We start from the raw sequence: 57,671 nt of genomic DNA, 5'->3' as shown, positions 1-57,671 counted from the left end.
GTTCGAAGCGATAAAGAACAACAGCGACGGCAAGCCCGTGAGCGGCACATACTCGGCACCTTTAAACGGAATAAACAATTGATCGCCAATAGGACTGTCAGAGAATAGGATTGCCGAAGTTGCGTTCCAGCCAAGATGGCTACCCGCCGCGATCGCCATGGAACCCGATCTTGAGTATGCATACGCCCACACCAGTCCCATCACAAAAGTAGTTGCAAACATAAAGAACATGACGGGGATGTTGCCGAACAAACCATGCGAGAACCAATGATAAACCCCAAACGCGGCTGCCGAAAGAACAATTCCCAACCGAACACCAAGCCAACGGATCAGTATAACGAGCAGTGCTCCTCGAAATAGCAGCTCTTCAAACCAAACAGACTTAAAACTCCACCAACCGGCAGTGAAAAAGTCAGTCCATTGATAGCCGGAGTTTACTTCCCAGCCCGCTGACGTAATCAAAGACTCTGACCATTTGACAACCACACAAACGACCAGTCCAATCAGTAAAGCAATTCCAAATTGCCGCAGGCGCAAACCAACTGGATTGTACCCTAGTACGGACAACGGCTGCCTAATCGTGAAGCGAAGCAAGAACGATGACAACAGTATAATCACGATAATGCCTAACATAACAAAACTCCATCCCCTTCATCTATTGATTTATTCTCGCATGACTGTTCTTTTGGAACTGAGGCATTTGCAAGGGACAACTTACTGATGTGGGTTGATTTGCTGTGAATGAAATGAGCCGACTTCTTGGAGCTGTGCTTTATTTACGTATAAACAAGGAAAAAGTTTCCATGTCATCTCTAAGGTTTTGATTGGATGCGAATTTTTGACACACTCCTTTCCTAACAGGTATGTAAACGAAATGGTGTCAATCTCCCGATTGTCCTGGATCGTACGCCATTCAAACCGATAATCAAAAAGAGAGGTTGGGAAAATTCCCAGCCTCTCTTGGATAACGATTAAAGTTTTTTTGAAGTAGACTAAGCTATGTGGATGATGAAATAGCTAATTCCCCAGTTTTTTTACTCGGCCCATAAGACTGTGGAGCGTTCGGACAAATTCATTTCCGGTTAAATGTCCTAACCCACCATAAGCACAATCAATTTCATTGTACCGCCAATTCCGGTCTCTTCGAACGCTAGGCCCGCAGATCAGAATCGGAACGGGGTCGCCGGTATGTTCCCCTACCTCACAAGGCGTTGAGTGATCGGCAGCCAATGCGAGATACGTGTTTTCAGGCAGTCCCTGAGCGATAAGCCCCACCATTTTATCGAACTGCTCGATCGCTTTTGCTTTTTCAAGCGGTTCATTATCGTGACCTTTTAGGTCAGGCGCCTTGAAATGGACCAAAACCATGTCACTGCGGGTGATTTCTTCGATCGCCAGTTTAGCTTTCAGCTCAATATTCGTATCCATATTTCCTGTCATACTGCTATCCGTGATGGCTTTAAAGCCGGCCAGCCGTGCAACGCCGAGAACCGTACTTTCTCCTGCGATGCAGCTTCCCTTGATATTTAATTCATCTGTGATCGGCTCAAGACGAGCCATCTTCCCGGCTCCCCTGGTAAGAATAAAATTGGCGGGCAGTTTGCCCTGTTCGATACGTTTTGCATTGACCGGATGATCCGATAAGATGGCGTGAAATTTAGAAAGAAGCTTATTCAGGATTGATGCCGTTCTCTTGGACTCCGCGGAATCGTCCAGCGGCTGCACCTCTTGATAGGGACATCCATCGTTCGGCGCTTTAGGGTCCGAATCGCTGATATTTTCGCTCAATCCGGCACCCCGCAGGATGAGTACAGCCCGATGTTCCGTTGCCGGTTTAAAATACACCTTTACCCCTTGAAGCTCCAAACCGTCGATCGCATCCGCGATTTCATCCGTTCCCTGCCGTATCCGTCCCGCTCTGCGATCGACAACGATTCCGTTGTCGTCCACCGTGGCGAAATTGCACCGCAGTACGACATCTCCCGCTTGAACATTCATTCCGATTCCCAAAGCTTCGATCGGTCCCCGTCCGGGATAATGATGCGGCTGGTAGCCGAATAAAATCATATGCCCCATATCCGTCCCCACGGGAATTCCCGAACCGATCAAATCCATCATGCCAGAAATGCCCATCAAAGCTAGCTTGTCCAAATGGGGCGTCTTCGCGAATTCCAACGGCGTTTCATGATTAAGCAATGGGTGGGGGCGGTCTCCTACCCCGTCAGCAATGGCTAAAATAACTTTTCTCTGCAGCATGGTATCCTCCTACTATTCTATATTCCGATTACTTTAAACCAGGTGAATATGGCCAAGCTGATCACGCAAGCACCGATAAAGCATGTCACGACCGCATATTTCACTTGATCCAATACGGTAAAATAGCCTGTCCCGAAATAGATGGTATTCACCTTGGAATGCGGCGGAAGCGTAATCGTGTACGTCATGGTCATGGCTGCGGCTAAAGCTAGCGGGACAGGGTCCATTCCGAGCGTTTTGGCCAGTGCGATGAATGCCGGTATCAATATCGTCACTCTTACGGTTTTGCTTGTAAAGATAAGATGGCTGTACATGCTGAGGAACACCACCACGATATATACCAGAGCATGGTTCATCTGCTCTAATCTCAGAGCGTCTACGACCTTGCCGATGATCCATTCTGCGCCTTTCGATTTATCCAGCGCATTACCGACCGCGTAGGCACCTGCCGCGAAAATCATCAGCTCCCATTTGATGTTGGTCTCTTTCCATGTGAGCAAACCGACTCGGGGTAAGAGACACAGGAGCGCAGAAAGGACGGCCGTTTGTTCCGTACTGATCTCGAAACCAAACCAAGCCTTGTGGTAGTCACCGGTCGCCCATAGAATTACAGTAAAAATAAAGATCGCCACAGCTTTCTTTTCATCCAGGGAGAACGAACCCAACTTCTTTAACTCATCCCTAAGTGTATCCATCGCGCTTGTGAAATTGTTTTCATCCTTGAATGAAAACAGCTTTAATCCCACGAAGAATGTGATGAGCATCGTAACGATCGCAGTGGGCATAGAGGCCAGAAGCCAATCCATGTAGCCGATGTTGCCACCTGCTTGATCATTAATGAATCCGACTGCGATAATGTTTCCCGAAGTAGCCGTCATGACACCCGATGTCGCGATCGCGTCTGCTTGAATCCCTTGAAGCATCATCGTCTTGCCAAGGTTACTTTTACCCGGTATCGCTTTGTAGACTTCCAACAATATTAGGCAAATTGGAACCATAAGTGTAGCTCTAGCCGTAGTGGAAGGAACGAAGAAGGCGAGAATAAAATTGATGACAATCAATAAGAATAACGTCGTTTTCGGCGTCTTACCGAACTTTGTGACCATCCATAACGATAATCTTCTGCCCAAATTCGACTTGATCATAGCAGCGGTGAGAATAAACGCGGAGACCATCAACCAGATGACGTCATACCCTAATGTTCCGAACGCGACCGATTGATCCTTAACAGCTCCGACTAGAGGAAGCAGTAAAATGGCCATAATGGAGGTCAAATAAATAGGAATCGGGGTAGTAATCCAAAGAATGAGCGCTCCGGTGAATATGGCGATGGAACTTTGGGCTTGCGCGCTCATGCCTTCAGGCGTCGGCATAAAGAAAAGCAGCAATCCGACCGTTATGGCCAGGGGAATCCCCCACTTTTTCATGCCTTCTTCCATCTTGCTCTTTTTCTTGATCGGTGTCTGTTTGTCATCACTTTCTAAGTTCCCTTTGATCTCGGACATCCTGTGCCCTCCCCATCTAATGATAACGCTTTCATAATAGATAATATCTTTCTTGAATCCATTTGATTTTATTCATGTAATCATCCCATCTTGTTATCATTCCCGTCTCTCTGGCAACCGTCATTCATTCATTGAATCGCCATCCTTTTATTTATTTTCGTTTGCATTTTTAGTATAGTAACGATAATTGTATCAATCAATTTGATTATATTTGATAAACAATAACAAATCATTATAATAAAATTTCCTTGAAAGGTGAACTGTCCATGAACTTCAGCAAACTGCAAACGTTCATCACTCTATCCGAGTGCTTGAACTTTACGGAAGCGGCCGAATTGCTCTATTGCTCCCAACCGTCCGTAAGCATGCAAATTCAAAGCATTGAGGCGGAGTTGGGGGTTTTACTTTTTGACCGGATCGGCAAAAAACTTTACCTGACGAAACAAGGCGAGGAGTTCAAGCCTTATGCAGAGCAAATGATCAACCTGCTGCATTCAGCTAAAGATCATATCAGGCAGTTGGAAGACTTATCCTATGGTACATTATCTTTCGGTGCGAGCAATTTTGTGGGTGTCTATCTGCTCCCCATGATCCTGCGCAATTATTCCAAAACGTTTCCAAATATTAAAATCAACATGAGCATTACTTCTTCTAGCCATCTTATTCACATGTTGGAATCTAATAAAGTTGAATTTCTTGTTCTGTCTGATCGGGTTTTGATGGATGAATCCCGTTTTGAAAGTAAAACTTTTTACGAGGACGAGCTTGTCCTTATTGTCAACCCTCTGCATCCGCTTGCCTCAAAGCCGGAATGTACCCTGCAGGACTTGGCCAACGAAACGTTCATTATAAAACCTGACAAATCGGCCACGCGAAGTTACTTGGAAGGAAAGTTTGAGGAATTAGGGTTTACTCCACCCAAATATCTTGAAATCAGTAACTTGGAAGGAATTAAACAAGCGGTCATTCATGAACTTGGCGTATCGATTGTTTCTAACTTTGCCATTCAACAAGAAGTTAAAAACGGATTAATCGTCAAAATACCCGTAAAAGGGGTTACCTTCACCAGGGGGATCTGTTATGTCTATCATCGTCAAAAACATCTTTCTCCTGCGGCCAAACAACTTGTTTCATTATTAGATCAATTCTATGACGTAAATTCCAACTAAAAGGCGAAGCAACCGAAGTGCGATAGCAGTCTTTGGCTTGTTTCTTCCGGCTCCGCTTGGTTGATATCGCAAAGGTTGAAAATGACCGGGCAAGCAGCAGCCTACCCGGTTCATCCGCTATACTACTATTTGCGATACGGTTCAGCTTAACGGGTCTATCGTATCTCCACTATTTGACCTGTTACGCACACGAAAAGTTACCTTTGTCCCTGTATCTACCGTACTATGTATTTCGAGTCCTGTTCCAAAGTGCCGTTTTAATCGCTGATCCGTATTAATCAATCCGACTCCCGAACTACTGTCTGCTTTTCTTTCCAGTATTCTTTGTAATTGATCTTTGTCCATTCCAATCCCGTCGTCTTCAACGGCTATCTCTGCATGCGTGACATAGACAGAAACCCTAATAACAATCTTCCCACCGCGGGTGCGCTTCATAACTCCATGTCTTATCGCATTTTCAACGAGAGGCTGGATCGTGAGAAATGGGATTTTCAATTCCCCATAGTCATCTATCTCCCAAATGATCTGCAGCCTTTCTTCAAAACGGATCTTTTCGATATATAAGTAAGAGCGCACTAGACTTAGCTCCTCTTCAATCGGAACAAGTCCATTCGGATTTTCGAATTTAAATTTATTTCTTAAAAAATTACTGAGCTCATGGAGCAGATTACTCATTTTATCTAAATTAATGTCACTTAAAGCTATGACAGAATTTAATGCATTAAATAAAAAATGAGGCTGAATCTGCGCTTGGAGCCATGCAGCTTCTAATTGCAATTGTTCACGAATGACTTGTTTAATCGTTGTCAGTGCCTCGATCCGTGATTTTATTTCTATGGCCTCCACCGGCTTCGTCACATAATCGTTTGCCCCCGCCAAAAATCCACTCTGAATATCTTCCGGTTGACTTCTTGCGGTAAGGAGCAGAATAGGGAGCTCAGTGAGTGTATATCGCTTACGAATGATCCGTGTCAGCTCATAACCGGACATCTGCGGCATCATAATATCAGAGATGACTAGATCCCATTCCTTGGTATCCAGCACTGCTAGTGCTTCTTTACCGCTCGTTACCAGCGTCACCTCATATTCTTCTGGCGGTAGAATGGTTTCAAGCACTTGAAGGTTGATAGGATCATCATCAACAATTAATAAGTGCGGACGATCGCGATGCACTTCTGATAAGATGGTTGGTTTCACAGCCGACGGGATATCCGCCTTTTCCCCGTTTATCCAGGCATTTTCTTGAATCGGCATGGATCGTAATGGGAATGGTTCAAGTGAACTCGTCCTATCATTCTCTTCCTCCACCTCCAAGTCTGCTAGCTTTAATGAAAATTTAAAGGTTGAGCCTTCTCCTACAACAGAGGACACAACTAACGTACCTCCATGAAGCTCAACCAGCTGTTTGCTTATACTCAAACCTAACCCGAAGCCGCCTTCAATCATGGTCTCACTCGTGCTGGCTTGCTCATACGGACGGAATAGGCGCTTAAGCATGTTCTCATCCATTCCGATCCCGGTATCCGCAATAACGATATAGGCTCGCTCCTCTTTCACAAAAGCTCGAATCGAAATGTCCCCATCATTCGTATATTTCACTGCATTATGAAGTAAATTGAAAATAATTTGAGTAACCCGGTTCTCATCCGCATGTACGGGAGGAAAATCTTCAGGAATTTGATTTGCAATGTGTACAGACTTCACTTCTGCATTTAATTGCAACATATCAAGCACGCCGGTCACAATCGGCTGAATAAATAGGACTCTTTTCAGTATCCGTGGATTGCCCTCCCGTAAACTCATTACATCAATCAAATCATTTATTATCAATGTCACTCGACGTCCTACAGATAAAATAGTTTCAAGCTCTTTGATACTCCTTTCCTGCAACAAATGCCGTTCCCGTTTTAAAACGGATTGGGACATATTAAGCATGCTATGAAGCGGATTTTTAAATTCATGCGAAGTGTTTGCCAGAAATTGATCCTTATGGTCATTCATTCTTTGCAAGGTTGCAGCAAGCTCTTTGGTGTTCGCATGCATGATAAAGTAACCCTTAAACCATTCAGAGGCTAAACAACCCATCGCAATAATCATATCGAACGGATAGTAGACAAGACTTAAACCGCTATCCAGCAAGATTAACGACCAAAGAGAATGGTTCATCAACGCAAGAAAAGAGAAAAGCAGTAAAAGATTGCTCTTTAAATCTTTAATTACTTTTTTAAACATTGTAATCAACGTGATAACTCCAGCAATACCAACTAATAGATAATAAACAGGAAAAAGCATAATCACTTGAGTTGGATCTAAAAACAAAGTGATGCCAGCAGTCCCTAGATTCATTACTTTATAGACAGGGTACATCCTACGCCAATATGGAAGCTCGCGATGATTCGTACACTGGAGCAAAGCATATGCTGCAATAACGAAAGCAATATTAGTCAGCCTGAAATCCCAATTACTTCCAATGTAAAATAACTGATGGAACAACTTCTCATCCGTACTAAAGACACTCGTGATCGTTACACATAATGCAAGCAAACTAAAATAAAGCAGCTTCTTTTCCTTATTTCCTAGTAAATACAAAATAAGTGCATAGACAGCATGCATAATAAATATAATCGCTGCCAAAAACTGCATAAAAATGGAAGATTTCATCTCTTTGGCAATGGCTTCTTCTGAACCAAATTTAATGGATCGGACAATGCCCCCGCTTCGACTATCCACATAATTTGCCGCCTGAATGACGAGTTCGATTACACCGTTGTCATCTGCTGTAAAGGTTGTAGAATAAGGTAGATCCTTCGAAATATATTCATCCTTTATTGTCGCCACCTGTCCGGATTTAGTAAGTAATCGACCGTTTACATATAATTCTGATGCAGTGCGTACGCTGGGCACACGAATACTATAATTCAGGTCCTTTTCCGGATTTACATATACTCGCAAGCGATAAGAACCGAATCCGTATGGAGTTGAATTCCCGGCATGCAAAGCTTCATTCCATCTTCCCGGAACCTGAATAAGCCTTGGCTTACTCTCGCCAAATCCTTGTAGCTGCCTACCATCCATCAGCCGTTGTGAGGGATAAAACTCCCATTCCCCATCAAGTAAAACAATTTCCCCGTCTTCTGCATTCCAATTGCGCAAATCGAATTGCCCGTTTTTAATCGGCTCATGTTTTTGATCACGAAACATTTCCATCCACAAAATGCGCGAACCGGATAAAAGAATCAATAACAATCCTAGCATTACCAGCATAGTGCTCTTCTTTATTTGGTATTTGGATGAATGATTTGCCAAGAAATATACCTCTCCTATTCATTCTCATCTAAAACATTTATGTAGACAATAACTCATATTTTCCTTCATGCCAGGAATTTCCTTGTTTCTATTATACAGCTATACTTGCTTAGCAAACTTTAGTTTTTTATATTGAAATAAAAAAGAATGAGCAAAATATCCTTTGCTCATTCCTTTATGGAAATGGTCTGTGCCATCTTTATCGAATGGCCTCTAATTAAACTTCTCTTTTATTAAAAGCAAGGTCTTGATTCATCTTAAACGAAGGAAATTGCTGCCTTCCGGTTGTTCTTCTCATCATTGCCTTCTACCGGACAAATCAAAGCACAAAATAACAGGCTCTCAGATCCGTATTCATCTATTATAGAAATCAAGGAGCGATTAAGCGTATGAACTGGATCGAATCATTGCAAACAGCCATTCAATATATGGAAGACCATTTGCTCGAAGATATGACGATTGAGCAGATTTCGGCGAAAGTCCATCTTTCTCCTTTTAATTTTCAACGTACTTTTGCCTTATTAACTGATGTTACTATCGCAGAATATATCAGACGGAGACGATTAACATTGGCGGCAAATGAGCTTTTACAAAGTGATTACAAAATCATAGATTTGGCACACAGGTATGGTTATGACACTCCTGAATCTTTTTCCAAAGCTTTTCGTAGGCAACACGGGATCACACCTAGTGAGGCACGCAAGAATACTACCTCTGTCAAGTCGTATAATCGTTTGGTTATTCAATTAAGTTTAAAAGGAGCAGAACCGATGAATTACAAAATTGTTGAACAAGCTGGGTTTTCGTTAGTGGGGATAAAGAAATCTTTCTCTTATGTAGATGGAGAACATTTATCAGGAATTCCGAACATGTGGCAAGAAGCGTATACGAGCGGTACAGAAGATCGTTTATTTCATTTGAATAATGGTGTTATTAAAGGATTACTTGGAGTCTGTGTGGATCAGAACGAAATCCAAGAGAAACAAATGGAATATTGGATTGCTACAACTTATGATGGTGAAGTACCAGAAGGATTATCCACACTCATGATTCCTTCTTCCAAATGGAGTGTATTTGAAGTGGAAGGTCCCCTGCCAGCGAGTATGCAGAGTCTATGGAAACAGATTATTTCGGAATGGTTCCCTTCGAATCCTTATGAGCATGCGGGTATACCCGAACTCGAAGTATATCCAGGTCCTAATCACCCGCCCCAAATCTGGATACCGATTAAATAATGAATGTAAGGCGGCGAAAGGAAGCGATCAGTGAACGCGACAATCGTTTCTAATCGGCTATGAATACAAGTTCTTGTCCACAGCTCGGGACAAGAACTTGCATTGTTAGAACAAAAAAATCTTCTTTCATATCCTCGCTAGCTCAATCAATTAACCTTTTCTGCGTTCCCGATCCAACAGTTCAATTAACGTCATCAAGCTTTCGGCCACAGTTTGATATGCTGTGTCGATAACGATGTGATCTCGGTCCCAAACATCATACTGCAGGCAGTTCAGCAGATGTATCGAAAGCGCGGATTATCGTGCATGAAATTCCTTATCGAGTCCAAAAAACGTGCATTCGAGTATGGAATAGGTGGATTAAACCTTCGCAAAATGATTCATAATCCTATCGGCGGCACGCTTATATCCGCCGGCCTGCCGTAAAGATTCACCGATGAGGAAAGCCTGCTGTTTATAAAGCGGATTGCTTAGTACTTCCGCCAATGCCTCTCTCAAAACTGATGGGCTGAGGTTGTGCTTATCCAATGTGATACCCGCTCCCAGCTTCTGTACCCGATTGGCGACAAGAGGCTGATCCGACGTTAATGGAATCATCACCAACGGAACGTTGTAATAAAGCGCCTCACTGGTACTGTTCATTCCGGCATGCGTAATAAAAACATCCGTATGCTGCAGCATGTCCAATTGCGCAATGTATGGTTTGACGATAAAATTATCAGGAATTCGATCCGCCAACGGTTCCATATCCGTGTATTTTCCTGAAGATAGAACAACATTCACCGGCAAATCCCCTAATGCTTCAAAGCAAAGCCGATAGAAATCCAAGTTTTTATTTAAAATGGTTCCCATGGAAATGTACACGGTTTGCGGGAATCGTTCACGAAGCAGCTCGAACGGGAAGTCCGGAGCATCCTTCCGCGGTATGATCGAAGGACCGGCGAAAATAAAACTGTCGTCCAGCTTTTCCGCCTGCGGTTGAAAATAACGGCTTGTATACACGAGCTTTAACCGACCTGCATGTGCCGGAATCTCTTCTATGGCCGGAATACTCACTTGAAACTCTCGGGCTAACTCACGCGTTATTTTCATCGTGGCCTCATACAGTTCCTTCGTGTCCGTCTCCTCCCCATTCAAACCTTGGTCATTTCCCAAAGGCTCTACGAAAGCAAAAGAGGCAATCGAACAGACCGCAGGAATTCCCAGCTTCTCTGCAAGAATAGTCCCTCCCCAGCCCATCAGGGAATCAAAGATCAAATAATCGAACCTTTGATTTTCTATCACTCGAAGCACCTCGGGGATCAACCGCCGAATGATACCGCCTACCATCATATAAATGAACGGATAAGGATGCATGTACTCCTGCGGTTTTAACACTGGATCATGAGAAAAAGCATCTTGCGGAAAGGGATAGGTAAGTACCTGGGCTCCGGTTTGTTCAATTCGGGAACGGTACTCCTCCGTGCACACATAGACAACTTCCTCGCCATTGTCCGTCAACTGAGTGACTAATCCTAACGACGGATTCACATGGCCTTCAGCCGGAGTAATTACAACTAACACACGCGCCATCTACTCCACCTCCGAATTCAATAAATTCCCCCGCTCTTCATGATGGTTTTATTACGACGTATCCGTTATCCGTTACATGGGAAGCTTGTCCTTCGCATGGCTCATCGGATGATGTTCTTGATGAACGAGTTCTGTAATTCTTAAAGATGCTAAGAAACTTATCAAGACAAAGACTAATTGGAGCGTTAGCACCACCAAAACCCCGGCAGATATGCCCCACTGTAAAGTTTCGGCCAAGGCGATTAAAGCGCCGCATACTCCAATGCTCACTCCCATATAGAAGGAATCCACGAATTGGAGAGTCGCGGACATTTCTCCCTCTTTGCCAGGATCGGCATGTTGTAAAGCAATGGCCCCGGTTGTAGGGTTGGCTAAGCCGACACCGAATCCTGTAATCATTTGCGAGAGCAGGATGAGTATAATTCCGCCGCCCGACAACATAAGGGCCAGGATCACAAGTACAGTTCCGGCGATCATAATCCCGATTCCCAGCATGACTCTGCGCTTTCGGCCACGACCTTGATCCCTTGCATCAAGCTTGGCTTGCAGCCACGCTGCGGCAGACCAGCTCAAAGAGCCTGCGGCTACAAGCAGGCCTGCAAACTCTGCCGAGACCCCCTTCACTTCGGTTAGTGCCAAGATCACAAAGCTCTCCGTTGTAAAATAACAAGCGACATACAGCCCTCTGGAAACCAGAGTTGCGGGCAACCCTTTTTTCACCGAAAAAGTGCCTATGGGCAGCAGCTTTCGCATTAGCGGAATCATGACGAATAACCCGACAAAAGTGAGCAGAATTCCTTTCCAATCGGTTATCATACCGAGTCCGGCGAGCAGCAGCCCCGTTCCAATGGCAAGCAGAATCGCATGGATAGCTTTCGAGCCGATTGTTTGGGCTGAACCAATTTGGGCTGGCCCAGTCAGAGTTTGCCGGAGCTGCAGATCACGGAAAGAGCGGAATGTTAAACTTAATGCCAATACAAGCAAGGGCAAAACGATCCAGAAAACAAACCGCCACGAAATATAGGAGGCAATAAGCCCTGCCACATAAGGCCCGATTAAGGAAGGCAGGACAAATGCCATGGAGAATGCCGCTAAGATTTGAGTACGAAGAGCATCCGGATAATGTAACGTTACACTGGCATAAACACAGGTGATCAGGGCTCCCGCCCCAAAACCTTGAAGAGCTCTTCCGGCTATAAGCATGTGCATATCGAAAGAAACGGCCGGAACCACGGTGCCTAGCACAAAAATACTAAAAGACACAAGCATGGATGTAAAAACGCCGCGCTTGTCAACCTGCTGCCCCATGACCAAGGTCCCTACAAGCTGAGATAACAAAAATGCGCTGAAGATCCAACCGTATAAATGAATGCCCTGCAAGCTTTGTGCCAATTTCGGGGCAATTGTCGTAATAGCCAGTCCCTCGAAAGCTACGGTTGTCAGAACCAGCATAATACCGATCGTCAACGCCCTGTACGGAATATCGAAAATCCCAGTCTGATTGGAGTTCGTTGTCTTCCTCATCCTCCCCTAAATAAATGACTTTATTGTAAATAACAACCATAATTGGCATTCTGAATATACAATAAACATCGTACTTTGTAAAGAAAAAACTTTATTAAGTGGCATACATAGGAAACAAGTCGGTTGCTTCAACTTTTTATCCTACCGTGCAGTTTCCTTGCTTTTCTAATGAAAGGCTTAACGGTAATCGAAGCGTACTTTGTGACGGCACATCCCTGTTGATGTCCTGTAAGACTTAGGGTTGAGGGTACGAACTTGCATGGTTAAAACAAAAAAGTCGCTATTCGGCGACTTCTTAACGATATATTTTATTGTCCGCCCACATGCGTTCGTAGAAGCGTTTTTATGGGCAAGGCTCGCCATTTTCAGGGGTTATAACTACTCCATTGACCTTCCCCGTCTATCCTGCTTGAATATCTTTTTTTACACTCGCTTTTTATACACTCTCATCGCAAAGATATAAGCCAGGAACAAAATCCCAACACACCACATAAGAGCGACCCATATATCATTGCCCACCGGCTGATCTGCCAGCAGCGCCCGAATGGCTTCCACGATCGCGGTCACCGGCTGGTTCTCGGCAAAAATGCGAACGGCGGTCGGCATCGACCCGGTCGGCACAAACGCCGAGCTGATAAACGGCAGGAAGATAATCGGGTAGGAAAATGCGCTTGCGCCATCCACTGATTTGGCGGACAGTCCCGCAATCGCCGCAACCCAAGTTAACGCCAGTGTGAACAGCAGGAGTATGCCGGCTACGGCAAGCCATGGCAGGATCCCCGCGGACGAACGAAAGCCCATAATCAATGCTACGAGAACGATGACGACAACCGATATGGCGTTGGATACCAGCGAGGTCAGCACATGCCCCCACAGTAAGGTGGAACGTGAAATCGGCATGGAGTGAAACCGTTCGAATATCCCCCGCTGCACATCGGTAAACAGGCGGAAAGACGTGTAGGATACACCGCTGGCAATCGCAATCAGTAGTATACCGGGCAGCAGGTAATTTACATAGTTATCCGTTCCGGATTGAATTGCGCCTCCGAACACGTATACAAACAGCAGCATCATCGCGATCGGCATGATGGTGACTGTGACGATGGTGTCCAAACTGCGGGAAATATGGCGCATGGAACGTCCAAGCATAACGCCCAGATCGCTAAAATAATGTTTCTTTACCGCCTCCATTTACTTCCTCTCCTTTTTGCCGACGATTGCGAGGAAGATCTCCTCTAATGTCGGCTGTTTTTCAACGTACTCCGCCTTCGCGGATGGGAACAGCTTTTTTAGCTCCGAGAGCGTGCCGTTAGCAATAATTTTGCCCTCGTGCAAAATGGCTATCCGGTCGGCAAGCTGCTCCGCTTCCTCCAAATACTGCGTGGTCAAGAGTATCGTCGTGCCGCCGTCGGCCAGCTCCTTGACGATCTTCCAAACCTCGATGCGCGACTCGGGGTCAAGCCCGGTAGTCGGCTCGTCGAGGAAAATGATCTGCGGACTTCCCACAAGGCTCAAGGCGATGTCGAGCCTGCGGCGCATACCGCCCGAATAAGTAGATGCCTTGCGGTCTGCGGCGTCTGTCAGGCCGAAGCGTTTAAGCATGTTATCCGCCACCTGTCGCGGATTTTCGAGGTATCGCAGCTTGGCAATCATGATCAGATTTTCCCGTCCGGTCAATATTTCGTCCACAGCGGCGAATTGCCCGGTCAGGCCGATCGCCTGCCGCACATGATCGGGCCTGAACACAGCATCGAACCCGTTTATGGCCGCGGTTCCGCCGTCTGGTTTGAGGAGCGTGGCGAGGATTTTGACAATCGTTGTCTTGCCCGCACCGTTAGAGCCGAGCAGGGCGAAAATACTGCCCTTTTCCACCTCGAAATCAACGCCCTTCAGCACCTCATGCTGCTTGTAGGATTTTTGCAGTCCTTTTACTTCAATGGCCTTGGTTTGCACGGGTTGCATCATATTCCCTCCCTTAAATAACTGTAACTTTCGATAAATCGGCTTCCATGCCTTTAAGAGCGGCATAGGTCAGTTTATCCATCGTTGCGCCGTCAAAGCAGATGGTTTTGATCATACGATAGTACTTTTTGGTGAAGGTAAACCCAGGCTGGAAAGAAACATTTTTAAAGATGGCTCCCTTGAACGAAACTTCGGTTAAGGCCGCTTTTTCAAACTTAACGCCGATAAACGTCTGTCCGTCAAAGCACTGCCCGCTCAGATCGGAGTGCTTGAAGTCAACCCCGTCAAATAAACAACGTTCAAAAATCGTTTTTCTAAGATCGATCATCGATAGCGAGACGTCGGTCAGTCTTACGCCTGTGAATTTGGCTCCGGCAAGGCCCGACTTGCTGAAATTGGTTCGTACAAGGATCGTCTTATTGAAGCTTGCATTTGCCAAGTCAAGCGCGGACAGGCCGCAGTCCGTCAAATTCGCGCCGTCAAAATTGGCTTCACGTACGTCGCTGCTCTTAAACGAACTGCCGGTCAAATCTGCGCCGGAAAAGTCGGAACCGTGCAACGCGCTGCCATTAAACTGACCTTTATGGGCCGTAACGCCTGCAAAGTCGCTTTTCGCCAGGTTGCTTGCGCTAAAGTTTGTCACTACTTGCCGTTCCAGCGAGCGGGAGAGGTTGGCGACCTCCAGAATCGTTTGCTCGATGTCGCCGATACTCTCAATCGTCATCTTAAACGCTGTTTCATCGTCCTTGCCCTTGGCTTTGAGTTCACTATACCGCTCCTGCAAATCGGTGAGCAGGTCGGCCTTTAATTCGGTGACGCTTTTTACCCCGTCGTATGGCGTAAAAACGCTGTTCAAATAGTCCGTCAATTTCTGATTCATCCCATCAATCTCCTTATAATAAGTTTTCCAGTACGCGCTTTGCATACTCCCAATTGCTTTTGTTGCGGGTGTAAGTATCCTTGCCCTTTTCGGTAATCCTAAAATACTTACGCCGTCCGCCCTGCGATTCATCGCCCCAATACCACTCGATATCGCCGTCTGCTTCAAGCCGCCGGAAACTGGAGTACATCGTGGCTTCCTTCAATTCATACTCGCCGTCCGAACGCTCGGCAATCAGTTTGACAATCTCGTAACCGTAATGATCAGCTTCGGACAAGAGCCGTAAAATCATCGTATCGGTATGTCCGCGAAGCAGGTCGGATGTGATCTTGTTCTCGCTCATTTAATCACCTCCACACTTTGTATGATATGACATATTACTGTGACTGTCAAGGTAGTGTTTTAAATAAAATACTTTGTCTTAAATAATTCATGTATCTACAGCAAAAAACCGCGCAGGGCGCGGTTTTCTTGGGAGTTAGTCTTTAAAACAAAAAAAGCCGCAACCTTGCGGCTCCTTTACGCTGTATGTTCTTGTACTCTGACAGGAGTTTCCTAAACAGCAAAAAACGGCATTTCTGCCGTTTGCGCTTCTCGAATGCCGCTCGTGCACCCGATCCGGACGCTATGTGTTGTTGAGAGCGGTCCGGTTATCTTTTTCTCGGCATCGGATGCAATGGCGCATGGCGCAGCATCGGATACGTGGCGAATAACGCGGCCAGACTCACCGCCCCGACGCATGAAGCGATCGCCATCGCACTCATCTTGAAATTCGACATCCAGTCGAACAAGGCGGAAATAGCGCCTCCATAATAAAGAAAGATGCCTGTGACCGTTACGATCATGAACATGATGACGCTGCGCATAAATCCTAGCCGATACACGATGGCATAGCCGAAAAAAGAAAGACCGAAGCATGCCATGCCCACCATCAGATCGATCCACAAATAGGCGAAGAAATGGTACTCTTCCAGAAACAACCTTGCGGCATGCAGAATGCCGACTTCTACCGAATTCCGTTGATAGATCGTGACTAGCGCGTATTGGCAGATGTTCAGACACAAGACGCTGAAAATAACGCCCCCTATGCCCACGCCGTAGTAAGCTTTAAGGAATTGCTCGCGCGTGCTTCCCATTCCGATCGATATCGGAAAAAGGGACTTGAATCCGAAGAGCCCGAAACCGATGAAAAAGAAGTATGCAGGCCCGGATATCGCAGCAAGCGTTTCCCGATTGAGGTCAAAGACCAAGCCGACGATGATCCATACGATCGTCAACGGAACGGTAATGAACAGCAGCATAAGTTTGGCAAAATACCAGTTCACATCTTCGTAGATCAATCGGAATACTGCGCTCCGTGCGTTCATATGTTTACCTCCGCATCTTCCGTTATATTCAGCAAATAATTTTGCAAGTCCGCTTTCTCAATGGAAAGTCCATAGGCTTGCGCTTGCTCTTTCCACTGCTTCGAATACGGGGCGTCGAGCATCACCCTGATTTTCGATCCCAACGCGCTTTGCTCCAGCACTTTATGACCGTCAATAACGCTTGTCACCGCGCTCCGTTCGCCAGCCAACCATATGCCATGCTCGCGGAACTCGTCGATCGGTTGATGATGCAGCAACTTGCCCTTGTGCATAACGATCAACGATTCGCAGAGCGTTTGGACCTCTTCAATATGATGCGTAGAAATCAGAATGAGACGAGGCGATTCCTCGTGGCTTTCCCTTAATGCCTCATACAGCTTTCTCCGCATCCCGGCATCCAGGCCGTTCGTCGGCTCGTCGAATATCGTTACGTCGGCGTGGCTAGATAACCCGATAATAAACTGAAGCGCAGACTTCATCCCTTTGGACAGTTTGGCTACTTTCTTCTTGCGGTCCAATCTGAAAGTTTCGACCAGGCGGTCTGCCGTAGCTTGATCCCAGTTGGCATTGAAATATAGACCGAAACGAAGGGCATCCTGCACCGTCCATATCGTGTTGAACGGATGATCCTCCTGCATGTAGCAAACATGCCGAACTGCCTCCGGGTTACCGTAAGGTGCCGAGCCCATAACTTGAACCGTTCCGCCGTGAGGCCGTTGATGACCGGCCAGCAGTCTCATCAGCGTTGTTTTGCCGGCCCCGTTGCGTCCCCACAGCCCCGCGATCAACGGCTCCTTCTCCTCGAACGATACTTTTTCGAGAACGGGAACGTTCTCGTATGAATACGCCACGTCGTTTACGTATATCATCATTACTCCTCCTCCAGAATCAACTGAACGACCGATTCCTTGCTTAATCCGATTCTCTTCGCTTCTTCCAACAAGGGAAGGACGAATTGTTCGCGATAGTGACGCTGACGTTCCTTCAACAATTGCAGCTTCGCTCCGCTCTTTACAAACATGCCTATTCCCCGCTGTTTATAAATTATCCCTGCATCCACCAAAGCCTGAAGACCCTTGCGTACTGTTGCCCGATTGATGTTATAGAAGCGCGACAATTCATTTTCGGAAGGAATTTGCTCCTCTTCGTTTAATTCACCCCCCACAATCTCGTCCATGATCATTTGGGCAATCTGTTGAAAGATTGGTTGGGATTCATCCAATGTCGGTTTCATCAAGGACCTCTTTTCTGTAAGAACGATTGCGATGTTGATCGGTTGGTTACTCGTGTATCCAACTATACATGAAGTTAAACTAATTGTCTATACGGCTTATGATACGGTTCACCCTAACGGGCTTAACGGCAAAAAAATAGCCTGCGATTAACGCAGACTAAAGGTCATAACAAGTTTTATAGCTATTCAATTGAAGCTTTCATTGCGTTGTACATTTTTTCTGCGTACTCGTCAACTTGATCTCGTGACATCCGCAATCGGTCTGCGGAAGTGCTGTATCCAATTTCCGTTTTGCCTTCTTCCAATCCTTTGAAAATACCGTCAGCGAAAGCATCTAGCGGTTCTATATGCGTACGCAGCCATGAGGCGCTTAAATCCGTATCTACTGCCGGCGGAGCTACTTCAATTACCTCTATGGATGTAGCTGAAAGCTGGTGCCTCAGGCTCATCGTAAAGGAATGAAGCGCCGCTTTTGTGGCCGAATAAATCGGAGTAACCGCAAGCGGAGTAAATGCCAGCCCGGACGTCACGTTAATCATCGCCGCTTCTCCTTTTTCAGCAAAGAATGGTGCGAACAACATGGAAAGATGGATAGGCGCTTCAAGATTAGCTGTAATTTCTTCACTGAAGCGGCTCCAATTGTATTTCGCATCTACTTTTAGCACATTGAAATGCTGTAGAATTCCAGCATTGTTGACTAACACATTTACTTCCGGATAATTCGCGATGACCCAATCAAATAATGCGATACGCTCGGATTCTATCGTCACATCGCATGTACGCGCAATGATGCCTGGAAATTGTTCTTTGGCTTTTTGAAGTACGTTTTCACGTCGCCCGCAAATCAATACTTGATTCCCCGCCTGTATAAAGCGTTCTGCAAAAGCCAACCCGATTCCAGAACCTCCACCAGTAATGAGGATTGTGTTGCCCGACATTTTCATAGTGTTTCCACCTTTCATTTAATTGGTTACCTTTAATTAGCTAGGCTAACTAATAGATCAAAAAAAATTATAAATCGATTTTTCTTAGCAAATTAAGCAAACAAACGGTCTCTTCATCTGTTAATTTGTTAGTGAGATTCGCGCAGGCCTGCCAATATTGGGGTAAAGCGAGTTCTAGAAGACGATAACCTTCTTCGGTTATGGTGACACGGACCATTCTCTGATCTTCAGGATGTATGGTTCTTGTAATCAAATGATGTTCTTCCAGCCAAATTAACTGCTTGGTTACAGATGCTCGTCGTATTCCTAACCGATCGGCAATTTCCGAAGGCTGTAAGGGCTGGTCTCTACTTGTAGTGAATAGCATAAAGAGTAAAGCGAATCTGCTTTCGGAAATATGGAATTCATTCAGCGCAGCATTTATAGCATCTAGAATATCGTCGGATATCTGTAACAGCACTTCTCCTAACTGCGCTCTTGTGCTAGGGGGAATGGCAATAGAATGTTTCTCCACAAAAAAAAGCTCCTTCAGCAATTAGTTTCCTGGGCTAATTAAAAGTATAGCGATGAAAAAAAGGAATGTCAACATTTTCCGATTGTACGTGATTTCTTAGTCGCAGCCCGGTAGACTGTCACCCATTTAATCGGCAAAAAAAGCCGCAACTATGCGACTTCTTTATGCTACATGTTCTTGTCGTTTTCTATCGCGCCAACATGTTTTTGATAATAGTTTTGACCCCCAACTCGATTCCGAGCGGTCCACCTGCTGCGATCGAGCTGTCTAACGCATACATCCGCTCATTCTTGACTGCGTTCAACGATTTCCATGCGGAGTTGCTTTCCAAATCTTTCAGATAGCCTTGCAGCTTTTTCGAAGACCCGCCAATATCCGCTACAAACATATAATCGGGGTTCATTGCTGCCAGCCCTTCCAGGGAAATCTGTTCCCCTTTGGTCGACATATTGACATATTGGCTTGGCGGCTGTAAAGCAAGACCGCTTTCCTTGTTGAAGACAAATTGTGTCGTAAAGCCCCAAAACAGCTTGTCTCCCAGCATTATGACGCCAAACGTCTTGTCACTGAACTTCTTCAACTGCTCTTTGGAATCCGTGATCAATGCTTCAATCCGTGTAATTTCTGTCTCAGCCTTTTGCTCTTTGCCGAAAATTTTTCCATATTCCCGCAGGGCTCCCTGCCAGTTGTTCTCATTGCTATCCACCGTAATGACCGGGGCGATTTTCTCCAGTTGGTCTCCATAGCTGCCGTACCGTGCCGAAACCATAATAATCAGGTCGGGTCCGACTTCCAGCAACTTTTCTAGATTGGGGTTTGTCATAGAACCGATATCCGTTATTCGGCTCGATTTGTAGGGGGCCAATGACTCCCATTCGTCCAAAATATTCAAATCTGTCGCTGCTGCAGGAGCTTCATCCAGCAAAAACATATGCTCGAAGTTACGGAAGAACAAGAGCGCTACTTTCTCCGGTTTTTTTTCAAGCACGATTTCACGACCAAGCGTATCTACATACGTTCTCGGCCATTGGCCTGCTTCTTTCTTGGTTTCTTCAGCTTTTTCAGGTGCTCCTGCCCCTGCTTGATTATTGCCAGGCTCCGGCGTTCCAGCGCATCCCGCTAAAATACCTGCCAAAAGTACAAACGATAAGACCAATCTTAGGACTGTTTTCATTCTGACTCCTCCTATGTAACGTAAGTTTTGCTTGACTAATCAAACTATGGTCAGTGTAGCAAAACGCATTTTAGATAGGAATGGGGCCATCCTGAATTCCATATGGATTATTCCTGAACCTCCCGCGAAATTCGGCCGGAGAGACACCCACCTGCTTTTTAAAAATACGGCTGAAGTACAATGCGTCTTCATAGCCCAAACTTTTCGCAATCTCGCCAATCGGTGCGTCATTCGCAAGCAAGCTCTCCTTCGCCCGATTCAGACGATAGGCCATCAAATACTTGCCCGGTCCCATTCCCGTATGCTTTTTGAAGACATAGAACAAACGGTTTTCATTGATGTCATTTTGTTCAGCCAAAGCACGTACGCTAAGGCCATCCATATAGTGCTCATGTATGTACTTCGATACTTGTTCAAATAGCGCTTGTTCTCCATCATTGCTTTGATTGCGGGCACAAACAAACAGTTCTTCCAGGACGCAGCGGAAGAGCGTCTCTGTCTGAAAGTTCGAGATTCCGCCCGGTTCTCTCGATGAGCGCCACAATAGCTCCAGCAATTCCGAGAGGCGCGGGCTTTGCCCCGTGTTCAGTTGAAAATGCATGTTGGACAAGCAAAAACCAGACGGTTCCGGTGCGCAGATCCGATATAAAACAAGTATATATTCCCATTTTGTATCGCCAAGAACACTTCGAATCAATGGCATTTGTGCCCCGCCGTGAACCACATTACCCGGAGTCAGCGTATACACTTTGCCGCTGAAATCAAAATCGGCCTTGCCTCTTAACGGGAAAATAAATCCCGGAAAGGGCTCCGTATAATCAGCACAGCTCATCCCCGGCTCCCGCACATAACGGCAGACTTGCTCTACCCGAAACGAGGTACGTGCAAAATGCTCTGCAAACTTGTTAATGTCCATACTCCCTTACCTCCTGCAATCAAGGCCATGGCTACAAGTGACTGCACGCTCCACTGCCGCGGCCAGCAGTCACATTTATACATAGGGGGTGAGCGCATTTCATCCTCCTAATTGAGACTGAGAATCATTCTTATTATAATAACACCTTCTATGCCCTAAAGTGAAGCTTTGTCCCAAACTATTCTTTATGCAAGCGATTGGATAAGAAGCACAGGTACATTGTGTTCTTCTGTCTTCATTTTTTAAGCAAAATAAAAAAAGCCGCAATTACGCGGCTTTTAAGTATCCTCTATGTTGACATTGCTACTAGCACGTCCATTATGCACTATCCAATCGCCTCCATTGGTATGTTAACGGAAGCCATCGCATTTTTCTTTTGCTCATCATTTACATGCGTATAGAGCGCGGTGGTTTCAATTGATGAATGTCCCATAAGCTCTTTCACGATTCGAATATCATGTCCTTTTTTTAGCATCATTGTCGCAAAAGAGTGTCGCAGCTTATGGCAGGATAAATTCATGTCCGTTACCTTTGGATTTTTCTCCTTAAAAGCTGCAAACATTTGGTTAGCGATCTTCTGGATCTGTCTGATCGAGAGTCGTCTTCCCTTTTGTGATACGAAAAAGGCGTCTTCTTTTTTGCTATAAGGAGCAAGCCGTTCCTCCAAGACTTTACTTAAATAGTCATTTAGCATATCGGGAAGCGGGATTTCATTCCACTTCCTTCCCTTACCGAACACTTCGATAGTTCCTTTTGCCATTTTGAAGTTTAAGAGGTTCAATCGGTGCACTTCACCTACTCGTAATCCGCAATAACCCATTAGCAGAAATATGGCTATATTTCGATTCCGATACCTTCCGGTAATATACTCCAGGCTTTGTACCAGCTCTTCTTCTTCGAGATATACGGGCTTCTTATTTTTCTCGGTCTTTGATTTTCTCACTTCTAACGCAGGATTCTTCGTTGCCAACTCGAAGTCGATCAAAGCGCTATAAAAGGATCTTATTGCTGAAAGTGACCGATTTCTTGTAGACTCACCGGCCGTTTTTTGCTTGGAAACAAGAAAGTTGATAACGCCTATCTTGCCCGCTTCTTCAATTGAACCTCCTTCTAAGGATTGAAGAAAGCTCAGTACTTCTCTGATATACTCTTTTTGCGTTGCTACGGTATATCCGGAATGTTTCATCCATAATGAAAATGCGCGGATCTGCTCCGCATATCTCTCTTTGATTTCATCGCTATACATCAAGGTGCGTTCTCCCTCCATCAACAAGTGCTCACCGGTACATCTGGATTGTTTCTAAATGTCAGACTGAAAAGAGCCCCTGTCCTTGGTCACAAATAAAAATAAAAATCGATTTAAAAGGAAAGTGCGCCAAATATGTATTTGGCGCACTTATTATAACACATCCTCACCTTAGTTGGGTCAACGCGAATACTAAAAAGGCGTTTCATCCGTTACCCGTTTTTGTAATCCATAATGCGGTGATACATCGTTTTATCCTTCAGTTTAAGGAAATGGGAACTTGCCGGATAAAGATTAGCTTCAATAATTCCGATACGTCCTTTCCGGTTTATTCCGACGTCCAATCCATATATACGGTGTCCCGGAAAAAATGCGCTTAATCTCTTCGCGGAACGGATGGAAACACGATCAATACGGGACTCTAACGCACTGGCGGACAGGTGCCGAACGGAAGATCGTTTAATGCCGGATTTAAAACGGTGCAATGTCCCCTTACTCCGTGTATGGTTGGAAACGATATAACCTTTACCTGCAACTTTGATAACCTTTCCTGTGACTACCCATTTAGATGAGTATATTCTCCTTTGAATGATAACTCTCATATCAAAAGGGCGTTTGTTGATAGTCGGGCGCGTAATTCTGCGTTGAACCATATAACTGGCGTGCCCGATTTTTCTTCTAATATAACGATACGTATTGGTTCTGCCCCGAATTATAATTTTTCTATTCTCGTAATGTACGGCGTACTTATGTCTTCCTTTCCAGGAGACTTGAATGACCCCCCGTCCGCGGCTCCCCCACACCGGCTTCACGATAACATGCCTGTACTTGGAGAGAAGTTTTGAAAAATTATACCGGTTCAGGAGCCTCGTTTTGAGTACATAACGCTTTAGAGATGCATGCCTTCTCAATATCAAATATTTGTACCACTTATTTCTAGTGGTCGATCCCATAGGACTCCACCTTTCTCATCCAGATTTTATGCTGCTGAGATAGCGTTCAAGCAATTCCAAAAATAATTCCATTTCCTTGTACGTTATATCGCCTATATTGGCAATCCGGAACGTATTTAGTTTCTCAAGTTTGCCGGGATAAATCATAATGCCTTTGCTGTAAAAATAATCATGCATAGATTGAAAGTCGTAGCCCGCACATTGAGGTTCGAGGATGGAAGTAAGAATTTTGGAATGATGCTCTTCGGGGACGATATAGGTTAGACCCAATCGGGCTAACCCATTAATCAAGGTTTTCCAGGATGTCGCGTACCTTTCGTACCTTTTATCCACTCCCTCCTGCTTTAATTCCTCAATCGCTTGTCTAAGCGCATATAAGGTTTGGACCGGAGGAGTAAACCGCATCTGCCCATGTTCCGCAAAATAGTTGTATTGAGCATACAAATTCAAATAATAGCTTCTTGGTTTCCGGCCTTTCAAATTCTCCAGTTTATTTTTTTCGGCTATCACGAACGATACCCCGGCCATTCCCTGTAAGTTTTTGTTGGAGCTTGCCGCCAGGTAGGCAATGTTCATTTCCTTCAATTGAATCGGAATGGCCGCAAATGAGCTCATGGCATCTACAATCATGTCGATTTGATGCCTTTTGCATAATGCTCCGATCTCCTTTATCGTGTTAAGCAGACCGGTTGTCGTCTCATGATGTACGACGGCCAGATGGGAGACGGTGCGTTTGGAGGATTGGATGTACCTTTCCAAATCAGCCAAATCAATAGCATCATCGGGAGGACTTTTGAATTCAACATAGTTCACTCCATAAACCTCTGCTATTTCGCACATCCGTTTTCCATAGGCTCCATTGTTGACAATGACCATCGTATCGTGATTCGGGACCGAACTGATGATGGATTCTACCGCTGCAGTACCCGATCCGCCAAACAATATGGTCGCATAATGATCCGGGTCTGCAACCAGCCGGGTAAGTTCCGTGGAAATATACGCCATAATTTGCCCAAACTCGGCTTCACGAGGACAAATATCCGGAACCACTTGTGCCCGTTTCACACTTTCTGTAGTCGTTGCCGGACCAGGGGTAAGCAAGATGTTTTTCTTGACGGAGGAATTCATGTACCGCCCACTTCCTTGTCCTTCAAAGGATCGTTATGAATAAAACGCTGCAGACGTTCTTTTACTTCGTGAGGCTTCATATGCGGGCGAGCAAGCTGGTCCTTGGAACTTTTGGATATTTTCAGGAGCACGAACGTAAGTCCTCTATTCACTTTCCATTCCTGCAAAAAAGCTTGCAGTTCCACGAGATTGTGAACGTGAACCGAGTTCGTATACCCGCTGGAAGCGGCAATATCTATAAAATTAACACCATGGGATACCGTACTTTGCCCGCCTGTTGATTCATGAGCGTTATTATCGAGCAGAATATGAACCATGTTGGCTGGTTGATAATACCCGTTGGTTGCCAGGCTCCCCATACGCATCAACAGAGATCCGTCTCCGTCAATGACGAAGATATCTTTGCTTGGTTGGCTCAAAGCCAACCCGAGTCCCAAGGAACCGATGCATCCCATAGAACCTACCATATACAGGTTGTTATCCGCATCTTCGATTTCATACAGTTCGCGTCCGGTTTTACCCGTTGTCGCGAGCTGAATGGTATTGCCGTCTTTCATGGAGTTAATCGCAGCTAATGCCTCATACCGCGTAGGCATTTGATGATCCGCATGAGCATGCTGACGGATCTGATTTAAATGAATGGAGCTTTGCTGATTTCGTAGTTGCACTTTGTCGAAAATGCCTTTCTTAACGACAAAAAAGAACGGGCGATTTCGGGCAATGTGCTCGTCAGCCTGAATCAGCTGCTTTTTTGCCTCCTCTAAATCTTTGGAGAGATACTGCCATTCCACCTCCATCAAATCCAGCATTTGCGTTGTAATCTGGCCCATTAATTCATGTTGAGGCTCATCAGGTATGCCCGGCTCTCCACGCAGGCTGACAAATCCGAGCAGCGGAATACGAAAAGGATAATTAAGGGAGGTCAATGGCGAAACAGCGTTGGTTAGTCCTGAATTTTGCATGAGGACTACTGACTTCTTCCCCCCTACATAAGCTCCCGATGCAATAGCGACCGCATCTCCTTCGTTAGCCGCTGCAACATAATCGCATTCGTTTATGGCATAATTGATCAAGTTTTTTAAAAAGGAACAAGGAACACCGCTGAAAAAGGTATATCCTAATTGTTTCAACTCTTCTCCCAACAATTTTGTGTCCATTATGCATGCTCACCCGAATCCGGTTCTGACGACGGGAGGTATTGCTGTTCCGCAGCTTCCAGCTCTTCGGTCCCTTGAAGTCTGAATACTTCTTCCAGGGTCGCGACGTCTTTTTCGACATGAACTAGGCTTTGATCTCGATAAATTCGGTCAGATAAGTGTTTCATTGCTTGAATGGATGCCCTCAAATTATGGTTTGCCCAGATCACAAGGCTAATCCCCATCTCCTGAAACCTCACGGTTGGGGTCGTATAGTATTTGGTAGGCACGATCACTACCGGCAATCTTCCGGCCCATTCCTTCATGAACGCTTCAATCTCTGCGACATCCGATCTTTTGCTGTGTATAAATACGGCATCCGCTCCTGCCTTCCGGTACGCCTCCGCCCGCTGCAGCGCCACTTTAAGCCCTTTCCCCGTAATAAATGCCTCTACTCTGGCCACCACCGTAAAATCCTCGTCCGTTTGGGTATCTTTCATCGCTTTAATTTTTCCGGAAAACTCTTCGATATCAGCCAAAGACTGCTCTTGACCGTTAATAAAAGAATTCGTTTTGGGGAACTGCTTATCTTCAATGCATACTCCCGCAATATGGCGCTGCTCCAGTTTTTTCACTAGCCGTCTTGCATTATTAAAGTTACCGTACCCCGTATCTCCGTCCAGCAAAATCGGGATGGAGGTAGCATCACTCATGAATTCCAAAACATCCAAAACTTGCGTCCAGGAGGCCTCATTGTTGTCCCTTACTCCCATCGCTGCAGAGATGGATAACCCGCTGGCCCAGATTCCTTTAAACCCCGCCTCCTCCACTATTTTGGCCGACAGACCATTATGGGCTTCCATAATAAACTCGGGTTTTTGTGAATGGATCAAGTCTCTAAGCTGCTTTGTTTTTTTCATTAAAATGCTCTCCTTCTCCCCTAGAGTAACGTGCATGGAACCTACTTTCGAATAAGGCGCTTGTTTCTTCTGATGGTGTTGATCATTGTACGATCGGAAAGTTGAGTAAATAACATATGTCCGGGACGTGAATTAGCCTCAATAATCCAAATACGGCCTTTTTTATCTATGGCAATGTCAACCCCCAATTCGCGAACATGATGCCATTTATTAATTGTTTTGGCTATGATGAGAGATAGTTTGGAAATTCTACGAAAATAAGCATTCGTTTTTGTACGGTTGTGCTTAAAAAGACTGTAAAGTGCCCGATTCAAAGATACTGCATGCCCTCCTTTAAGATAATTGGTCACATACTTACGAGGTGCCGCGACACGAGCGACCACGCCGGAAATAACCCATTTCCCCCTCGGCTTCTGTAAGTAAATCCGGATGTCAAAAATCGACCCGTGGTACTTGGCTAAGCGAAGTCCTTTCTGTACCAAATACTGATGTCCAGGAGTTCGGTATGACTTAATGGCTTTAAAGAGAAAACGCGATCGAACAACCTTCCGTCTTGAAGCACTACGAACCTCGTATCGTTTTTTCAATCTCTTGACCCGGATAATCCCGCTGCCGCCACTCCCGTGATTGGGTTTTATGAAGACCAATGAATAGGTTTTCAGCATTCGCTTGGTCCTCGATTTCGTAAACCAGCGGGTTTTAGGTAAATGCGGACGCAAAACGGGATGTTTCAACATGACTTTGTACTTTTTCATTTTTCCAACTGGCATTGGTCATCCCTCTTGTATTAATGTTTTGTAAAGCATGCTGTAAGCATATGCATCCGGATTTCCGCCTGCGTGGACCTCTGTCTTGGTATACTACCTGTTCACATTTTGCCAGTTGTCTGTTCATCTCCTTAGATTGTCTGCATGCAAAAAAGGCTCACTCCATCTTCAACAAGTGGAATAAGCCTTCTAAGTGAGGTCAAGTTTAGATAATCAAGTTTGTAAAGTACATACAAAAGCCCCATTCTATCGCCTTCATCGAACGATAATCAGACTTTGATTTTTTCTTATCACTGCAATAATGAGGAAGGTTAGGAAAGCGTGACCTGCCAATATCGCCATTAGGCATCGGTAAAACAAAAAAAGCCGCAACGACGCGACTTATTTGCGTTGTATGTTCTTGTTCTCCTACATATGCGTGTCTCTCCAGATTTATTGCCGACTTTCTTCATTTCGTTGGAATTAATGTACAACTTACGAGATTCAGTGTGTGCGGCATTGTCCCCTCCCCCTATTTCAGCCACTCCAGAAAGCAAAAAACCGCGTCCTTTCCAATATAGAAAGAACGCGGCTTCGCCGTACCCTATCACTCTACCTAATAGCTTACAAACTGTTTACCACCTGAAACTCGTACTTAGCTTAATGACCCGAGATTCCATCGTATGATGCCGCCAATTTCACCCGCGGTCGTCTTTACTGATCCGTGGAACGCCGAAAGACGTGTTGGACCGGCTTCTGCGGAACCAACAGGATATAGGCAATGTGATCAAGCCGTATTATGGAGAAGCGGCCAGCAATAAGCTGGCGGATCTTCTGAGAGAGCATATTCTGATCGCAGGGAAAATTGTAGCGGCGGCCAAAGCAGACAATCAGGCGGATGTGAAAAAGCTCGAGGCGGATTGGCATAGAAACGTCGACGATATCGCCAAATTTTTAAGCGCAGCGAATCCGAACTGGCCGTTTAAAACGCTGCAAGATATGCTGTATACGCATCTTCAGTTGATTACGGAAATCGTCCTGGCCTGTCTCAACGGAGATTGGAAAGCGGATATTGCAGCAACCGACAAAAACGAGATCCATATGATTCATTTAGCCGATATCTTGACAGAGGGCATTGTCAAACAGTTCCCTGGAAAGTTTTAAGCCAGCGCCATAGACCTTAACAATATAAGCTCCCTTTACGTAAAGAGCGCCGTTGATCCTCCAGGGTCTAACTGGATGGTCTGCTGACGCTCTTTTGACTTTACGAATTGCGCACTGTTTCAGGCTTCGCCCCTCATAAAGAAAGCGGATATGCTTCTTCAATTCAAGAGGGGTTTCTCTCATTCTGAAATAAAAAAATAATGCATCAAGACCATCAATGGTTCGACGCATTATTTTGATGAAACCGCGCGTTTGGGGCTCAAATTGCATTTCCCGGATAAATGAATTTATTCAGTGCGTTCTTCCTCTGGTAAAAAGCCAGCCGCCTGCCACAAAAACCAAACAAAGAATCAGGTTAAATCCGATACCCGCTAGCAGCGAGCCGTTGAATAACAAGGCTTTGAAAAAAGAGACGACATGAACGCGCAGCGAAGGAATCGCCGTTCCGACCGGGATCGCCGTAATGAGCAGTGCCCACAGCAGCCACCCGGCAGGGTGGTAATAACCGGAGATCAGCATGCTGAGCAGCGCCATCGCCATTAAATAAAAAGCGGTTTGGTAAAGAAAAGAACCCGCCAAGCCAAAATCATTCCAATGAAAAGCGCTAATAAGATTAACCGGGGTCGTGTAACTCCGGATCACATTCCATTCAATCACAACCCATAAAGAATTGATGAAAGCGATGGCTGCCGCGTAGACGGCAAAGACAAATAGAAGTCCCTTAAAATAGCGCTCTCTGCTTGCGCCCAGATGTACGATGCGTTTGTAATAAATGAGCGGCAGCACGATAGCGATAAGGGGCAGAATGAGAATCAGGATGTTGCCGCCCGAAAGTCCCCTGCTTTGGCTGCTGTCTATAAAGAGGCCAACAATGAATTCCGCCAATTTTCCGAGCAGGAGAAGAAGAATGACACCCCAGATGTAAACCCTCATTTGCAAATAGGTTGCCTTTAAATGAACGGCCAATGCCCCCAATTCAATGACCTCCTCTGATTAAATACGAGAAAAACGTTTGAAGCGTCAAATGTTCAATCGAAATATTCATCTCACGCGCCAGCTGCCTATCCCCATCATTCAACTTTTCGTAAATAGCGGCAAGTGTGCCGTGGCCATATGTCTCCTTATGTAAGACTCGCTTTCCTGCCGTAAAGGAAGCCACGGCTTCCGAATTGCCCCGGATCAGATGGGCTGCCATGCGTATCCGATCCATTTCATCATGAAGCAGGATCGAGCCGGCTTCCATAATATAAACTCTTTCTGCAACCGGAGCGATTTCGTCCATTAAATGGGTAGACAGCAGGACCGTGCGAGGGTGATTGGCGCAATCCTCCAAAAGCGCTTTGTAAAACTGTTCCCGCATCAAAACATCGAGTCCGAGCACCGGCTCGTCGAATAACGTCAGCGGCGCCCGGCTGGCCAGACCGATGATGTTGCTTACGAGCGATTCCGTGCCTCTTGAAAGCTGTCTGATTTTTTTGTCCGGATCAAGCCGAAACGTTTTGAGCAGCTCCAGTGCAAAGGGCCAGTCCCAATTGGGATAAAAATTAGCGGCGAATTTCAAAACTTCGATGATCCGCCCTCCTCCGAAGTGTTTGCTATTCTCGCGCACGAAACAGAAATCCTCCGGAAGTTCTCCCTTCCCAAGCTTCTTCCCTCTTACCTCGATTGAGCCGCAGTTCGGGGAAATGCCGCCGGCGATCGTGTTAAGCAGCGTCGTTTTGCCGGCGCCGTTACGCCCGAGCAAACCGTAAATAACGTTTTCCTCCAACTGCAGATCCAGATTGCACAATGCGTAAGTTTGACCGTATTTTTTGGTTAAATTGCCGCAGGTCAATGCTATGCTCACGATTCGCTATTCCTCTCTCAACTGTTTGATCATGTTCATAATGTCCTCGGTTGTCAGCCCGAGTTTGTCGGCTTCATTCACCAGATTGGATAACAGTTCCTTATAGAAACGGTCTCTTCGTTTAATCTGAATGTTCCGCTTCGCATCAGCCGCCACATACATGCCAAGCCCTCTTTTTTTATACAGAATACCTTCATTCACGAGCAAGCCGATTCCCTTCACTACGGTCGCCGGATTAATCTGGAACAGCTGGGAAAACTGGGCCACGGAAAGAATTTGCTCATCCACGCGGAAAGTGCCGTTCAGAATATCGTCCTCAATAATGTTGGCTACTTGGTGAAAAATCGGCTGCTTTTCGTCGAAAGTTACATTCATTCCCTCACCATTCAGCATATTAGTATGTTACCCATCCAGCACACTATAATTTATAGGCAAATAATTGTCAATAAAAGGCTTCAAGATAGCTTGCGTCCCAAATAGGAAAAGACATGGATGATTCGCACATCCAATCATCCGTGATTGACAATTATTCACAAGCGCATTATAGTATGCTACATTAGTAACATACTAATACGCATGCTGAAATAACTTATCACCAAAGAACTTACGAAGTTGGAGTTTTATTATTCCTGTACGAGGAGATGTCATAAGTGAAAAAGTTAATCGAATTCAAGAACGTATCGAAAGAATACAAAATAGGTGAAGTGCAGATCAGAGCGCTTGATGGCGTGAACTTTTCCATAGCGGAGGGGGAATTCGTCGTTATTTTGGGGGCAAGCGGTGCCGGTAAAAGTACGATTTTGAACATACTTGGCGGTATGGATACGGCTGCGTCAGGTCAAGTGTTTGTTGGGGATCAGGAAATCACTAGCCTTGGCGAAAAAAAGTTGACCGAATATCGCGGTGAGAAAGTGGGCTTTGTGTTCCAATTTTATAACTTAATTCCGAATTTAAACGCTTTGGAGAATGTGGAGTTCGCCACGGAAGTATGCAAAAACTATCTGGATGCGAAAGATATTTTATATAAAGTCGGACTGCAGGACCGGATCGGAAATTTCCCTTCCCAGCTCTCCGGAGGAGAACAGCAAAGAGTTGCCATAGCCAGAGCGGTTGCCAAAAACCCTTTACTTTTACTCTGTGATGAACCAACCGGAGCTTTGGATTATGGTACAGGCAAGTCCGTCTTGAAACTTCTACAAGATTTGAACAAGGAAACGAAAAAGTGCGTCGTTCTGGTCACCCATAATTCTGCCATTGCTCCGATGGCTGACAAAATTATTAAGGTTAAAAGCGGAATGATTGAAAGTGTAACGATTAACAAAGACAAACAAAGTGTTGAAGGGATCGAGTGGTGATCATGAAATTATTCTCTAAATTAATAAGGGATATCAGACAGTCTTTAGGACAATTTATAGCCCTGGTTTTGGTTGTTGCTGTGGGGGCTTTTTTCTACGGGGGTCTGGTCACCTATAGCGATACTCTCAGCTCTTATACGAAAGATTATTTTAAAAACCATAATTTAAGCGATCTAAACGTGTATTACAATCAAATATCCAAAGAAGAAGTGGCTGGTTTAAGCAAAATTGAAGGTATACATAAAATAGAAGGACGCTATACGTTGGATGCCAAGCAGGTCTTTGATAAGGATAAAGCTTCGTTAACCATTCATTCGATTCCCGTGAACAATGAAATCAATACGCTTACGATGATCGAGGGCAGTATCCCATCCAAAAAGGGAGAGATCGCATTAGATTCCCATTACGCAAAAGAACATCAGTTTCATACCGGTGATAACATTCGTATACATACGGATGGTAGAGATTTTACGTTTACCATTAGCGGCTTGTGTGAGAACGCGGAATATGCCAAGAAAAACCCGACACAAGACCACAAAGCTTACGGAATCGCATATATGGCCGAAGAGACAATACCTGAAATCCTGGATGGCGGCTTTACCTATAACGAAATCATGATTGATGCCGAAGAGGGTTATGACATGGACAAAATAGGTAAGTCCATTGAAGCGCAGTCCCGACAACTTGCCTATTTAAACCAAGTAAGTAAAGAGCGGACCTTCAACTATTCTCAAATCACTCAAACCATCTATAACAATACCATGATGAGTAAAGTTGTACCTTTGGTTCTCTTTTTGATTGAGGCGATTATCGTATTTCTGATTATGTCGAGGATGATAGATTCTCAAAGAAATCAAGTGGGTATAATGAAGGCTTTGGGCGTAAAAAACAGAAGCATCATGCTTCATTACATGGGATACCCTGTGCTGGTAAGCATCATAGGCTCCATCCTGGGCTGCGCCATTGCCGCTGCTGTATTTATTCCCTTAGTAAGAGCGTCAAACGCCAGGGCCTACTCCCTGCCTGATATTACATTCTCGCTTTCCTTATTGCCCCTTATTCCTCCCATCATTTTCTCCGGTGCTTTTGGGAGTTTATCCTGTTATGTAAGCGGAAGAGCCGTATTAAAAGAGCGTGCGGCTCAGGCCATGCGCCCTAAACCCCCTAAGAAGATGAACAAGCTGATCATCGAAAGAATTCCGGGGATCTGGAGCCGTATTCCCTACAGCTATAAACTCATTTTCCGAAATATAGGGTTACATAAACAAAAAGCTTTGGCGAGTTCAACCGGCGTTGTTGTAAGCACGGTTTTATTAATCACAGCTTTTGGCACTCAGACCGCCTTGCAAAAAGTTGTTAACCAAATTGAAGATGTGTATACCTATGATTTAAGAGTAGATTATACGGTGGGACCCACTCCCGATCCGTCAGAACTGCCCTCCGGCATTAAAAACAGGTACAGGCTAGCCACCCTCCCCGTTGAATTCATCAAAGGCGATGAGCATGAGAATGCCACTCTGGTAGTTACTGAAAAAGATAACCGTCTGCTTCATTTCTTTGACGATAAGGAGAACAGGATTTCATTGGAAGAAGGCGGTGTGTTGGTACCCAAATCTTACGCCGACAACTATCAAATTGCAGAAGGAGATAGGATTGAAATAAAGTTCGCAGCCCCTGAACTGAAAAATAAGTCTGTCGCTATGAAGGTTTTACAAATATCCACCCAGTATTCCAATCCATCGTTTTATATCACACCGGCATATCTAGAGAGCTTTGGCATTGATTACAACCCGGCCTCGCTTTTAATTGAAGCCGCCGGCTCTGCAGATCTTGCAAGCGTTCGTCACTTCTTTGAACAAGATCCTCATGTGGATACCCTTACAGATAAGAGTGATCTGAAGAAATCAGCTCAATATATTTTGAAACAAAACAGCTTTGTATTTATCATGTTTATCATTTGTGCGGTCCTGCTTTCTTTTGGCGCCATCTATACGATAACGTCCATAAACATTTACGAAAGAAACCGAGAGCTTGCAACGCTTAAGGTATTAGGCTACCAAAAAAATAAAATAAACCGGCTGATCTTTTTTGAAAACATCATACTCACCACCTTTGCGGTCCTCGCAGCGCTGCCGATCAGCGGCTATGTGTATTCACTTGTTGTCAAGGCATTATCAAGTACCCATCAGCAAATCCCGGATCAATTAAATCCGTTCGTCATTTCGGTTGCGGTTGCTGCCGCATTCTTACTCACCGTTCTTTCTAACTTACTGCTTCGGCGGAAAGTATCCCAAATTAATATGATTGAATCTTTGAAAAGCATAGAATAGTTGGGGTCGCCTAAGTCCAGATAACGGCTTGACATAATCAGCAAATAGCCTTGGCCATTAGTCGGCCAAGGCTATTTGTATACGCGCGAATCGCGGCTGATTCGCGCGCTTCACCATAATCCGGACTGGCGATTGGTGATCGGCAACCATTACAATATTTCAATGTACCCTTCTGTTCCGTTCACGCGAATTCGTTGCCCGTCTTTGATCAGTCCGGTGGCATTTTCCACCCCGACAACTGCCGGCAAGCCATATTCACGCGCGATAACGGCTCCATGGGTCATCAGTCCGCCAACTTCGGTGACTAGACCTTTTATGGATACAAATAATGGTGTCCAGCCAGGGTCAGTAAAGGAGGTGACTAATATATCTCCATCTTCCAGATCGGCATTTTCCATGTTTAAGATGACCCGTGCTCGTCCCTCTATCACTCCGGAAGAAACAGGCAGACCTGCAATCGCATCAGCCGGCAAATTTTCTCGTTCATACTCACCTGCAATGATTTCACCATCAGACGTGATGACACGTGGCGGAGTTAGTTTTTCATAGAATTTGTACTCGTCTTTTCGTTTGCCGATGATCGGGTAATCCAGTTGATTTGTGCGTACGACTTCGTGAAGTTCTTCGAAAGTGAGATAGTAGATATCTTCTTTATCCTGGATAACGCCAGCTTGAACGAGTCGTTCGGCTTCTTTCAGTAAAGCCTGCCTATAAACGAAGTAGCGGCTAATATAACCGTATTTGGGATACTCTCTATACCCGATGAAATTCCGGATCAAGTCGATCATTCGTTTGGTTTCTTTGGCTTTTTGTTCACCGTCCGGTAATTGCTTCAATCGATCGATTAACTCTTGTTCTTTTTCTAAAGCTTCCCGGCGCCCTTGCTCAAATTTTCGCTTGCCGGCATTGGGCTCAAAGTTCTTGATGTTACCAAGAATCAGGGGAACAAGTGTAAGTGGTTTTTCACTCCAACGAGTTCTCGTAATATCGATTTCTCCGGTACATCGCATTCCGTATTTGCTGAGATAATCATAGATAGCGTCTTGGGTTTCCTTTCCTCCATCAAACTTAACCAGTTCATCCAGAAAGTTATCTTCTTTTGCATGCTGCAAATAATCAATCACTTCCGGGTAAGGACGAATCACATCCGCGACATGGAGCAGCGCCAGACCCATTTCCGAAGTAATATTGCCCGGTACAGATTGAGAAAGAGTATCTGCTGCGTTTTTTTCGCCTAACCACTCGTTCATGTTTTCATTGATCCATGATGTAGCATTTATAGCAGCCATAAACACAGCCGAACTTTGCGGATCAAATAAGATCTTTTTTAATTGCTGGATATCTTCCAGAATAAAATCAAATAAATCCGATCTTGACTTCGTTTGGATGTTTTGTTTTAACTCTTCTATCGATGTTTGACTACGCTTAATCAAATCAGAAACGATTGTCGGATCGTTCTCGAATTGTGCCGGCCTATCTGTATTACTTCTGCCCGGAATCGGTGCTGTTTGATCATTTGGTAACAATTTTATAAAATCTCGCTCTATTATGGTCATGAGTGCGCCTTTTATGAGCGGATCGGATCCCAGGGCATTTAATAAAGTTTCCCGGCCGACAGGTGTAGCCAGCCTAGGTGCAACATCAACAAACAACCTCCCGCCGGCTTTACGCATAGGTGCAGGAGTAATTAACAGGTAAAAAGACAATCCCAATGGTTTTATGGGATCTGTCATCATTTGTTGATGACCGACAGATACATAGACGTGATTTTCTTGATCATTCGCTTCAGGGATCGGGTATAAAGTCGTGATCGGCCGACTCTGGACAACATAAAATGTATCATGGGCTAAACACCATTCGATATCTTGCGGCTGGCCGAAATAAGCTTCGATCTGTCTTCCGATGCGTGCCAGTTCTAAAATTTGTTGTTCGGTAAGTGTTTGAGTCTTTTGCTGATTGGGATCGATCTGCCGGGTCTCTGTTCCGCCTTCTTTCCGTCCATAGATAGCCAATTTTTTGGTTGCTATCCTTTTATCGACGATTTCCTCTTCCTGTACTTTATAAACATCGGCAGATACCAAGCCAGAGACCAATGCTTCTCCAAGTCCAAAACCCGCATCGATGGATAGCAGCTTTCGGTTAGAAGTAATCGGATCGGCGGTAAATAAAATCCCTGAAGCCTGCGGGAAAACCATCCTTTGAACGACAACGGATAAATAAACTTGACTGTGGTCAAATCCGTTTTGCATACGGTAGATGACCGCGCGATCCGTAAACAGGGAAGCCCAGCATTTGCTGATATGCCGCAAGATGGCATCGACGCCGATGATATTTAAATAAGTATCTTGTTGACCGGCAAAAGAAGCATGCGGTAAATCTTCGGCAGTCGCACTAGAACGCACGGCATAAGGATGTTCATCACCAAACCGGGAGAGATAGTGAGTAACTGCTTTCACAACATCGGAAGGAATTTCGACTTCCATAATGATTTGTCGAATCTTCTTGCTGATTTCACCAATTTGAATTCGATCTTCTACTTTTAGCCCGGTTAGTCGATTGAGCAATGCATGATAGGTTTCGTTTGGTTCGATGGCTTTTTGATATCCCGCTGTTGTGACACAAAATCCTTCCGGTACTTGTATTCCTTCCATTTTTGATAATTTCCCTAAATTTAACCCTTTTCCGCCAACAAGCATAAGCTGAGTTTGTTCCATTTCCTGAAAACCGAGAACCAAAGAACTCATTCGATATCTCCCCTAACCATTAAATTGAGAAAAACATTTGACAAGAGTTCACCGGCACGGTATACTTAAAGTATAGGATTCACTTACTATGTTCGAATTAAAAAAAGAGTCGTGAACCGATTATATCATCGTGTTTGTTTATATGCAATATTAAAGAACCTGGGTAGCTACCCAGGTTCTTTTTTGATTTTCCGCTATCGTTAGTCACAATAAAAGCGGGTGTCCACCTATGATGTTGTCGCTTATCATTTCAGGCCGATTAAATCGTTATCTGCTGCGCTCCTGTACATGTAGTAACACTAGGCATTGATGCCGATTTATGCTTTTAGACGCATGATATCTTGCCTAGGCGGAAAGCCAAACATTCGGGAATACTCACGACTGAATTGCGAAGGACTTTCATAGCCTACTCGAAATGCCACCTCAGTGGCATCGGCTGATTCGGTTAATAATAGGCGGCGGGCTTCCTGAAGCCTCAATTCTTTTTGGAACTGAATAGGGCTCATAGCGGTTACCTCTTTAAAGTGCCTATGTAGCGACGAGACACTCATATTCACTTTTTCCGCAAGCTCTTCAATCCGAAATGACTTATCGTAATTATTCGTGATATGTTCGATAACATCTTTTATTTGGCGGGCAGAGCTGCCCTCTATTGCAACTTGTTCGAGCCTGGCCCCATGCTGACCTTGCAGAACCCTATACAGAATTTCCTTCGTAAACAGCGGCGCAAGTATGGGGATATCCTTCGGGTTGTCCAGCAAACGAGCCAACCTGATGACCGCATCCACCAGAGGCAGCTCCAACCGGCTAACAAACATACCTCGTTTTGCATTTTCTTTCGGTCCTACTCTCATTTCAGAATCTCGTAAAACCTCCAGAATTTGATTCGCCGTAAATTCAAGTTTAAAACCCAAATACGGAACGTCGGGAGAAGCTTCGGTGACTTGAGCCGTAACCGGCAAGTTAACGGACGCAATAAGATAATCTGCAGGATTGTACTTAAAGCGTTCCTGTCCCAGCCAGACCTCCTTCGCCCCTTGAACCACAAGGCAAAAGGAAGGCTTGTAAACTCCATGGCGCGGCACAGATGCGTTCGAGTCACGAATGAAAAATAAGGACGGAATGGCAGTAGCGTGAACACCATCGTTTTCTGCGTAACGTTTAATCATTTCGGCAAGTTCATTTTGCTGCTTAGGGATGATTTCAGACATTTGATCCTCCGCTTTCCATCATTCGTAATAACTCGATTATAATCCTTATTGATCTGTTAAAGAAGTGGTAGTGAGAGGATTAGGCAAACATTTGACACGAATGAGATAACGGTCGCTTTGTCATCCGGTGCATAATAACGATGTGAAAAGGGGATCTGTTATGGATAAGAATGAGTTAATTTTCCCATAATACTTAGAATTACTGGAGGGTTTTGTATGCAAAAAGTAACCTTGAACAATGGTATTGAGATGCCTATACTCGGTTTTGGTGTTTTTCAGATTCCAGATGCAAATGAATGTGAACAAAGCGTTTATGACGCTATTATGGCAGGCTACCGGCTCATTGATACCGCAGCCTCTTATTTAAATGAAGAAGCAGTTGGCAGAGCGATCAAACGTAGTGGAGTGGCGAGAGAGGAATTATTTATCACTACGAAACTTTGGGTACAGGATACGGGTTATGAACGCACAAAAAAAGCATTTGAAAAATCACTGGAAAGATTGCAACTCGATTATTTGGACTTGTATTTAATTCATCAGCCATATGGAGACGTGTTTGGTTCTTGGCGCGCCATGGAGGAATTGTATCGTGAAGGAAAGATCCGTGCAATCGGCGTAAGTAACTTCCATGAGGATCGCCTGATCGATTTAATCATTCATAATGAAGTAGTTCCTGCCGTAAACCAGGTTGAAACCCACCCATTCAATCAACAAATCGAACATGCAAAATTCATGAAAGAGAATAAGGTTCAGATCGAATCCTGGGCGCCTTTTGCTGAAGGGAAAAATAACTTGTTCCAGAATGAAGTACTGGTATCCATAGCTGAAAAATATAATAAATCCGTTGCTCAGTTGGTTTTACGCTGGTTGACGCAAAGAGATGTTGTTGTAATTCCAAAGTCTGTTCGTAAAGAGAGAATTATCGAAAACTTCAATATCTTTGACTTCGAGTTAAGCGAAGAGGATATGGAGTCGATTGCTTCGTTAGATACGAAACAGAGCTTGTTCTTTTCACATCGCGACCCTGACATCGTGAAATGGATCGGTACCCGTAAACTCGATATCTAACCATCCCGTTAAAAGTAAGGAGTAGATGCCCTAGGGCAATCTATTCCTTTTTTTCATAGATTGCGGGTAAATGGCCGCCTCCAAAATGTGATTTTGTCAGAACTTAATCGAATTGATTCTACATGAGGGTTATCTTTTTCTTAAGGTGCCAACGATCACAAATATCATGGTGGACAACTCCGCTCTACCGACTCGCTGTCGGGCAGGCTATCAGGCTCGGCTACTCGGACGTGTTTCTTTCGCGATCCAAGCCTGACTTTGTCGGCTCTCTCTTCGGTTATCTCATTTTCATTCGTTTAATTTCATACGTTTCGGAGTTTTCACTTTATTTTTGGTTCTCTTTGTATGCATAGGGTCAAGAATCCCTTTCATAGATATAGTCGAACCTTCCATTAATCGGAAGTCGATCATTATCTAACTTGGAGGATATGCAGCGATGGCCTTTTTGCAGCGATATGCCGCAAACCAGACAGGCGCCATTACATTTACAGGCAACACACTCGGATTGAGCCGATCCGAAACTGCCGGCGTTCCGGGAACAGTAGACAGCATAGGGGCTTACACAACAACGGACACGACACTTCAGTACGGTACATATCCGGCAGGAACGACAAGCCTATACACCTCCAACAGCTCAGCCGCCGTTCTCACTCTTCCCGCTGGAAGTACGGTATTGTACGCAGAGCTCATCTGGGGCGGCTCCTACCTGGACGGCACGGTCAACAATACCGCTTTTATCAACAATCCCATCACCTTCACCACACCGGCGGGCACATCGAGCGTAACTCAGGATGCCGCTACCGTCTATAACGTGACGTTTGCGGTCTCTCCAAGCTCTGTTCTGGCATACGTCCGCACGGCTAATGTAACGGCGCTGGTCAGTGCCGGAGGCGCGGGAACTTACACGGCCAAAAGTATCGTTGGCACGCTTGCCGTTCCGGACCCCACAGCCAATCACGCCGGCTGGACGCTGGCAGTAGTGTACCAGAACCCGAGTCTTCCCTTCCGGAACCTCTCGCTGGGTGTGGGCGCGGAGATTGTCCAGGCGACTTCGGGGGCCGTCAATGTGGTCATCTCCGGGTTCGCCACTCCGGCGCAAGGGACGTTAAAAGGCCGTGCGTTAATCAGCGCACAGGAAGGAGACGCCAACAAAACCGGGGACCAGGCTCTGTTCGGCCCGACGACATCGAGTCTGACGGCTTTATCGGGGGCCAACAATTTCGCCGCCAACTTTTTCGCGTCCCAAATCAACAAAGATGACGGCACGCTCGATACAACCGGAACGTTCGGTACGCGCAACGCGATAAACGGAGCTCCGGGCACGTTGATCACCGGCGGACGCCAAGGATGGGATATCACCAACGTGGACATATCCACGACGCTGAAAAACGCCCAGACCTCCGCGATTTTACAACTGACGACGTCCGGGGACGGATATATCGTCAATGCGAACGCCATTCAAATCGATATTAACGCTCCCCTCGTCACCGTGACTAAAACCGCAAGCGTGACCGGAGCCGTCATCGGGGATACGGTCACGTTCACCATCGCCGTTAGGAATACCGGATTGGTCGACGCTTCCAACACGGTCTTCACCGATCCGATTCCGGCCGGCTCCGCACTCGTCCCGAACAGTGTGACGGTCAACGGGACCGCTCGCACGGGTACCGATCCTTCGGCCGGCATCCTGCTCGGAACGATAAGCGCGGGCAGTACGACCACCGTGACGTTCCGGGTGACCGTGACCTCCCTTCCAACGCCCGCGCAGCTTTCGAACCAGGCGACTGCCAGTTTCTCGTTTCAGAGTGTTACCGGAGGACCGGTTATTTCGGGGAGCGTTCCCTCTAACACACTTGCCGTCCCGGTCTACCAGCCGGTTATCGGTCTCGTCAAAACGGCCAACACTTCTACCGCGACCGTGGGAGATACGGTTACTTACACCTTGAAGGCTACAAACACGGGGAGTATCCGTGCGGCCGTCACGTTGACCGATCCCATTCCCGCAGGGTCCACATTTGTGACGGGCAGTGTAACCGTCAACGGTACATCCCAGCCGGCCGCAAATCCGGCGACGGGGTTCTCCGTCGGGAACATCGATGCCGGAGGGGGCGTCGTTACCGTCACGTTCCAAACGGTCGTGACGTCTGTCCCCACCGGGGGAAGACTAACCGACCAGGGAACGGCCAGCTACACCTATTCTCCTCCGGACGGGCGGACGCTTTCAGGTTCGGCGGTATCCAACACGCTGTCCATTCCCGTCTCGGCGCCGAACGTTACCGTGGTCAAAACCGCCGGTTCGACGGACGCTGTCGTCGGAGACACCGTGACTTACACCATTACGGCGACGAATAACGGAATTACGGCCGTCACCGGTGTGGTCGTCACCGATCCGATTCCGGCCGGCTCCTCGTTCGTTACCGGCAGCGTAACCGTGAACGGGACGGCGGTTCCAGCCGCAAATCCGGCGACAGGGGTTCCCGTCGCTTCCATTGCAGCGGGCTCTTCAGCAGTGGTCACTTTCCGTGTTAATGTAACATCCGTTCCTTCGCCCGCTCAGCTTGCCAACCAGGCGACTGTCAGCTTTTCGTCCGGCGCTTTTACCGGCTCGTCTTTGTCCAATACGATCACGCTGCCTGTCTACCAAGCGGTCGTTTCAGCGGTGAAAAGCGTCAGTCCCGCAAGCGCAACGGTCGGGGCGACCCTCACTTATACCGTCACTGTAAAAAACTCCGGCAACCTTCCCGTCTCCCTGAACGTGAGTGATCCGATTCCGGCCGGCTCCACGTTTCTTGCCGGCAGTGTTACAGTCAATGGCACGTCTCTGCCGGCGGCGAATCCGGCAGCGGGATTCGCGGCGGGAAGTTTGGCGGCCGGCGCAAGCTCCGTCATCACGTTCCAGACGGTCGTCACTTCCCTGCCCGCCACATCCAGGCTCGTGGATCAGGCAACCGTGTCCTACACGTATCAGCCCCCGGACGGGCGAACGCTCACCGGAAGCGTCTTTTCCAATGAAGTGTCCGTTCCGGTATCGGCGCCGAACGTCACAGCCGTCAAATCCGTTTCCAACACGGCTGCCACTGTCGGAGATGTCATTACGTACACGATTGTCGCCGCCAACGGCAGCAGTGTCCCGGTAACCAGCGTCGTCATAACCGACCCGATACCGGCCGGCACCACATTCAATACCGGCAGCGTTACGGTCAACGGGACCGCTGTCCCGGCGGCCAATCCCGCCGTGGGAGTGCCGGTAGGCGCTATCGCCGCCGGAGCTTCGACGACGCTGAAATTTACGGTTGCCGTTACTTCGCTGCCCTCTCCCGCCACGTTGGTAAACCAGGCAACCGTCAGTTTTACATCCGGTGCTTTTACCGGTTCTTCCGTTTCCAATACGGTATCTGTTCCGGTTTATCAGCCGGTGCTCTCGGCCGTCAAGAGCGCCGATACGGCAAAAGCTACTGTCGGAGACAGTGTGACCTACACGGTGAGCTTGACGAATAGCGGCAACTACAACGCGAGCATTACGCTGACGGACCCGATTCCGGCCGGTTCCTCGTTCGCCCCGAACAGTGTAACGGTTAACGGACTGCCGCTGGCCGGCGCCGATCCGGTTACGGGAATATCCGTCGGAACCGTTTCGCCGGGAACGACATCGACCGTTACTTTTCAGACGGTAGTAAATTCCTTGCCCGCCCCGCCGCAGCTCAGCGATCAAGCCGCCGCCGCGTACACGTATCGTCTTCCGGACGGAAGAACTCTTACCGGTACGGTGTCGTCCAATACGCTTACCATCCCGGTTTCGGCGCCTAACGTGTCGGTTGTCAAAACCGCTTCCGCCACAGATGCGGTAATCGGCGATACGGTGACGTACACGATTGTCGTCACGAACAACGGGATAGAAGCCGTATCGGGTGTCGTGGTGACCGATCCGATTCCGGCGGGCTCTTCGTTCGTAACGGGAAGCGTGAATGTACGGGGAGCGCCTCTGCTTACCGCAAGTCCTGCCGCGGGCATTCCCGTCGGAAGCATTGCGGCAGGCGCTTCCGCGGCCGTAACGTTTGCCGTACAGGTCAATACTCTGCCCTCCCCGCCGCAGCTTAGCAACCAGGCTTCCGCCAGCTTTACCAGCGGAGCGTTTTCCGGAACGGCCGTCTCCGACCTTCTGATTGTACCTGTTTACCAGCCGGTTCTGGCCGCTGTGAAAAGCGCCGACGCCTCGCGTGTCACCGTCGGCGATACCGTTACTTATACCGTCACCGTAACGAATTCGGGTAATCTGGCCGCCCAACTTACCGTGACCGATCCGATCCCGGCCGGTTCATCTTTTATCGCCAATAGTGTGACGGTTGGCGGCGTTCCGGTCCCGGGAGCCAATCCAGCTGCAGGCATCGCCGCGGGTTCCGCGGGTCCGGGAGCGAGCGTGACGGTAACATTCCAGACCGTCGTCAACACGCTTCCCGCACCGCCTGTTTTGACTGATCAGGCCCAGGTTTCATATACCTACCGTCCGCCTGATGGACGCTCGCTGACCGGCTCCGTCTCATCCAATAGTGTTACGCTTCCTGTCTCCCTGCCGAATGTTACGATCGTGAAAAGCCCGTCCGCACCCGATGCGATTCCGGGGGATGTGGTGACCTATACGCTGACGGTTACCAACAGCGGGACGGGAGCCGTGTCGAACGTCGTGGTAACCGATCCGATTCCAGCCGGCTCCGTCTTCGTTGCAGGAAGCGTAAAAGTAAACGGCACCGCCGTTCCGGCCGTTAATCCGGCTAACGGTATCTCTGCTGGGACGATTGCGGCAGGAGCTTCATCGACCATCGTCTTCTCGGTGCAGGTCACGTCGCTGCCTTCCCCGCCGCTGCTTGTAAATCAGGCATCCGTCAGCTACACGAGCGGTTCCTTCAGCGGTTCTGCAGCCTCCAATACGGTCAGTCTTCCTGTCTACCAACCCATCGTCACCGTAAAGAAAAGCGCAAATCTTTCGCAAGGAACCGTAGGCGATCTTGTCACCTTCTCGATCACAGCCTCCAACAGCGGAAATATCGGCGTTACCGCTTCGATTACCGATGCGATTCCGGTCGGCAGTTCGCTTGTGTCCAACAGCGTCGCCCTCAACCAAGTCCCCCTTCCGGGAGCCAATCCCGCCGGCGGCATCGCCGCGGGCACTCTGGCACCCGGTGCTTCAACGACTCTGACATTTCAGGTGGTGATTACTTCCGTGCCTACGCCTCCACAGTTAGTCGACCAGGCCGCCGTGTCGTATACTTATCAGCCTCCGGATGGACGGACGGTTTCCGGCTCCGCTTCGTCCAATACCGTCGTGATCCCGGTTTCCGCTCCTAATGTTGTCATAAGCAAAAGTGCAAGCGCCACGGATGCGGTCGTAGGCGATACGATCGCTTATACGCTTGTCGCGGTGAATAACGGCATTGAAAATGTAACGAACGTGATCGTGACCGACTCAATTCCCGACGGCACAACACTCGTGCCCGGAAGCGTAACAGTCAACAGCGTCCCTGTGCCGGGCGCAAACCCTTCCGCAGGCGTACCGGCGGGTCTGATTGTTCCGGGGGGAGCGGCTGCCGTAACTTTCAGCGTGCTTGTCAACTCCCTGCCGGCCTCCGGACAGCTAGTGAACCGCGGTTCCGTCAGTTTTACAAGCGGCACGCTCTCTTTCTCTTCTTTATCGAACACCGTAATTGTTCCCGTCTATCAATCCATTTTGTCCATAGCCAAAAGCGCAAATACCGTCAACGCAACCGTAGGGGATACGATTACCTACACGCTCGTGCTTGCCAACAGCGGAAACATTGCCGCTTCGACAACTGTGACGGATCTGATTCCAGCCGGTTCCGTCCTGCTCGACAACAGCGTCACCGTCAACGGTTCTCCTCGTGCCGGAGCCGATCCTTCGGCCGGAATTCCCGTCGGTTCCGTCGCGCCCGGCGTTCCCGTGACGGTCATGTTCCAAACGGTCGTTAACTCGGTTCCGGCCTCATCGATCCTTCTCGATCAGGCTTCCGCAAGCTTTGTATTCGTCCCTCCGGACGGACGTTCCGTTACCGGTTCAGCCGTGTCCAACACGCTCGTGATCCCGGTCTCATCTCCCAACGTGACGGTTACGCTTACGACGGCTTCTACGGATGCCGTTCTCGGAGATGTCGTCTCCTACACCATAACGGCGACCAATAACGGCATCGAGAACGTGACCGGTGTTCTCGCCACGGACTCCATACCGGCCGGATCGGTTTTCGTTCCGGGAAGCGTAGTTCTGAACGGTACTCCGCTGCCGTCGGCCAATCCTTCTGTGGGTGTTCCCGTCGGAATCATTGCGCCGGGCGCCTCGGCTGTACTCAGCTTTCAAACCAGCGTAACGTCGCTGCCTTCTCCGCCCGTCCTGTCCAACAAAGCAATCGTCTCCTTTACTTCGGGCGCTTTTACCGGGTCCAGCACGTCGGGAACCGTGCTAGTGCCTGTTTATCAGCCGATTCTAGCGGCCGTTAAAACGGCTAATTTCTCCAACGCTACGGTTGGCGATACGATCGCTTATACGATTGCGGTAACGAACAGCGGAAATATTGCCGCCAGCCTCGTCGTAACCGATCCGATCCCTCCGGGTTCCACTTTCCTGACTAACAGTGTGCTTGTGAACGGACTGCCTCTCCCCGGAGCGGATCCCACGACCGGAATTGCGGCAGGCTCGCTTCTTCCGGGAGCGACGACATTGGTTTCGTTCGAAACCGTTGTCGTTTCCGTCCCGCCGTCTTCAAGACTGAATGATCAGGCCGCGGTCGCGTTTACTTTCCAGCCTCCGGACGGACGCACCATCAGCGAGTCTGTCAGTTCCAATCCCGTAACGATTCCAGTATCCGCGCCGAACGTTACGGTTACGAAAACCGCCGGTTCCACGGATGCCGTCGTCGGCGATACCATCGCCTACACCATCACCGCCACAAACAGCGGCATCGAAAATGTGGCCAACGTCGTTATTTCCGATCCGATCCCGGTCGGCTCGGTTCTTGTCCCGGGCAGTGTAACCCTGAACGGACTGCCTGTTCCTGCGGGTAATCCGGCTGCAGGCATTCCTGCCGGAATTATCGCGCCAGGCGCGTCGGCCGTTCTCCGTTTCCAAGTGACGGTTACTTCTCTGCCTTCTCCGGCCCAGCTCTTGGATCAGGCTACGGTCAGCTTTACTTCCGGCGCTTTTACAGGATCTTCGGTCTCCGAGCCTCTCTCCATTCCCGTATATCAGCCTATTCTCACCTTGGCCAAAAGCGGAAATTCAACTAACGCAACTGTAGGCGACACGATCACCTATTCGATTCTGGTAACCAATTCCGGCAATATCGACGCTGCCGCTACGATCACGGACCCGATTCCCGCCGGCTCCGCCTTCTTTGTGAACAGTGTCGCGGTGAACGGCACATCGTACCCCGGGTCCGATCCGTCCACGGGCATTGCAGTCGGGTCCATTGCGCCCGGAAGTTCCACTCTAGTCACTTTCCAGGTGATTGTCACTTCCGTTCCGGTACCGCCTTCGCTCGTCAACCAAGCTTCCGCCAGCTTTACTTTCGTTCCGCCGGACGGACGTATTATCCGGGAATCCGCCGTCTCCAACGTAGTCTCCATTCCTGTATCGGCACCCGATATCGCGGTCACCAAAACGGCCGGTTCCACGGATGCGGCAGTAGGCGATACGATCACCTACACGATTACCGCTTCGAACGCCGGTATCTCCGGGGTGACTAACGTCGTCGTGACCGATCCCATTCCAACCGGTTCCGCATTGGTCCCCGGGAGCGTGACCTTGAACGGGATCGTTCAGCCCGGCGCTAACCCGGCTGCCGGTATCGCAGTCGGATCTGTAGCGCCCGGCGCGGTAGCGACGGTTTCTTTTCAAGTTACCGTCACCTCCCTGCCGTCTCCTCCCGTCTTGTCCAATCAGGCGAGAGTCAGCTACACATCCGGAGCTTTTTCCGGCAGTTCTCTATCGGACCCGGTAGTCATCGGCGTGTATCAGCCGATACTCAGCGTAACCAAAAGCGCGAACACCGCCAATGCCACGGTGGGCGATACGATCGTCTACACGATCCTCGCGACCAATTCCGGCGATATCGCAGCGGTAACGACGATTTCGGATCCGATTCCGGCCGGTTCGGCATTTATAGCCAACAGTGTGACCGTGAACGGACAGCCGATCCCCGGAGCGGATCCGACCGTAGGGATTGCAGTCGGCCCGATCCCGCCGGCAGGCACGGCCGGAGTGACTTTCCAAGTTGTCGTTACTTCCGTCCCGTCTCCGCCGACACTCGTCGACCAGGCAACCGCCGCCTTCACCTTCCAGCCGCCCGACGGACGGACGCTGAGCGGCACTGCCCTTTCCAACGCCGTCAGCATACCGGTATCGGCTCCGAACGTGACCGTGGCCAAGAGCGCCAGCGCAGCGGACGCCGTATTCGGAGATACGGTGACGTATACCATCACGGCGGCAAACAACGGAATCGAGGCGGTAACCGGTGTTATCGTAACCGATCCGATTCCGGCCGGCTCCGCTTTCGTTCCGGGCAGCGTAACACTGGGCGGAACGCCTCTTCCTTTGGCGCAGCCCGACGCGGGTATCAATGCCGGAACGATCGCAGCGGGGGCAACTGCCACTGTCACCTTCCAGGTTACGGTCACATCGCTGCCTTCACCGCCTGTTCTATCCAACCAGGCTGCCGTAAGCTTCACATCGGGAGTTTTCTCCGGTACTTCTTACTCCGACCCGGTTACGGTACCGATCTATCAGCCGATTCTTCAACTCGTCAAAAGCGCTAATTTCTCCAATGTGACCGTCGGGGACACTCTGACTTATACGATACAGACAACCAACAGCGGAAATATCGCCGCCGCCCTCATCGTATCGGACCCTATTCCCGCAGGATCGCAGTTTATTGAAAACAGCGTCAGCGTAAACGGAATTCCCGTACCGGGCGCTTCACCCGCTGCCGGAATAAACGCCGGTAGTGTTCTCCCGGGAAGTACGGCTTCCGTCATGTTCCAGGTTCTCGTTACATCGGTTCCCAATCCGCAGCAATTGACGGATCAGGCTTCGGCCGCATTTACTTTCCTGCCGCCGGACGGACGCACCGTAAACGGCTCCGCCGTTTCCAACACCTTATCCATTCCGGTATCGGCTCCGAACGTATCTGTCGTGAAGGGAACGACTGCGGCCGATGCCATATTCGGGGATATCGTCACTTACTCTATCGCCGTCACGAACAACGGAATAGCCGCGGTGACCAATACCGTCGTAACGGATCCTATCCCGGCCGGCTCCGCTTTCGTACCGGGCAGCGTCACGGTAGGAGGCACAGCCAGGCCCGGTACGAGTCCGGTTACGGGAATACCTGTGGGCCCCCTTGCGGCAGGCAGTACGACTGTGGTGACTTTCCAAGTCACCGTCCAGTCTCTGCCGACGCCCCCTCAGCTTTACAACCAGGCGTCCGTCGCGTTTACAAGCGGGGCCTTTACGTTCTCTTCCGTGTCGAATCCCGTTGTCGTGCCGATCTTCCAGCCTATTCTTACCGTCGCAAAATCAGGCAGTTCGGACAATGCAACCGTGGGAGACACGGTCACTTATACGATTGTCCTCACGAATACGGGCAATCTTGCAGCGAGCGCATCGGTAACCGATCCGATTCCTCCGGGATCTTCTTTCGTGCCGAACAGTGTCACGCTGAACGGGATACCCTTGCCCGGAACCGATCCGGTTACGGGCATACCAACGGGATCAATTGCCCCGGGCGGGTCCGCTGCCGTTACCTTTCAGGTGCTCGTTACGGCCGTTCCGGCTCCTCCCCTGCTTATCGATCAGGCATCGGCGCAGTTTACTTTCGTTTCTCCGGACGGAAGGACGAATACGGGATCGGGCGCATCGAACACGGTCATTGTTTCGGTATCTAATGTCCCTGTCACAGCGGTCAAGGAGACTGATTTGCGAAGCTCCATCCTCGGCGATACCATCCGGTATACGATCACCGTAACGAACAAGGATGCCGATCTTATCCGGGAAGTCGTGCTCACTGATCCGCTTCCGCAGGGTTCCGCTTTCGTGAAAGGCAGCGTAACCGTGGACGGGATTGCCCAGCCCGCTGCCGATCCGAATACCGGCATTCCCGTCGGACAACTGGCATCCGGAGCCTCGGTCTCCGTTTCCTTCCAGGCGTCCGTTGTATCGCTTCCATCTCCTCCGGAGCTTACGAATCAGGCTGTTGTTTCTTTCGTCAGCGGTGCCGAAGCCGAATCCATTGTATCCAACTCCGTCACCATTCCTGTTCTTCAGCCGGTTCTGACGGTTCAAAAGACGGGCGGAGCAGACAGCGTTGCGGCCGGTGATACCGTTCTATATACGATTACAGCGGCGAACACCGGATCCACCGGCGCATTTACCACTATCACGGATTTACTGCCGCCGGAAACGGTTCTCGTGCCGGACAGCGTTACCGTCAACGGTACCGTGATTCCCGGCGCCGATCCCGCCGCGGGAATCACGGTCGGCACCATTGCCCCGGGTGCGTCGGCGTCGGTCTCCTTCCGCGTGCGGGTTACCGTGATACCGCCGGAAGGCATTCTCGTAAACCAGGCGCTGTCCGCCTACTCGTTCCAGACCCCGGACGGCCGCTCGCATGAAGGCAGCTCTGCTTCGGAACCGGTCGTGATCCCTGTCACGCCGCACTCCGTCAGCCTGCTCAAAAACAGCACGGTAGAAGCTGCCGCAATCGGCGATGTCCTTGCGTTCGGCATAACCGTGACGAATGGAGGGCAGGCCCCCGCTGCCGATATGATCGTCACTGATCTCCTGCCGGAAGGAACGTCTTTCGTGCCGGGAAGTGTGACGGTCGACGGCACCGCTCTTCCGGATGCCCGGCCTCAAGCCGGAATTACCTTGGGGGCCGTTCCGCCGCAGAGCACAGTCCTGATCGGATTCCAGCTGGAAATTACCTCCGTTCCGGCATCGGCCCAGCTCGTCAATACGGCATCGGCAAGCTTCACGTATGCGGGCAATTCCTATACGGTATCCGCCAGTTCCGACGCCGTATTCGTCTACGAGTATGCGATCGAAGCCGTGAAAAGCTCAGTCCAGACCATTGCCACGATCGGCTCCGAAATCGCTTATAACGTGCTGGTGACGAATACCGGAACGATTGCCGTGAGCTCGCTCGTCTTGACCGACCGGCTGCCGGCGGGGACGCAGCTCGATGCGGGCAGTATCCGTATCGACGGACAGCTCCAGCCCGGGGCCAATCTCTCCACAGGATTATCCCTGCCCTCACTCGGGCCTGGCGGTTCTGCGAGTATATCCTACTCGGTGACGGTAACGGAGCAGCCCGATTCCGGCCAAATCGAAAACCAGGCTCGGATTGAAAGCTCGTATATTCTCCCGGACGGTAAAACCTATTCGGACGTGGTTGCATCCAATCTCATCGGTATAAACGTGCAATCCCCAGTGATCATTGCGGAAAAATCGGCATCGCCCGGAATCCGCGTCCTGGGAGATGTCGTCGAATACACCGTAGCGATTCGGAACAGCGGAACACTTGCAGCGGATGTTATCCTGCAAGATCTGCTTCCGTCCGGCTCGGCCTACCTCCCGGATTCCGTGACCGTTAACGGAGAGCCTCGTCCAGGGGCGGACCCGTCCGATCTGGCAATCGGACTTCTGGCTCCCGGCACTGCTGTAACAGCAGCTTTCCGTTTAACCATAACGTCGCTTCCGGCGGAGGGTCTTCTCCGGAACCGGGCTACGGCAACGTTTACGTATCAGCTGCCGGACGAAACAGCCATTTATACCGGCGCAGCCGCATCCAATGAAGTCGTCCTGCCCGTTTTTGCACCGGCTGCGTCGATTGATTTGAATGTTGACAGCCATGAAGCGGCCCCGGGAGATGTACTGACCTATACGGCCGTCATTACGAATACAAGCCGCGCGCCAATCGTTGAAATCTTTACGCAAAATGACCTCCCCGCCGGTCTCGCTTTCGTACCCGGAAGCGTTCGTATTAACGGGATGGCCGCACCTAACGCGGACATAACCGCGGGAATCCCGCTCGGAGAGCTTCAGGAAGGCGCGAGCATTACCGTTCAGTTCGCCGTCGCCGTACTTCCCGCTACGTATGGGTTGATTTCACTTCGGCTGCCTGTCGGGTTCTCTGTCAGGCTCCCGGATGGCCGCCTTATTTCCGGCAGCCAGCAGTCCAATCCGGTTACCGTTCGGATCGTTCAACACGAGGAGTAACAGAACACTGCACGGAAAGACCGTGGAAAGTTCTGCCTGATCGAATCCAAAATCGCTCTTTATCCGGATGAGGCAACCCGAAAACCGGCTGCTTCCATTGATTTCGCTTTAACACCCTCCACCACTGTGGTCAGGGTGTTTTTTTTGCACATAAGCAGTACAGCTAGATCTCCGTCAAACAATACAATTTGTATTTTCATTTTTAGAACACCGTCCATATACGGAAAGAATTTTGATCAAATGGCCTGAAATCGAGGTTCCCAAGTCGTCAAAAAAGCTGCCTTATGTACCAACAGAGGAGGAATTGAAACAATACTATGAAGTCGTTTGGAAAGCCAAGTACGAGTATCCCACTTTTGAAGCCCTGATGTCAGATTATACTTTTTTTTCGCTCGATCACATAATCTAGTGTAAGAAGATTTCCTAGGATGTGATCCCCATTAGTCGACATTTAAAAAGGCCTAATTTTTTGGTGTTCCTAGTCGATGAGGAACGGTACCCGCCTGTTTATGAAAACGCGGAAATCAAAGAATGGCGTGAACAGAATCTTGTCGCTCAAGAACTTTTGAAGTCTCATGGATTGGAATTTCACAGACATTATATAGGAAGCGCAGCGTGCTCACCCAGTCGTGCCACCTTAATGACGGGTCATTATCCGTCTCTTCATGGCGTCACCCAGACAACGGGAATCGCGAAAGAAGCTTTTGACTCGGATATGTTTTGGCTGGATAGAAGCACGGTACCTACGATGGGAGATTATTTTCGCGCAGCCGGGTACCGGACGTACTATAAAGGGAAATGGCACATATCCCATGAAGATATTACTGTACCGGGTACTCACACTAGCCTTCCAAGCTACGATCCATTGACAGGTGTACCGGACAAAAGCCTCGAAGACCTATATTGGAACGCCGATCGCTTAAACGATTTCGGCTTTTCTACTTGGATCGGACCTGAACCTCACGGAAGAAACCCGCGCAATTCGGCTTCATCGGCCGGCATAGGACTAAGCGGCAGAGACGAGATCTACGCTGAGGAAGCGGTCGAACTTATAGAAGCGCTGGACCGATTGAACCGTCATGACAATCCTGCTGAACCCTGGCTGCTCGTAGCTTCCTTTGTGAATCCGCACGATATTGTTTTGTACGGCGCTATTACGGAGCAATTGCCCGAGTTTAAATTTGAAGTGGAACCTATGCCGGAAGTCGCTCCTTCTCCAACTCTAAACGAATCGCTTTTCACCAAACCGCGCTGTCAGGCAAGCTACCGGGATCTGTATCCAAAAGCTTTACAGCCTATTATAGACCCATCGTTCTATCGTAAACTCTACTACCAATTGCAAAAAAATGCCGACCGGCAAATGCTTAAGGTGTTCGATGCCCTCACCCGCTCTTCTTTCTATGACCAAACGATTGTTATATTTACATCTGATCACGGAGAAATGCTTGGCGCTCAGGGCCGTCTTCATCAAAAATTTTATTGTGCCTACGAGGAGATTCTGCATGTACCCTTGCTCATTCATAATAAACATTTGTTTCCGCAACCTACAAGCCTCCATACTCCTACAAGCCATGTGGATCTTCTGCCTACTATGCTTGGACTGGCGAATCTTAATATCGAAGAGATTCAGAACAGCTTGCGAAACACATTCAGCGAAGTTCATCCTTTGGCCGGGCGTGACCTCACTCCCTATCTCTTTGGAGTGAGACCGTCTACAATCGTCGATCAGCCGGTTTATTTCATGACGGACGACGATGTTACCCGAGGCCAGCACCAAATCAGTCCATTGGGGAGGGCCTATTCATCCGTTATTCAGCCTTCCCACATCGAGACTGTCCTCGCACCGTTATACAGAAACGGTAAGAAAGAACTATGGAAGTTCTCCCGCTACTTCGATGATGCTCAATTCTGGAGCCAGCCGGGGATCCAAGACGTGACGCTCCACCCTGTTGGAGAGACTGGTTCTGGCACTCAGAATTCGCATTGGGTCACCACAGTCAAAACCCAACCGGTTCCAGACGAGTATGAACTGTATAACATAACCCTTGATCCAATGGAAACATGCAACCTGGCACATCCCGCATTTGCAACGGACCAGACGAGAACTATTCAACGGCGGATGATGCATCTGCTGGTCGGTCAGCGTCAACAAAAGCGATTATATCCCGTTAAAAGGCATTTCCCTGACCCTCCCACAACCACTTAAACAAATTTTAGAGAAGCCGGTATGGTAGGGCACATTTTGATTTTAGCTTGTACGTAAGCCTGCCAAACCAAAAAGAGTCTAACGCGCTCACGCTCAACTCCCACGCAAGCCTGAATAACCGCATATTCTCTCTGGCTTCAAGGCTTATTCCTTTTAGGTAGCTTGAAAAAGCAAGTTTATTGGTTATCTCCAAACCAGATGTTTTCAATTCCTGTCCGTGTGTCCGTCCAAACGGTTACAAGACGGTCTGTCTGCGGGACAATCGCATTGCCGATGTAGTCTCCGATTACAGGAAGACCCGCAACACTGAACGAAGTCGTCGTAAGGCGAGTGTTTATAAACGTGATTCCACCATCCCTGGATGTAGCGAGAAAAACTTCAAGATCGGGCGGATTGACTCGATTGGTGTAATAGGAAACAAACACGGCTCCGTCCGAAGGGGAAACAGTGATAGCCGGGAAAAAGTTCTGCGATCCGACCGGACTGTCTGCGATCGGCATCGGCGTCTCCCAATTTACACCAAAGTTTGTGGAGATTGAAAGATAGATATCGGAATAACCTTCTCTATAGTCTTGCCATACTGCGTAGATATTTCCCCGCGTCGCCGGAACGTTTGAGATGTCTCCCGACAAGGAAGGATATGTCATGCACCTGAATTGATAGCCGGGTAATGGCGAAGGTAAAACAACGACCGATGCAACCATGGTTTCCATATCAAATGTGGTTTCTCCATCTTGTGAAGTACGGATATTAAATTCACTTATCCCAGGAGGCTGGGTAATCCATCCCACGATGAGAATTCCATTTAATGTAATCGCGATACCGGGAAATTCTTCAAATTCGGTGACTGAAGAGAGAAGCGCTGGGTCCGAGTACGTGGTTCGATGCAGGGGTGGTTCCCGTATTCGTAATGATGCCCGTTGTTAAAGGCATGGAAGCACTCCCTCTCCGTTGGTTTAGCTTAGAATAGGAACAACATGTCCGAATAGCGTGGACAATGTCACGGGACAGTGTGCCATTTTTTTTGCTTTTCTCGAAAAAGGAATTGAATTTTATTCGATAGGATCCGGATTGTAAATCTTCCACGCGGTCGCAATGAATAAATTGTTTAATAATTGACACTTTCATTCTAGTTTCCGACATAAAACGGTGAATACGTGACATACTAAGCAGGAACAACAAGTTTAGGGGGATCGTTTGCTTGCTAATTCATAAAATCGAAACCTTTCCGCTCTTTTATCGTCTTCCCGCGGCATATGGAGATGCCAACGGCATTAAATCATACAGAACCAATTATTTGTTCCGGATTACTACGGATACCGGCGTCGAAGGCTGGGGAGAGTGTGTGGATTGGCTGCCAACCTTGCATAAAGGTTTTCAGGAGCGAATCATTCCTTATTTGATAGGTAAACCGATCGTTGACAGAAGCAAATTGGTTCTGACTTTAAAAAAGTGGCATTCGCGCGCAGCCACAGCTGTTAGTATGGCTTTAACAGAAATTTTAGCCAAATCGAGCGGGTTGTCCGTATGCGACCTATGGGGCGGAAAATATCGGGATAAAGTACCCGTCTATGCCTCGTTTCAGTCCTATTCAGTAGAACCGGATTGGCACAAACATTCACTTGAAGCGATTAATGGAGCGGTTACCGAAGGATTTAATATGATCAAGATAAAAATAGGCGGTAAATCAATCGCTGAGGATCAACGCCATGTTCTGTCCGTACAACATTTGTTGCAAGGAAAGATTAGTTTGGCTCTAGACGCCAATCAAAGTTATGATGTGGCGGCAGCTCTTCAATGGAAGACTATGCTTGAGAAATCGCCCAATCTCCTATGGATGGAAGAACCGCTCCAAATTAAATACATAGCTGAATATATTGTATTAAGAAGCCGGTTCTTTGTTCCCTTGGCCGGAGGCGAGAACATCAAAACGGCATCGGATTTTATTCCCCTGCTCTCCCAGTATGCTCTGGATTATATCACTCCCGATCCCTTGCATATTACAGGGATAGACGAGTACAGGGAGACATTAAGCCTCGCCAGAAAATTTGGCATTCGTGCAACGCCTCATGCCTATGACGGTGCATTAACACGCTTATATGCTTTATTCGCTCAAGCCTGTTTGGAACCATGGAGCAAAATGGAAACGGAAATGATCGAACCCGTGGAATGGGATGTTATGGACAACCCGTTTAACCATTTGATTTCGGTTCAACCTTCAAATGGTGAGATAGCCATTCCATACGGCATCGGAATCGGGATTGAAATCGACCTGGAGATGCTTGCATTTTATCAATGGGACGGAAGCAGTTACGAATAGTTTCCTGCAAGGTGACGTGTTTATAGATGAACAAAAAAACTTCAACCCACTGTAGTGACGTTGAAGTTCTCTCTAGTTTCTTCTGTATGCTGAAATCAGTTTCGATGAAGATAACTTCAGTGAATGGTGATCGTTTCATCAAATCGGCTGCGCCACCCGCATAAACCTTCCCATCCGCTCCAGCACCTTCTCCAAATCGAAGAGTGAGGCTGCATAGGAGCAGCGAATAAAACCCTCTCCGCCGGATCCGAATACATGTCCCGGCACGACCGCCACCTTCGCTTCCTCCAGCAGCCGAAGAGCGAACTGCTGAGATGACATGCCAGTAGAAGCAATTGAAGGGAAGGCATAGAAAGCTCCCTCAGGTTCGTGACAGGTTAGTCCGATTGCATTCAAGCCTGCTACAAACAGCTTGCGGCGTTCATTGTAGCTCGCCATCATCTCATCCTTGGCAGCCAAGCCATGACGCAATGATTCGATTGCGGCGATCTGCGCGATGGTAGGGGCACACATGGCCGTGTACTGGTGGATTTTAAGCATGCCGGCTATTAACTCGCGCGGGCCGCAAGCATAACCTACCCGCCAGCCTGTCATCGCGAACGCTTTGGAAAAGCCGCCGATGACAATTGTGCGCTCCTTCATGCCCGGAAAGGAGGCGATACTGACATGTTTTCTCCCATAAGTCAGTTCGGCATAAACTTCATCCGAAATGACAACCAAATTATGTTTGATAACGAGCTCTACAATTGGCATCCAATCCTGCTCAGTCATAATTGTTCCGGTCGGATTACACGGATAATTGATCATTAAAGCCTTCGAATGAGGCGTAATCGCCGCTTGAAGTGCTTGGGGAGTCAGCTTGAACTGCTCCTGTACCGCAGCCGCTACCTCCACGATTTTACCGCCATGCAGATGGGTAATCGGTTCATAGGCAACATAGCTTGGCGCCGGAATAAGCACCTCATCACCCGGATTAATCACTGCTCGCAGAGCCAGATCGACGGCTTCACTGCTCCCCACTGTCACGAGAATTTCCTGCTCGGGATCATAGGAAAGCGTGAAGCTGTCGGCAAGATAAGCCGACAGCTCCTCCCGCAGCTCCATCGAGCCGGCATTCGAGGTATATTTCGTCTTCCCTTCACGCAATGCTTGAATGCAGGCTTCACGCACCTTTTCCGGTGTAACGAAATCCGGTTCTCCGACTCCAAGGGCGATTGTATCTCCGCCTGCTGCATTCAGATCAAAAAAAGCGCGAATACCCGATGGCCGAATATCCCGTACACGCGAGGATAAAAACTGCCCTGTACCTTCTTCACTAATCATCTTGCACCATCCCCCATTCCTGTTTCCGCTCAAGTAGCGAGCTGTCAATAATGCGGTCCAGCAGCTGTGTAAACGTCATATCTGCAGCTGCTGCGCTCTTCGGAAGCAGGCTATTCTCGGTCATACCCGGTAAGGTGTTT

General features: G+C 48.0%; 39 protein-coding genes and 1 pseudogene (2 of these 40 only partly in view). 9 read left to right on the top strand and 31 right to left on the bottom strand.

Features of this window, described 5'->3' with window-relative positions:
- The 3 genes from ABH899_RS17740 to ABH899_RS17730 all read right to left on the bottom strand — a co-directional run.
- Nucleotides 1-633: the 5' portion of a CPBP family intramembrane glutamic endopeptidase gene (locus ABH899_RS17740; protein ID WP_369998846.1), read on the bottom strand. It extends 90 nt beyond the left edge of the window; the window shows 633 of its 723 coding nt (coding positions 1-633); it begins with the start codon at nt 631-633; the stop codon falls past the left edge of the window.
- A 384-nt stretch (nt 634-1,017) separates the two neighbouring features.
- Nucleotides 1,018-2,256 carry a 2,3-bisphosphoglycerate-independent phosphoglycerate mutase gene (locus ABH899_RS17735; protein ID WP_369998843.1) on the bottom strand — a complete coding sequence of 413 codons (1,239 nt, stop codon included), beginning with the start codon at nt 2,254-2,256 and terminating at the stop codon, nt 1,018-1,020.
- A gap of 17 nt (nt 2,257-2,273) precedes the next feature.
- Entirely contained in the window at nt 2,274-3,761 is a 1,488-nt protein-coding gene (locus ABH899_RS17730) for an SLC13 family permease (RefSeq protein WP_369998841.1), read from the bottom strand.
- 266 nt (nt 3,762-4,027) lie between these two features.
- On the opposite strand from ABH899_RS17730, the gene ABH899_RS17725 reads away from it, so the two are divergent.
- Nucleotides 4,028-4,930 (top strand): LysR substrate-binding domain-containing protein, encoded by a 903-nt coding sequence (locus ABH899_RS17725; protein WP_369998838.1) that lies wholly within the window; start codon nt 4,028-4,030, stop codon nt 4,928-4,930.
- Nucleotides 4,931-5,071: 141 nt separating this feature from the next.
- Here ABH899_RS17725 and ABH899_RS17720 read toward each other — a convergent pair whose 3' ends face one another.
- Nucleotides 5,072-8,236, bottom strand: a complete 3,165-nt coding sequence (locus ABH899_RS17720) for a hybrid sensor histidine kinase/response regulator (RefSeq protein ID WP_369998836.1) — start codon at nt 8,234-8,236, stop codon at nt 5,072-5,074.
- 389 nt (nt 8,237-8,625) lie between these two features.
- Here ABH899_RS17720 and ABH899_RS17715 point away from each other — a divergent pair, with 389 nt between their 5' ends.
- Complete coding sequence (locus ABH899_RS17715) at nt 8,626-9,471, top strand: AraC family transcriptional regulator (RefSeq protein WP_369998834.1); 846 nt, start codon at nt 8,626-8,628, stop codon at nt 9,469-9,471.
- A gap of 360 nt (nt 9,472-9,831) precedes the next feature.
- Here the strand turns inward: ABH899_RS17715 and ABH899_RS17710 are convergent, their stop codons facing one another.
- The 19 genes from ABH899_RS17710 to ABH899_RS17620 all read right to left on the bottom strand — a co-directional run bounded on the left by ABH899_RS17710 (nt 9,832) and on the right by ABH899_RS17620 (nt 27,711).
- Entirely contained in the window at nt 9,832-11,043 is a 1,212-nt protein-coding gene (locus tag ABH899_RS17710) for a macrolide family glycosyltransferase (protein WP_369998831.1), read from the bottom strand.
- 72 nt (nt 11,044-11,115) lie between these two features.
- Entirely contained in the window at nt 11,116-12,567 is a 1,452-nt protein-coding gene (locus ABH899_RS17705) for an MFS transporter (RefSeq protein ID WP_369998828.1), read from the bottom strand.
- A gap of 423 nt (nt 12,568-12,990) precedes the next feature.
- Nucleotides 12,991-13,758, bottom strand: a complete 768-nt coding sequence (locus ABH899_RS17700) for an ABC transporter permease (RefSeq protein ID WP_369998825.1) — start codon at nt 13,756-13,758, stop codon at nt 12,991-12,993.
- Nucleotides 13,759-14,529, bottom strand: coding sequence for an ABC transporter ATP-binding protein (locus tag ABH899_RS17695; RefSeq protein ID WP_369998822.1), 771 nt, complete (start codon nt 14,527-14,529; stop codon nt 13,759-13,761).
- A gap of 13 nt (nt 14,530-14,542) precedes the next feature.
- A complete protein-coding gene (locus ABH899_RS17690; protein ID WP_369998819.1) occupies nt 14,543-15,409 on the bottom strand; it encodes a pentapeptide repeat-containing protein in 867 nt (288 codons plus the stop codon).
- 13 nt (nt 15,410-15,422) lie between these two features.
- Complete coding sequence (locus tag ABH899_RS17685; RefSeq protein ID WP_369998815.1) at nt 15,423-15,752, bottom strand: PadR family transcriptional regulator; 330 nt, start codon at nt 15,750-15,752, stop codon at nt 15,423-15,425.
- A 307-nt stretch (nt 15,753-16,059) separates the two neighbouring features.
- Nucleotides 16,060-16,776, bottom strand: a complete 717-nt coding sequence (locus ABH899_RS17680; RefSeq protein ID WP_369998811.1) for a hypothetical protein — start codon at nt 16,774-16,776, stop codon at nt 16,060-16,062.
- Nucleotides 16,773-17,648, bottom strand: coding sequence for an ABC transporter ATP-binding protein (locus ABH899_RS17675; protein ID WP_369998808.1), 876 nt, complete (start codon nt 17,646-17,648; stop codon nt 16,773-16,775). The genes ABH899_RS17680 and ABH899_RS17675 overlap by 4 nt, the downstream gene beginning before the upstream one ends.
- Nucleotides 17,648-18,010 (bottom strand): GntR family transcriptional regulator, encoded by a 363-nt coding sequence (locus tag ABH899_RS17670; RefSeq protein WP_009674166.1) that lies wholly within the window; start codon nt 18,008-18,010, stop codon nt 17,648-17,650. Before ABH899_RS17670 ends, ABH899_RS17675 begins: the two co-directional genes overlap by 1 nt.
- A gap of 182 nt (nt 18,011-18,192) precedes the next feature.
- Nucleotides 18,193-18,954 (bottom strand): SDR family oxidoreductase, encoded by a 762-nt coding sequence (locus ABH899_RS17665; protein WP_369998804.1) that lies wholly within the window; start codon nt 18,952-18,954, stop codon nt 18,193-18,195.
- A gap of 67 nt (nt 18,955-19,021) precedes the next feature.
- Complete coding sequence (locus ABH899_RS17660) at nt 19,022-19,468, bottom strand: MarR family winged helix-turn-helix transcriptional regulator (RefSeq protein WP_369998801.1); 447 nt, start codon at nt 19,466-19,468, stop codon at nt 19,022-19,024.
- Between the two features lie 187 nt (nt 19,469-19,655).
- Nucleotides 19,656-20,642: an ABC transporter substrate-binding protein gene (locus ABH899_RS17655; RefSeq protein WP_369998798.1), complete on the bottom strand. Its 987-nt coding sequence runs from the start codon at nt 20,640-20,642 to the stop codon at nt 19,656-19,658.
- A gap of 70 nt (nt 20,643-20,712) precedes the next feature.
- The gene (locus tag ABH899_RS17650) at nt 20,713-21,558 is read right to left on the bottom strand and encodes a helix-turn-helix domain-containing protein (protein ID WP_369998795.1); all 846 of its coding nucleotides are present in this window, start codon (nt 21,556-21,558) and stop codon (nt 20,713-20,715) included.
- 325 nt (nt 21,559-21,883) lie between these two features.
- On the bottom strand, nt 21,884-22,804 hold the full coding sequence (locus ABH899_RS17645; RefSeq protein ID WP_369999056.1) for a tyrosine-type recombinase/integrase: 921 nt from the start codon (nt 22,802-22,804) through the stop codon (nt 21,884-21,886).
- Between the two features lie 212 nt (nt 22,805-23,016).
- Nucleotides 23,017-23,757 (bottom strand): YheC/YheD family protein, encoded by a 741-nt coding sequence (locus tag ABH899_RS17640; protein WP_369998793.1) that lies wholly within the window; start codon nt 23,755-23,757, stop codon nt 23,017-23,019.
- A gap of 15 nt (nt 23,758-23,772) precedes the next feature.
- Nucleotides 23,773-24,885, bottom strand: a complete 1,113-nt coding sequence (locus ABH899_RS17635; RefSeq protein WP_369998790.1) for a 2-aminoethylphosphonate aminotransferase — start codon at nt 24,883-24,885, stop codon at nt 23,773-23,775.
- Nucleotides 24,882-26,042 (bottom strand): phosphonopyruvate decarboxylase, encoded by a 1,161-nt coding sequence (aepY, locus tag ABH899_RS17630; protein WP_369998788.1) that lies wholly within the window; start codon nt 26,040-26,042, stop codon nt 24,882-24,884. Before aepY ends, ABH899_RS17635 begins: the two co-directional genes overlap by 4 nt.
- Complete coding sequence (gene aepX, locus ABH899_RS17625) at nt 26,042-26,941, bottom strand: phosphoenolpyruvate mutase (protein ID WP_369998785.1); 900 nt, start codon at nt 26,939-26,941, stop codon at nt 26,042-26,044. Before aepX ends, aepY begins: the two co-directional genes overlap by 1 nt.
- Nucleotides 26,942-26,982: 41 nt before the next feature.
- Entirely contained in the window at nt 26,983-27,711 is a 729-nt protein-coding gene (locus ABH899_RS17620; protein ID WP_369998782.1) for a YheC/YheD family protein, read from the bottom strand.
- 705 nt (nt 27,712-28,416) lie between these two features.
- Between ABH899_RS17620 and ABH899_RS17615 the strand changes: the two are divergent.
- Nucleotides 28,417-28,851, top strand: a pseudogene (locus tag ABH899_RS17615) (glycosyltransferase); the annotation flags it as partial.
- Nucleotides 28,852-29,142: 291 nt separating this feature from the next.
- On the opposite strand, the gene ABH899_RS17610 reads toward ABH899_RS17615, so the two are convergent.
- From ABH899_RS17610 to ABH899_RS17600, 3 genes are read right to left on the bottom strand one after another with little or no spacing between them, the layout of a single operon-like run.
- Entirely contained in the window at nt 29,143-29,826 is a 684-nt protein-coding gene (locus ABH899_RS17610; RefSeq protein WP_369998779.1) for a hypothetical protein, read from the bottom strand.
- A 1-nt stretch (nt 29,827) separates the two neighbouring features.
- Nucleotides 29,828-30,697: an ATP-binding cassette domain-containing protein gene (locus tag ABH899_RS17605; RefSeq protein ID WP_369998776.1), complete on the bottom strand. Its 870-nt coding sequence runs from the start codon at nt 30,695-30,697 to the stop codon at nt 29,828-29,830.
- 6 nt (nt 30,698-30,703) lie between these two features.
- Nucleotides 30,704-31,090: a GntR family transcriptional regulator gene (locus tag ABH899_RS17600; RefSeq protein WP_009674311.1), complete on the bottom strand. Its 387-nt coding sequence runs from the start codon at nt 31,088-31,090 to the stop codon at nt 30,704-30,706.
- 257 nt (nt 31,091-31,347) lie between these two features.
- Between ABH899_RS17600 and ABH899_RS17595 the strand changes: the two genes are divergently transcribed.
- Nucleotides 31,348-32,052 (top strand): ABC transporter ATP-binding protein, encoded by a 705-nt coding sequence (locus ABH899_RS17595; RefSeq protein WP_369998772.1) that lies wholly within the window; start codon nt 31,348-31,350, stop codon nt 32,050-32,052.
- A gap of 2 nt (nt 32,053-32,054) precedes the next feature.
- Nucleotides 32,055-34,382, top strand: coding sequence for an ABC transporter permease (locus ABH899_RS17590; protein WP_369999054.1), 2,328 nt, complete (start codon nt 32,055-32,057; stop codon nt 34,380-34,382).
- Nucleotides 34,383-34,531: 149 nt separating this feature from the next.
- Here the strand turns inward: ABH899_RS17590 and ppsA are convergent, their stop codons facing one another.
- Nucleotides 34,532-37,126 (bottom strand): phosphoenolpyruvate synthase, encoded by a 2,595-nt coding sequence (gene ppsA / locus ABH899_RS17585; RefSeq protein WP_369998770.1) that lies wholly within the window; start codon nt 37,124-37,126, stop codon nt 34,532-34,534.
- Between the two features lie 317 nt (nt 37,127-37,443).
- On the bottom strand, nt 37,444-38,337 hold the full coding sequence (locus ABH899_RS17580) for an AraC family transcriptional regulator (RefSeq protein ID WP_369998767.1): 894 nt from the start codon (nt 38,335-38,337) through the stop codon (nt 37,444-37,446).
- A 216-nt stretch (nt 38,338-38,553) separates the two neighbouring features.
- Here ABH899_RS17580 and ABH899_RS17575 point away from each other — a divergent pair, with 216 nt between their 5' ends.
- From ABH899_RS17575 to ABH899_RS17565, 3 genes are all read left to right on the top strand, one after another.
- Nucleotides 38,554-39,405 carry an aldo/keto reductase gene (locus ABH899_RS17575; protein WP_369998764.1) on the top strand — a complete coding sequence of 284 codons (852 nt, stop codon included), beginning with the start codon at nt 38,554-38,556 and terminating at the stop codon, nt 39,403-39,405.
- Nucleotides 39,406-39,841: 436 nt separating this feature from the next.
- Nucleotides 39,842-51,682: a DUF7507 domain-containing protein gene (locus ABH899_RS17570; protein ID WP_369998761.1), complete on the top strand. Its 11,841-nt coding sequence runs from the start codon at nt 39,842-39,844 to the stop codon at nt 51,680-51,682.
- Between the two features lie 430 nt (nt 51,683-52,112).
- Nucleotides 52,113-53,888: a sulfatase family protein gene (locus ABH899_RS17565; protein WP_369998758.1), complete on the top strand. Its 1,776-nt coding sequence runs from the start codon at nt 52,113-52,115 to the stop codon at nt 53,886-53,888.
- Between the two features lie 176 nt (nt 53,889-54,064).
- Here ABH899_RS17565 and ABH899_RS17560 read toward each other — a convergent pair whose 3' ends face one another.
- Nucleotides 54,065-54,679: a hypothetical protein gene (locus ABH899_RS17560; RefSeq protein WP_369998755.1), complete on the bottom strand. Its 615-nt coding sequence runs from the start codon at nt 54,677-54,679 to the stop codon at nt 54,065-54,067.
- Between the two features lie 410 nt (nt 54,680-55,089).
- On the opposite strand from ABH899_RS17560, the gene ABH899_RS17555 reads away from it, so the two are divergent.
- Nucleotides 55,090-56,208, top strand: a complete 1,119-nt coding sequence (locus tag ABH899_RS17555) for a mandelate racemase/muconate lactonizing enzyme family protein (protein WP_369998752.1) — start codon at nt 55,090-55,092, stop codon at nt 56,206-56,208.
- Nucleotides 56,209-56,346: 138 nt separating this feature from the next.
- Here ABH899_RS17555 and ABH899_RS17550 read toward each other — a convergent pair whose 3' ends face one another.
- Nucleotides 56,347-57,531, bottom strand: a complete 1,185-nt coding sequence (locus ABH899_RS17550; protein ID WP_369998749.1) for an aminotransferase class I/II-fold pyridoxal phosphate-dependent enzyme — start codon at nt 57,529-57,531, stop codon at nt 56,347-56,349.
- Nucleotides 57,524-57,671, bottom strand: the final stretch of a protein-coding gene (locus ABH899_RS17545) for a D-alanine--D-alanine ligase (RefSeq protein WP_369998746.1). Its footprint extends 791 nt past the window's final position; 148 of the gene's 939 nt are visible here — the last part of the coding sequence; its start codon lies off the right edge, out of view — the gene reads right to left on this strand; its stop codon occupies nt 57,524-57,526. Before ABH899_RS17545 ends, ABH899_RS17550 begins: the two co-directional genes overlap by 8 nt.

The sequence above is a fragment of the Paenibacillus sp. RC84 genome (genome assembly GCF_041260495.1).
Lineage (GTDB): Bacteria > Bacillota > Bacilli > Paenibacillales > NBRC-103111 > Paenibacillus_F.
This window is presented reverse-complemented; position numbering and strand designations above follow the sequence as displayed.

Coding starts and splice junctions, on each gene's coding strand:
- ABH899_RS17550 (WP_369998749.1), bottom strand. CDS start 57,531: ATGATTAGTGAAGAAGGTACAGGGCAGTTTTTATCCTCGCGTGTACGG.
- ABH899_RS17570 (WP_369998761.1), top strand. CDS start 39,842: ATGGCCTTTTTGCAGCGATATGCCGCAAACCAGACAGGCGCCATTACA.
- ABH899_RS17725 (WP_369998838.1), top strand. CDS start 4,028: ATGAACTTCAGCAAACTGCAAACGTTCATCACTCTATCCGAGTGCTTG.
- ABH899_RS17655 (WP_369998798.1), bottom strand. CDS start 20,642: ATGAAAACAGTCCTAAGATTGGTCTTATCGTTTGTACTTTTGGCAGGT.
- ABH899_RS17730 (WP_369998841.1), bottom strand. CDS start 3,761: ATGTCCGAGATCAAAGGGAACTTAGAAAGTGATGACAAACAGACACCG.
- ABH899_RS17695 (WP_369998822.1), bottom strand. CDS start 14,529: ATGCAACCCGTGCAAACCAAGGCCATTGAAGTAAAAGGACTGCAAAAA.
- ABH899_RS17700 (WP_369998825.1), bottom strand. CDS start 13,758: ATGGAGGCGGTAAAGAAACATTATTTTAGCGATCTGGGCGTTATGCTT.
- ABH899_RS17715 (WP_369998834.1), top strand. CDS start 8,626: ATGAACTGGATCGAATCATTGCAAACAGCCATTCAATATATGGAAGAC.
- ABH899_RS17650 (WP_369998795.1), bottom strand. CDS start 21,558: ATGGACATTAACAAGTTTGCAGAGCATTTTGCACGTACCTCGTTTCGG.
- ABH899_RS17575 (WP_369998764.1), top strand. CDS start 38,554: ATGCAAAAAGTAACCTTGAACAATGGTATTGAGATGCCTATACTCGGT.
- ABH899_RS17600 (WP_009674311.1), bottom strand. CDS start 31,090: ATGCTGAATGGTGAGGGAATGAATGTAACTTTCGACGAAAAGCAGCCG.
- aepY (WP_369998788.1), bottom strand. CDS start 26,042: ATGGACACAAAATTGTTGGGAGAAGAGTTGAAACAATTAGGATATACC.
- ABH899_RS17705 (WP_369998828.1), bottom strand. CDS start 12,567: ATGAGGAAGACAACGAACTCCAATCAGACTGGGATTTTCGATATTCCG.
- ABH899_RS17710 (WP_369998831.1), bottom strand. CDS start 11,043: ATGGCGCGTGTGTTAGTTGTAATTACTCCGGCTGAAGGCCATGTGAAT.
- ABH899_RS17735 (WP_369998843.1), bottom strand. CDS start 2,256: ATGCTGCAGAGAAAAGTTATTTTAGCCATTGCTGACGGGGTAGGAGAC.
- ABH899_RS17620 (WP_369998782.1), bottom strand. CDS start 27,711: ATGCCAGTTGGAAAAATGAAAAAGTACAAAGTCATGTTGAAACATCCC.
- ABH899_RS17690 (WP_369998819.1), bottom strand. CDS start 15,409: ATGAATCAGAAATTGACGGACTATTTGAACAGCGTTTTTACGCCATAC.
- ppsA (WP_369998770.1), bottom strand. CDS start 37,126: ATGAGTTCTTTGGTTCTCGGTTTTCAGGAAATGGAACAAACTCAGCTT.
- ABH899_RS17675 (WP_369998808.1), bottom strand. CDS start 17,648: ATGATGATATACGTAAACGACGTGGCGTATTCATACGAGAACGTTCCC.
- ABH899_RS17640 (WP_369998793.1), bottom strand. CDS start 23,757: ATGGGATCGACCACTAGAAATAAGTGGTACAAATATTTGATATTGAGA.
- ABH899_RS17680 (WP_369998811.1), bottom strand. CDS start 16,776: ATGAACGCACGGAGCGCAGTATTCCGATTGATCTACGAAGATGTGAAC.
- ABH899_RS17665 (WP_369998804.1), bottom strand. CDS start 18,954: ATGAAAATGTCGGGCAACACAATCCTCATTACTGGTGGAGGTTCTGGA.
- ABH899_RS17580 (WP_369998767.1), bottom strand. CDS start 38,337: ATGTCTGAAATCATCCCTAAGCAGCAAAATGAACTTGCCGAAATGATT.
- aepX (WP_369998785.1), bottom strand. CDS start 26,941: ATGAAAAAAACAAAGCAGCTTAGAGACTTGATCCATTCACAAAAACCC.
- ABH899_RS17670 (WP_009674166.1), bottom strand. CDS start 18,010: ATGAAACCGACATTGGATGAATCCCAACCAATCTTTCAACAGATTGCC.
- ABH899_RS17635 (WP_369998790.1), bottom strand. CDS start 24,885: ATGAATTCCTCCGTCAAGAAAAACATCTTGCTTACCCCTGGTCCGGCA.
- ABH899_RS17685 (WP_369998815.1), bottom strand. CDS start 15,752: ATGAGCGAGAACAAGATCACATCCGACCTGCTTCGCGGACATACCGAT.
- ABH899_RS17645 (WP_369999056.1), bottom strand. CDS start 22,804: ATGTATAGCGATGAAATCAAAGAGAGATATGCGGAGCAGATCCGCGCA.
- ABH899_RS17590 (WP_369999054.1), top strand. CDS start 32,055: ATGAAATTATTCTCTAAATTAATAAGGGATATCAGACAGTCTTTAGGA.